Genomic DNA, 57671 nt, shown 5'->3' on the forward strand with positions numbered 1-57671 from the left:
ACCGCCGTATACCGAACGGTACGTACGGTGGTGTGGGAGGTCGAAACGGGAACTAATCCCGTTTCTCCTACCCGATTAAATTTTACTCATGCTTAGCTCTTGTTTTTTCATGCGAATCTGTTTGAGATATCTTCTCCAGCGAATTTGCCGAACTTTATGCTTTTTGTAATCCATATATTTAAGGACGACAAATAGGAGTAAAAACATAATCATGGCTTTCATCCGTATAGCAATACCAAGATTGGCTGTGATTTGGGATAATGCAGCAGATGAAGCCAAAAAAGCAATTAGGGAAGTTTTTGTAAGTAAATCACTTTTCCAAATGAAGGTAAAAAAGCCACCTCTAAAAATTTGAAAAGTAAGAATTACATAAAGCAAATTTTCAAAGGAAACAAATAGTCCTAAAGCCCCATTCGCATCGAAAAACAGGGGTCTGTAGATAAAAGTGGTCATCTTTTGAATCAAATTGTAATTGGAGATATCCACAGAAGAGCCTGCTTTGCTAAGCTCAAAGATATATTTCCCTGCAAAAGCATCCACACTCTCAAAGTTGTCTTCTTCTATGCCTACGTAGGCAAAAACTTTATCATAGATTAAAGCAAAAACAACAGTTAAAGCTAAAAATGCAACTGCTTTTTGAGCTGGTTTGATGCCTTTACTGCCCATCATTAAAGCTAAACCTGCCGCAGCCACAAAAATGAAGGCAATATGGGGTCGAACAAAGTAAACTAAAGCTAATCCAAGAACAGCAAAAATCCAGCGGGAGGAAATTCTACTCAGCGAGAAAAAGAAAGCTCCAATTCCTAAAAAGATGATTGCGCCTTTTCCGAAAGAACCCGACCAAAAGTGCATATTGGGCAAAAACAATATCAGCGGAAAAAGCAATTGCCCAAAGACACTATGTTTGAAACGAATATTTTCTACAAATAGCAAGTAGAAAAATGCCATACCACCGTAACCAAGTAAGGCAAAAAACATCATGACACCTTCGTAGCCAACACCGAAAACTTTAATAAATGGCCAACCTACAAATTCGATAAAGGCCGTTCCTTGTTCGAAATAGTCAAACCAATTTTCCCCTCTAAAATTGTTAACAACCTTGTAATGATAATATTTGCTATCGCTGCTATTGAAATTGGCATAAATGTAATACACAATAGCCATTGCCATGTGGAAGGCAAAAAGCAAGTCCAGCGTTTTGATACTTGCATAAGGATATCGCGCCTTAATTTGCCGGTTTACAGCAAAGCCAAGTAAAAAAAGCAGGGGGATAAATATAAAATCCACGGGACTCATAAGGATAGCAAGTTAAAGGAAAATCAAAATAATTCCATATCTCCTGTAGTCCAACTCCAATTGCCCTTGATCTTCAATTCTTTGTGGAGCGAGTTAACTTCTCTCAAAGTAACTTTTGGACCAAGATTGGGAATTTTAATAAAACCTGAGCCTTTCAATAGAAATTGCTTTTTCTGATTTAAGCCTATCATAGCAGAAACAAATGCAGGAGAAAAGAATTTAATCATCTTGTTAAGTTCAGCTTTGATATACGAAGTATTTGTACCGATCAGTTCTGTTATACGTAATTCAGGCAACTTAGAAGTTAATTTGATGCGGCCTATCAATAATCCACCTCCATTTGCTGTAGTGAAGCATCCAAAATAGTTGAATTCAGGTATTTTTACATAACGCCATTGCAAGTATTGGCTGTTTTTGGGTGTGTAAATTCCAGTATTTAGCTGATTTGCGAGCCATTGATCTAATTCATTCCAGTCAATATTCTGTAAATTCCATTCAGGTTTTATGGTCTGATTCAACTGATTTGAGTTTAAAAATCCTATTAGTGAACCAATACGAATACTCAGGTCTGGTTTGGCAAGTTCTTCCCAGCCCATTTTCAAATAGCCTGGTAAGCTTTGTTTATTTGGTGTATTGAATATAAAGTCCTTTTGATTTAGCTTTTGGTTTTCAATCATTTGCAAAGTCAGTTTTTTAAATAAACCTTTCCCTTGCCAGTTGGGGTGAGTAGCTGTATCTACAGCTCGCAAAGCGTGGAAAGTTTGGTCGCCCATTTTCCATTGCCAGTTCATAAATGCTCGTAATGCCACAAGCTGACCTCCATGCCAAGCGAGCAGTACAGGTGAAGCACCAAAAGGGTTTTCGATATGTTTCCAATTCCAAAAAGCCTCATTTCTAGGAATAAGTCCTTCGCCTAAACTTTGCTTCTGTAAGGAAACTATAGCCTCAATATCCTCCCGCCTTGCTTCCCTTATTATTAGCTCAGTCATTGTTGCTTAATGTATATGAATTATAAGAATCTTTTTTTCATTGCTTATAAAATATTTTTTCCAGTTTTCTACGTATATGTCGTTACTGAATAATATGTGTTCATAAGCGCTGTTCAAGTGCATAATATTCAATTTTACCTTATATTAAGGCCAATAAAGGAAAATAATTTAGGGATATTGTAAATTTCTGTAGCGTATTTACGTTCGCATTGAGGGATTAGATGAACTAAAAGGTTCAAATCAACAATATTTAATGATTTTTTCAGACCTTTAACACAGCTTATTTTCAGAATTAAGCAATTGCTTGCCCTAACGAATTTTTATGAAGCAATCGGATGAATTTATGAATGCACCAATGTCGTCGGAAGATGACGGTGGGATCGACTTTAAAGAAATAATTGGAATAATTGCATCGTGGTGGTGGCTGCTAATTATAAGTATAGGTATTGGGCTAGGTATTGCATTTGTGAAAAACAGATATGCGATTGATGAGTACCTTGTAAAAGCCACGGTACTTATAGAAAGCGAAATTAATACAGGTGTAATTCCGGGTGGTGATATGTTTGGCGGTAGTAGCCGCCGAATGGACAATCAAATAGGAATTTTGAAGTCATACACAATGGCCGAACAAACCCTGCGCACTCTTGATTTTGATATCAACTATGTGCTAGTTGGGAATGTAAAAGACAAGGAATTATACCCAACAAGGCCTTTCGTAATTGACTATGCTGATGGCCTAAGTTCATTTTACGATGCCCCAATATCTGTAACTCCGCAGCCTAACGAAAAATTTGTAGTCAAGGTATCAGGAGAAAGCACCTCTTATGATGTGGAGTCAGGTGAATTATTTGAATTCCCAAGAGGAAGAATAACTCTTGTTTGGACTGATATTACTCCAGATTACATAGGCAAAGAGGTGGTGGTTACGGCTAGAGATATTGAAAAAATGGCTCGTGACTATGCCAATCGATTACAAATAAAAAGTACTTATGGCTCAATGGTAGAGTTAAGTATGAATACCACAGTATTTGCTAAGGATAGTCGCTACATCAATAGATTAATTGAAGTATATGTGCAGCGGGAGGTAAATGAAAAAAATCAAGTTGCAGAGAATACTATACAATTTATAGATCAGCAGTTGGCACTTATTGGTGATTCATTAGCCTTTGTGGAAAGTGCTATGCGCGATTTCAGAACAAAGAGTAATTTCTCAAACTTAAGTGGAGAAACAGAAAGAATTTTTTCACGAATAGAAGAGAAGGAAGCTCAAAGGCAAGTGGTTCAAAGGCAAATCACTTATTATGATTACCTCGACAGATATCTTACAGAATCAGACAATTTTGAATCCATTTTGGCGCCAGCCACTGCTGGTATTGAAGATGCTATTATGAGTAGTTTGGTACAAGAGATATACGAACTGAGTAATCGGATTCGTAACTTAAGTACCAGCTCGAATACCGACAACCCTACCATCGTAAATCTGCGACGACAGCTCTCTGATAAGCGAAGTGTACTGCAGGAAAGTGTTCGAAATGTAAAAGCACCACTGGAAACAAGATTAAGGGAGTTGAACTCCGAAATAGGAATTGCTAATCGGGAATTGAATATTATACCTGCCCAGGAGCGAGAATATGTGAATATTCAACGCAAGTATAGCTTGAATGAAGGCAACTTCAACTTCTTGATGCAGAAAAAATCTGAAGCGCAAATATCAAAAGCAGCTACAATTCCAGCGCACAAAGTTATTGATCCATCCAAAGGATATTTTGCTAGAATTGGTCCGAAAAAGGAAGCAACCTATTTGATGGGTATTGGTATTGGCCTTGCGCTTCCGTTGTTGTTTATTTTGCTCAAAGAGTTTTTGGATGAGCGAATTAAATCCTCCCGCAAACTTCAAAAAAGCACAGATATACCAATAATTGGCATGATTGGCCACAATGAATTAAGCTATGGTTTAGTGGTGCACAAAAGCCCTAAATCGCCTGTAGCTGAATCCTTCAGAGCTATTCGTACAAATTTGCAGTTTTTTGCCCTTGAAAAGGAAAAGAAGGTATTTATTGTAACATCTAGTGTTAGTGGTGAAGGAAAGAGTTTCTGCTCCATGAACATGGCTTCAGTGCTGGCAGTTGGGAATAAAAAGACCTTGCTGATGGGGCTTGATTTACGCAAACCAAGGAACTATACTGATTTCGGTCTTGGCAAAGTAAAGGGACTAACTGACTATATGGTTGGAGAAGCTTCCAAAGATGATATTGTACATGCTACTTCGCTTGATAATTTAGATATTCTGCCTTCCGGGCCAGCGCCACCAAATCCGGCAGAATTGCTGATGAGTGATAAATTCAGAGCCTTATTGGAAGAGTTAAAGGATAAATACCATTATATTGTAATGGATACTCCGCCAGTGAATTTGGTAGCTGATGCTCTGGAATTGATAAAACACGCGGATTTGACATTGTACGTGGTGCGACAAAAATATACCACGAAGCCAATGCTCGACTTTATTAATGGGCAGTTTGAAAAACAATTGACTGGGCCTATCCAGATAGTTTATAATGACTATGTGCCAAATAGAGGTTATGGTTATGGCTACGGCTATGGTTACGGCTATGGCTACGGCGAATACTATGAAGTAAATGAAGCTGATCTTGTGAAAAAGAGAACTTGGCTTTGGAGAAGAAAACACGCATGATAAAAAAGGTATTAGTGACCGGTGCAGCCGGATTTATAGGATTTCATACTTCCAGAAAATTATTAGATAGGGGTGACGAGGTAGTCGGTCTTGATAGTATCAACGACTACTACGACCCTATGCTGAAAAAGGATAGACTTATCCAATTAGGTATAGACCCAAAAGAGATTGAATATAATGTAAGAGTTTATAGTAGTAAATATCCCAAATTCAGCTTTATCCGGCTTCAATTGGAAGATAAGCACAATTTGGAAAAGCTATTTCAAGACGCAGGCATAGACCACATAATCAACCTTGCTGCGCAAGCAGGAGTAAGACACAGCCTTACACATCCTGAAGTTTACATGCAGAGTAATATTTTGGGATTTTGTCATATTTTGGAAATGGCAAGGCATTTTAATGTGAAGCATTTGGTCTATGCAAGTAGCTCTAGTGTGTATGGCCAAGCAAGGAACATCCCATTTTCTACTATGGAGCATGTGGATTTTCCTGTGAGTTTGTATGCCGCCAGCAAAAAGGCAAATGAGCTTATGGCGCACACGTATTCGCATATTTTTAGAGTGCCAACTACTGGTTTGAGATTTTTTACGGTTTATGGCCCTTGGGGTCGTCCTGATATGGCTTTGTTTATTTTCACCAAGAAAATATTAGCAGGCGAACCAATCGATGTGTACAACTATGGCGATATGCGTAGGGATTTCACTTACGTGGACGATATCGTAGAGGGAATTACCAGGGTACTAGACAAAGCACCTACTAAAAATCCACATGCAGAAAAGCTAAACTATGCTGCTGATATTGTGAATACACCTTACATGGTGTATAATATTGGCAATAGTTCGCCAGTTCGCCTAATGGACTTTATCGAAGAAATTGAAGAGCAGTTGGGCAAAAAAGCGATTAAAAACTTGATGCCTATACAACCTGGTGATATAGCTTTGTCTTATGCAGATGCGTCTGAATTGGAAAAGGATCTTGGCTATCGACCAAAAACGACCATTCGCGATGGAGTTACTAATTTCTTAGCATGGTATAGAGAATATTTTAAAGAAGCTTAACAACCCATAAAATTAAAACCAATGAATCGCTGTCCTTGGTGCCTTGGTTTCGAAGAATATATAAAATATCATGACGAAGAATGGGGAGTTCCAGTTCATGATGATAAAACCCATTTTGAATTTTTGATTCTCGAAGGTGCGCAAGCAGGCCTCAGCTGGTCCACGGTATTGAAAAAGCGGGAGGGATACAGACAGTCATTTGCGAATTTTGACCCAATTGAAGTCGCTAATTTTACATTGGAAAGGGTAGAGGAGTTAATGCAATTTCCTGGCATAGTTAGGAACAGACTTAAAATTCAATCCGCTATAATCAATGCTAAATTATTTCTCGAAGTTCAAAAGGAATTTGGCAGCTTTGATGCGTATATCTGGGGCTTTGTAAATGGCGAGCCAATTGTCAATAAGTGGAAAAATATAGCCGAAGTGCCTGCAACCAGCAAGGAATCAGATGCACTGAGCAAAGATCTCAAAAAGCGTGGGTTCAAATTCGTTGGATCTACGATTATCTATGCGCACATGCAAGCTTGCGGACTGGTAAATGACCACTTAGTAGATTGTTTCCGCTACACGGTAAAATCTTAGATTGGGGTAACCTTAAGACTTCTTTCCTAGCAGAATTTTCATCCCATCGAAAAAGTTGTGCTCGAAGGTTTTGCGGTAAATAAAAAGTAAACCAAAAATCCCAAAAATAGAAAAGGGTAATAAGCTACTTGGAAGAAGTAGCCCCATAAATACAAAAAATAGGATGGCAAATACAGAGGCAATTTTCACAACTTTACCTTTACTAAGAAGCCCGATAGAAATGGCAATGAGAAAAATTGCCAGGATAAAAATGCTCCAAATTAGGTTCGAAACAAGATTGTCAACCAAGGAAACGATTAAATTTGGTTCTGCACTTAATTTATGGATTTTGGATAGGAATGTAACTTGAACAATGCCTTCGTATAATAAAAATAAGCTCAATAGGAAAAGGCTAAATGCGTAAATAGCTCTTGCTCCTCCCGCCATTTTCCAAGATGCTAATAGCAAGGCAAGGCCAAAAAAATCGATTGTAACAAAAATTAGGGAGGTGTTATCCATTCTTGATGAGTTTGTAAATCTAGGACAATTTACAAATGGAATTTAATTAGACAGCCATATAATGGCTTGATTTAAATTATTCTTTTAAGTCTCATTTTTTTGTTAATAACCTGATCTCCCCTTCGCAATCTCAATCTAATTCTTCTCCCTTCTCTATCTCGGAACATATTAGATATTTTTGTTAAATTGTAATTATCAACATCAATTCCGTTAATTTTAATAATGTAATCTCCCTCTTTCACACCATTATGAGCTGCCGGAGATGTTTCAACTACATTCACAATTCTAAATTTATCGAGCTTTGTTCCTTCGGCAATTACCTCTATCCCAAGCATATTGTACTCGAACTTCTTTTTGTATAATTGACCTTTCCTCGCATATATCTTCTTGTTAGGGTAATCAAAAATCACATTTACTCGGTTAAGGATGTTTCCTCCAATTGTACCTTTCCTACCTGGGATTCTCAAAGCTTCCGTGTAGCTGCCCGGATTGGGGTATGATGTGAGTACATCTGAAAACTCTAATGAACCGAATTTCACTTCCTTGGTTCGAGAGATAAAACCAGAAATATCTCCGCCAATAGCTCTACCCAAAAGTGCCTCAATATTTTTTTCAGGGATATAGATTTCTTCATCAGCTGACACATCCATCGAAATCGCCATGCTAGCACCAGTATCAATAAGGAACTTGCCACTGATTTTTGAATTATCTTTTTGAGTAATTTGAGCCTCTATATAAGGTTTAAATTCTTCGATTGTTATATCTATTGACTCATAGGCTCTTGGAGGCTTGAAAGATGCTGGTTCATAAAAGGTGAGCAGTTCTTGATCATAGTCAATTTCAACTATATATTTTTGGAATAACTCGTACCCAATTATTCCGTGAATCTCCAAGCCCATAAAGCTTTTTAATTGTAGGAAATCCTCACCTAAGGCAAGTAAAGTTTGTCCTCTCCCTGTAATTCCAGGTAAACTCAATGTCACATTATTTGCAACAAATGCTTCTACTAGTACATTTCCATCTGCACCAACTACAGGAATCGACCGACTATAATTTACATTGAGAAGGTCTGAATAGAAGCGGTCTGTTAGGATGGCGGTTTTTAAGCCAGTATCAAGAATAAATTTTAGTGGGAGTGTATTGTTAAGGACTATTGGTACAACAATCAAATTATTATGATTTTCGAATTTTATGCTTACTTGATCTTCATTTCCATTGATTTTGAATCCAATCTCTAAGTTTTGCGCATACATGGGTTTAGTCAAAACTGCAACAAGCAAAAATGAGATAAAAAGTCTTTTATTAATAAAACGCATAATCATTAATTGGATTCTCATTAGTATGGCAGTATAATATTTGTCATTAATATTCACTCACAAAATCATTCTCAAAGTGGATAATAATTTAATCAATTCCTATATTAACAATTGAAAGCTGATAGGTTCTCTGAAACCTGATAAAAATCATGTTTCCGGGCAATCCCTATCAGCTAGGTACCATTATAGGACAATTACCTTAGCGTCCGTTAAAAACCTCAAGCTATCGCACTATGCAAATAGAAAAGTTTCAGTATGACAATAAGATTGTAAAGTACTTTGTTATTGCCACCGTAATATTTGGTTTAGTAGGAATGTTGGTGGGCTTACTCATAGCCATACAGCTCTTTTATCCTATTTTCAATTTTGATTTACCCTACACCACATTTGGTAGGTTACGTCCATTACATACTAATGCAGTAATTTTTGCCTTTGTAGGTAATGCTATGTTTGCAGGTACGTATTATTCTGCACAAAGATTGCTCAAAACCAGAATGTTCAGTGACAAGCTAAGCTGGATTAATTTTTGGGGCTGGCAATTGATTATCCTTGCAGCGGCAATTACCCTCCCGCTAGGCCTAACTACCTCTAAAGAATATGCGGAGTTAGAATGGCCTATCGATATTGCCATAGCTTTGGTTTGGGTTGTATTTGGGATAAACCTGATAGGAACAATTCTTAAGCGCAGAGAGAGACATATGTATGTGGCTATTTGGTTCTATATAGCCACTTTTGTAACAGTTGCTGTCTTGCATATTGTCAATTCTCTTGAGTTGCCTGTTTCTGGTTTCAAGAGTTACTCAATATATGCAGGCGTTCAGGATGCTCTTGTACAATGGTGGTATGGACACAATGCGGTTGCGTTTTTCCTAACTACGCCATTTTTGGGCTTGATGTATTATTTTTTACCAAAAGCCGCAAATAGACCAGTTTACTCATACAAGCTTTCGATCATTCACTTTTGGTCACTCATTTTTATTTATATCTGGGCAGGGCCTCACCACTTATTATATTCATCGCTTCCTGATTGGGCGCAAACCCTAGGTGTTGTTTTTTCAATCATGCTAATTGCACCATCATGGGGGGGTATGCTCAATGGCCTACTTACTTTGCGTGGAGCGTGGGATAGAGTGCGGGAGGAACCTGTACTTAAATTTATGGTGGTGGCAGTTACTGCTTATGGTATGTCTACTTTTGAGGGGCCAATGTTGTCTCTTAAAAATGTGAATGCCATCGCTCACTTTTCAGATTGGATCATCGCTCACGTTCACATTGGCGGTCTTGGCTGGAATGGATTCCTGACATTTGGCATGCTATACTGGATGATTCCAAGGATGTGGGGAACCAAACTACATTCAACTAAATTAGCAAATTTCCACTTTTGGATCGGTACACTAGGTATTATTTTCTATGCATTACCATTGTATGTGGCAGGCTTAACTCAAAGCTTAATGTGGAAGCAATTTACAGATGAAGGCTTGCTCCAATATCCAAATTTCTTAGAAACGGTAATTCAAATTGTACCGATGTATATGCTAAGAGCTTTGGGAGGATTCCTTTACCTGATTGGTACTATCACCATGACTTACAATTTAGTGCAGACTGCCAAGTCCGGTAAATTCATGGCTAATGAAGATGCTGAAGCACCTGCACTCGAGAAAAAGAAAATTGTTGGTGGCCACTGGCATAGTGTATTGGAAAGAAAGCCTGTGATATTCACCAGCCTAGCATTAGTTGCTATTCTTATCGGTGGTATTATCGAAATGGTGCCAACCTTCCTTATAAAATCAAATGTGCCAACTATAGAAAGTGTGACGCCTTACACATCGCTAGAATTGCACGGTAGAGATATTTATATCCGCGAAGGTTGTGTATCATGTCACTCTCAAATGGTAAGGCCATTTAGATCAGAAACAGAAAGATATGGAGAGTACTCTAAAGCTGGAGAATTCGTATATGATCACCCATTCTTATGGGGCTCTAAGCGTACAGGTCCAGATCTCCACAGAGTAGGTCAAAAATATCCTGATTCATGGCACTATTACCATATGATGGATCCTACTACGATGTCGCCAGGCTCATTAATGCCTTCTTATCCTTGGTTGTTGGAAGACACTTACTCTGTGGATGAAATCAGACCTAAAATTACAGTAATGAGAAAACTAGGTGTGCCATACCCAGAGGGTCATGAAGATCAAGTGGAGGAAGAAATAAATGCGCAGTCTGCTGCGATTGTTCAGCGCCTGTCTGATGCAGGAGTAGAAGCCAAACAAGATAGAGAGATTATTGCCTTGATAGCATACCTGCAAAGATTGGGTGCAGATATCAAGTTAAATGCTGAAAACTAAAAGGAGGAATTATGTACAAGCAAGTCCTAGAACGAATCGATGAAATTGCGCTTTGGCCAATCATATCATTGATTATTTTCTTCAGCTTTTTTATGGGTCTCGTTTGGTGGGTTATTCGATTAGATAAAGGACATATATCTAAAATGGAAAACTTGCCAAACGAAGACGATACTATTCCATCATCTGTAAAATCACCGCTATGAATTTGATAAATAAGTTATTTTCAAATAGCCTTATTGCAAAATACTGCACGGCATTTATTGCCCTATTGCTATTTCAAATGCCAGTAAATGCTCAATCTAATTTGGGTCAGGATGAACTAGTCCTCTTCTCAATTATTGGTATTCTGGCGGCTATTGTCTTGATATTGTTATTAGTAGCCTTCTACATAGTAAAGGTGATGAACCTGATAATAAAAGATAACGAGGCGAAGGAAAGAGCTGCAGCTGGCCTTGCTCCCGTTATAGAAGGAGAAAAGGAAAGTTGGTGGGCAAGAACGATTGAGAAACTACACTTTGATAAGTCTATTGAAGAGGAAGAGGAAATACTTCTGGATCATGATTATGATGGAATTAGGGAGTTAGACAATCACCTCCCGCCTTGGTGGACAAATCTATTCTATTTGACGATCGCCTTCTCAGTGGTGTACGTATTAATTTATCACGTATTTAATGTAATGCCTTTGCAAGAGGAGGAGTATAATTTGGCAATGGCTGATGCAGCAAAGCAAATGGAATCCAGATTAGCATCTGTCGAAGAGGATTTTGTGGATGAAACTACTGTGGAGTTTGTTAATACGTCAGATGCGTTGACTGAAGGATCTACAATTTTCACTAGAAATTGTGTGGTTTGTCATGGAGCGAATGGAGAAGGTGGTATAGGGCCTAATTTGACTGATCAGTATTGGATACATGGAGGCAGTATAAGCGATATTTTCACAGTTATAAAATATGGTGTGCAAGAAAAAGGGATGATACCTTGGCAAACAAGCTTAACTCCAAGCCAAATGCAAAATGTAGCTAGCTATATCTACACACTTGAAGGTACAAACCCTGCAAATGCCAAAGATCCGGAAGGCCAAATTTATACTCGTGAAGAAGCAACTGAAGAAGAAGTAACGGAAGAAGGGGAAACTACTGAGGAAGTAGTAGAAGAGAATTCAGAGGAAGTAATAGAAGAAGTGTTGGATAATGAATAAAAAACCGATGAGGTTTAAACAGTATGGCTAAGCCAGCAGATAATTTATATGGGTTTGATGAAGAATATCGTGATACCATTGCCACGGTAGATGCAAGTGGAAATCGGATTTGGGTATATCCAAAGAAGCCTTCTGGGCGTTTTCACAATTGGCGAGCAGTAGTTGCTGTTGTTTTGCTCACATTGCTGTTTGGAGCACCTTGGATAAAAATCGACGGGCAGCCTTTAATGCTCTTCAATATATTCGAGCGTAAGTTTGTGATTTTTGGGCAAGTTTTCTGGCCGCAGGATTTCTTCCTTTTTGCCATTTTTCTCATCACTCTTTTCGTATTCATTATTCTGTTTACCGTACTCTATGGTCGGATTTGGTGCGGTTGGGCTTGCCCACAAACCATTTTTATGGAAATGGTTTTTCGTAAAATCGAATACTGGATAGAAGGCGATGCGAATATGCAGCGGAAACTAGCAGCTGCTCCTTGGAATAGAGAGAAAATTCTAAAAAAGGGATTCAAGCAGCTTATTTTCTTGACAATTTCAATAGTAATTGCCCATACCGTAATGGCCTATCTGATAGGTGTAGAGCAAGTGAAATTACTCGTAACGCAATCTCCAACTGAAAATCTTGCAGGGTTCATTGGCTTGGTCGCATTCACAGGAGTTTTCTACTGGGTATTTAGCTATTTCAGAGAGCAAGCTTGTGTGGCAGTTTGCCCATACGGCCGCTTGCAAGGCGTATTACTTACTCGCGATTCCTTCGTTATCATTTATGATTGGATTCGTGGTGAGCCTAGAGGAAAACTCAAGAAAAATGATGAGGCAAATGCTGCACTTGGCGATTGTATTGATTGCAAACTATGTGTGCATGCTTGCCCAACAGGAATTGATATAAGAAATGGTACCCAATTGGAATGCGTGAATTGTACTGCTTGTATTGATGCTTGCGATACTGTAATGACTAAAATTGGGAAGCCAACAGGTCTAATCAGATTCGACTCACACAGTGCAATATCAGAAGGTAAAAAATTCAAATTCAATGCAAGAGTTGCCGGTTATTCTGTGATCTTAACTGTGCTTGTTGTTTTTCTGGGAAGCCTATTATTTGGCCGTACTGAGGTAGAAACTACGGTGCTACGAGTGCCAGGTCAGCTTTTTCAAGAACGGGTAGAAGGCGAAATAAGTAACTTATACAATGCCCAATTTATCAACAAAACTAATTCAGATATGGAATTAGATATTCGAGTAGTTGATTTTGAAGGCGCAGAAATTGAGATGGTTGGCCGTGAAAATATCTTGGTCAAGGCGGGAGGTTTTCAGGAAATAGTGTTCTTCCTTAATCTTCCAAAATCAATGATTGAAAGCTCTAAAACTTCACTTAAAATTGAGGTGCTTAGAGAAAATGAAGTTATTGACGTTATAAAAACAAACTTTTTGGGACCTGTAAATTGATAAAATTATGAGCTGGGGATGGAGAATTGCTTTGCTATATATTGGTTTTGTAGTATTTATTATCACATTGGTGGTGATCACATTTCAGTATGATGTCAACCTTGTGGCAAAAGATTATTACGCTCAAGAGTTGAAATTTCAAACACAAATCGATAGTAATAACAACCTTCAAGCGCTTGACGAAAAGGCGGCTTTAATTTATAAAAAGGCTGATGCCATTTTGGAGCTTCAACTTCCTCCCGCCTCTTTAGCAATGGATACAAAGGGAGTAGTTCAATTTTTCAGACCTTCTGATGGAAAGTTTGATTTCCAATTGACTTTTGATCAAACGGATGGAGATGTGTTGAAATACAATACCAAAGAAATTTTAGCAGGCTATTGGAGAGTGAAGGTTAGTTGGAATAGCGAAGGGAAAGATTATTATTTCGAAGAAAAAATAGTGTTATAATGATGTATTATCTCAGTGGGTTTTTAGTAGGCATTATGGGCAGTTTGCACTGCCTAGGAATGTGTGCGCCATTGAGTATGGTAATGGGCAATAGGAAATTCCTCAAAGGAAAACTAGTGTACAATAGCGGGAGGGTAATTACTTATGCCATCCTTGGTTTGTTTGTTGGTTTATTAGGACAACTGATAGCTTACGGTGGTTTGCAGCAAGTTTTATCTATTCTGGCCGGTGTATTTATCCTTGCCTTTGCTGCCATGCCCTATTTGGCCAAAAGGCTTGAGAGAGGGAACACCTTGCCTACAAAATTAATTTTCTGGCTGAAAAAGAAAATGGGTTTGTTTATCAAAAAACCTGGATATTCATCCTCTTTTACTGTAGGTATGCTCAATGGGATTTTGCCTTGTGGCTTAGTTTATTTGGCTTTGGCAGGTGCAGCATTGGCTGGCTCAATGGAAGGTGGGATGATCTATATGATTTTCTTCGGGCTCGGCACATTTCCTATGATGTTACTAGCGGCCTCGATTGGTAAGTTTTTTCAACAGAAATTCTCTCTCAATTTGGTGAAAATATATCCTTATTTTATGGCAGCATTAGGTATTATTTTTATCATCCGAGGGCTTGATTTAGGGATTCCAATGGTAAGTCCTTCCCTGCTTATGGGTGCGGACGCTAGCATTACAGATTGCTAGTTTATTTGTTGAATATTTTCTTGTAAATGGGTTTACGGTACAAAAACTGACCGTAAAGTACTGGGTAAAAAAGGAAGTCAGTAAGCAAAGTGCCTGTGCTAAATTCGATATCGTCAATTATTGCGGCTCCACCACCCACCCGCTTTTCTATAATATGATGGTGCCTCCAGCGCGATAAGAAAAAGGGCAGTTTTACTCCTACATCAACAAATGAGAATCCATTTTCATCCTCAATACTTTCTACAATATGCGAAACCCAATTTTGCCTAAAGAGTAGAAAATTCAATTCTAAAACGACCTTGTCTCCTGTAATACATCCATCAAATTGCTTCACAACAACAGGCGGAAATGGAGGATTTAATTTCACAAATAGCTCTTCGGTAAAGCCTGAGACTACATTCTTCCATTCTGAATTTACTTGTGTTGTAATCTTGATTTTCATCTGTTGTTTTTACTATTTGCCAAAAATGAGCTTCTTCTTAATAGATTTACTGATACTTTTGTTCAGTCCAAATCAATGAGTCAATAAACAACGTGCATTTTCACTATAAATCTACAAAATGAAGTTTGGTCACCTTGAGGATATTTCAAATGTGAATTTCGATTTACCAGCAGAGCATCATGCAAATCGATTTGTAAATAAAGGTGAGGGATTTAATTTCTATTATGGCGCACCACTTTGGGGTGACAAAAGTTTTGTAGGCAAGTTGTACCCGCCCAAAACTAAAGCTTCGGACTATCTATATTATTATTCGCGTCAATTCACCTCCATCGAGCTCAATAGTAGCTATTATCGAATTCCTAGTGTGGAGCAAGTGACAAAATGGGCAGCACTTACACCGGTAGATTTTAAGTTTTGTCCCAAGCTTCCACAAATCTTTTCGCAGCGAAATGACCTTGGAATTGATCATGCAATGCAAGGAGTGTTTTTTGAAATGCTCTATGCTTTTGAGCAGAGATTGGGTCCGGTGTTTTTACAGCTTCCGCCAAGCTTTTCGGTAGAGAAGAGAGGAGCGCTCATTCGCTATTTGAGTCAATGGCCAAAGGATGCGAAATTAGCTGTGGAATTTCGACATACCTCATGGTTTGAGGAAGAAAATTTTGAAGCAATTAGCAAGGAGCTGAACGATATGGGCATTTGCTTAGTGATAACTGATACAGCTGGGGTACGGGAGGTTTTGCATAGTAGAGTTATCAATGATATGGCATTTGTGCGTTTTACAGGCAATTCCCTTCATCCAACAGACTTTAGTAGAATTGACCAATGGGTGGCAAGATTACAACTATGGATTGAGAAGGGGCTCAAGGACATCTATTTTTTTGCACACCAGCCCGAAGAAATACTTTGTGCAAATATTGCCATCGATTTGATTACAAACCTCAATAAAAATTTATCCATCAATTTGCCTATGCCTAGCTTTAGAGAAATTGAAGGAGAGCAGGGAAATCTTTTCTAAAAATGGGACATCACCACGATCATAGCGACCACGATCATCACCACCATCATGCAGGAAAAAACCTATCAATAGCTTTTTTCTTAAATCTATCATTCACTATTATCGAAATTATAGGTGGTTTATTGACTAATAGCATGGCCATTCTAGCAGACGCTGTCCACGATTTAGGCGATAGTTTCTCTTTGGGTTTAGCATGGTATTTAGAAAAATACTCAAATAAAAAACGGACCAAGGACTTTACTTATGGATATAGAAGATTCTCAATTTTAGCTGCGTTCATCAATAGTAGCATTCTGATAATTGGCTCATTATCCATTTTGTTTTTTGCCATACCACGGCTATGGGATCCGCCGATGCCTGATGCGGAAGGAATGATTTGGCTAGCTGTATTGGGAATTGTTGTAAATGGAGCAGCGGTACTTAGACTTAAAAAGGGAGAAAGTTTGAACGAACGAGTAGTAATGCTACACTTGCTAGAAGATGTACTTGGTTGGGTAGCAGTGCTGATAGTAGGTATTGTTTTGCTTTACTTCGATTTGCCAGTTTTAGACCCATTACTTTCCATTGGATTGTCCTGTTATATTTTGTGGAATGTCTTCAAAAATTTTGGAAAGACAGTTACCATATTCTTGCAAAAGAAACCTGCGAGCTTTGATGAACAAAGCTTCAAAGAAAAGTTAATAGGGTCAAATTTGATCACGAGTATCCACGATATCCATGCTTGGACCATGGACGGGCAATATGGCGTATTAACCTTGCATATAAAAGTTTCTCAATCTGCAGAAAAAAAGCAAATTGTGAAAATGAAAGCCGCTATTCGAAAAATTGCTTCAAGTTTTGGTATTAATCACACAACAATTGAGGTTGAGTATGCAGATGAAGATTGTGGTCAGCCAGACTGCATATAATTTGTTTTGATTTTTTTTATTATTACTCATACATTGCCCGAAATTCGAATCAAGTGAAATCGATTATTAGCTTAGTTTTCTGCGTGGTGATGTTAATGGCAAGCGTGCTTCCCAAAGGCAATACGTTTGAGCTAGTAAAGGTGCCAAGCATGATCAAGCATTTACAAGGTCATGTTACTAATGATGGCCTTGCTAGCAATTTCGTGGAAAGTTTAGTTCTTCACTACAGTTTAAATTCCGACCACTATGAGCCTACTCATGAAGAAGAACTACCGTTTATTGGAGGTTACTTTAGTGGATCTCCGTATATTTTCAATAAATTCGAAGTAGAATTAACAACCACTCCGCTTACAATTGATTCTTATTTAGTAAAATACAATTCATTGTATAGCTTTCTCCAATCCAACTTTTTGCTACAGCCACCAAGGGTATAATCTCACACCATAGAGATTAAAATTTTTCATTACCCTGATTCATACATTATGATTTCTTCTATACTCGGATTTAGTATCCGAAACAGACTCATTATATTATTATTAGTGAGCGGTATAATTGCATGGGGCATTTACGGATTAATTCATATTCCGATAGATGCAGTGCCTGATATTACCAATAATCAAGTACAAGTAGTTACTGTATCTCCTTCCTTGGCACCGCAGGAAGTTGAGAAATTTATTACGCAACCACTTGAGTTTTCGATGGCCAATTTACCCGACGTCGTCGAAATTCGATCTGTCTCTCGTTATGGGCTTTCGGTGGTTACAATTGTCTTCGAGGAGAAAATGAAGACCTTGGCGGCTAGGCAGCTAGTTGCTGAGCAGATAAATATAGCCAAAGGAAATATCCCGACGGATTTTGGTGAGCCCGAACTTATGCCAATTACCACAGGATTGGGCGAACTGTACCAATATTCACTTGAGGTGGAGCCAGCTTTTGAGAGTCAATATTCAGCAATGGATCTTCGAGAGATTCAAGATTGGATCGTAAAAAGAAGGCTGAGTGGGATACCCGGAATTATCGAAATCGGCAGTTTTGGGGGCTATCTGAAGGAATTTGAAGTGGGTGTAGATCCATTTAAACTCCAAAATTTCGATTTGAGTATTACCGATGTGTTTACAGCTCTTGAAAAAGGGAATCAGAACACTGGGAGCTCCTATATTCAAAAGGGACCAAACGCATATTATATCCGTGCAGAAGGATTACTGGAAAGCCTAGAAAGCTTGAAAGAAGTAGTTATTACGCTTCGAAATGGAGTTCCTGTTAAGGTTGGTGATGTGGCCACTGTCACTTATGGCCATGCTCCTCGCTTTGGAGCAATGACTAAAAATGGAAAAGGCGAAGCTGTTGGTGGAATCGCTTTTATGCTCAAGGGCGCTAACTCCATGGAAACAGTCGGCTTGGTACAAGAAAGAGTAAAAGAGATTAATCTCTCTTTACCTGAAGGTGTAACTATTGTGCCTTATTTGGATAGAAGTTCACTCGTAAATAGAGCTATTTCCACGGTAAAAGCCAACCTTATTGAAGGTGGCTTGATTGTAATATTTATCCTCATTCTGTTTCTTGGAAATTTCAGAGCGGGCCTCATAGTTTCCAGTGTAATTCCACTTTCTATGCTTTTTGCATTGGGCATGATGGAAGCCACTGGTGTTTCAGCCAATCTTATGTCTCTTGGAGCAATAGACTTTGGGATTATTATAGATGGCGCAGTGATCGTGGTCGAAAGTGTCTTATACAACTTGCACGTATATCATAAAGGAAAAACTCTGACTGGAGCAGAAATGAATGAAGTGGTAAAGTCCTCAACCTCCCGCATTTTCCGTTCAGCAGCATTTGGTGTCATGATTATTTTGATTGTGTTTTTGCCGATTTTGTCCCTTGTAGGTATTGAAGGCAAGATGTTCCGCCCAATGGCGCAAACGGTAATTTATGCATTGATTGGAGCTTTGCTATTAAGCTTGACTTATGTCCCAATGATTTCTGCATGGGTGCTCAAAAAGAAAATAAGTGAAAAGGAAAATTTTGCGGATAAGATTGTAATAGGTCTTCAAAAATTCTATAAACCAATTCTTGAACGTGCCTTAGCTCTTCCAAGAGTTATTGTTGGCTTGGCGTTTACGTTATTTCTTATTTCGATTTTCACATTCACAAGAATGGGCGGTGAGTTTATTCCAACATTAGAGGAAGGTGATTTGGCAATGCAGATAACCTTGCCACCAGGAAGTTCACTCGATCAAAGTGTGAAGATTTCTACCATGGCAGAGGAAATTTTATTGCGCGATTTTCCGGAAGTGACTCAAGTGATTTCCAAGATTGGTACAGCGGAGGTGCCTACAGACCCAATGCCTGTAGAAGAAGGTGATGTGATGATTATTTTGAAGCCTAAAGAGGAATGGACAAGTACTGATAATCGTGAAGATTTAGCTAATATGATGAAGGAAAGTCTTGCGGAAATACCCGGTATAGAGTTCGATTTCACCCAGCCCATACAATTGAGATTTAATGAATTGATGACAGGCGTGAAGACGGATATAGCCGTGAAGATTTTCGGTGAGGAAATGGACATTTTGCATGAAAAAGCAGATGCTGCTGCTGCTATTATTGCCACTGTAAATGGAGCAGCGGATATCAAAGTTGAGCAAGTCGAAGGAATGCAACAATATAGAATCCGCTATAACAGGGAAAATTTGGCTAGATATGGACTCAATGTCGTAGATGTAAATAAAATCATCGAAGCTTCATTTGCTGGAGCTAAAGCTGGGATAATATTTCAAGGGGAAAGAAGATTTGATCTTGTCGTTCGCTTGGATAGTACCCATAGAATGGATTTAAATTTTGAGGATTTGTTAATTAATACACCGGATGGCAGAGTAATTCCTATCTCTGAAATTGCCGATTTAATACAAGATGAAGGCCCGTTACAGGTTTCGCGGGAGGATACAAAGAGGCGTGTTACTATCGGAATTAATGTGCGAAATAGAGATGTGGAAAGCCTAGTGGAGGAGATACAAGATAAGTTGGAAGCAGATTTGAATTTGGCTCCAGGCTATTATGTCACTTATGGGGGGCAGTTTGAAAATTTAAAAGAAGCAAAAGACAGATTAACAATTGCAGTCCCATTAGCACTTGTTTTAATTATCGTGCTATTGTACTTCGCTTTTGGTTCAGTCCGCTTTGCTCTACTTATTTTCTCAGCGGTTCCTTTATCTGCCATTGGAGGAGTGGCTGCATTGTATTTACGTGACTTGCCTTTTAGTATTTCAGCGGGAGTTGGTTTTATTGCTCTTTTCGGTGTAGCAGTATTGAATGGCATAGTGCTGATCAATTATATGAACGACTTGAAAGAAGAAGGCAACATGAGTCTAAAAGATATTATCGTGAATGGGTCGCTTATTCGATTGAGACCAGTTTTGATGACAGCTTCAACTGATATTTTGGGATTTTTGCCAATGGCTTTATCCAATTCAGGCGGAGCAGAAGTTCAACGCCCATTGGCTACAGTTGTAATTGGTGGACTCATCAGTTCTACGATTCTTACTCTTATTGTGCTTCCAATTTTGTATCAATGGATGAATAGCAAATACAGACCTTCGGTAGCTTTGCTTATCCTCCCGCTTTTTTTAATTCCAAGTTTTTATAGCCAAGCGCAAACCTTAGATGTAAAGACATTAAGTATAGAGGAGGCTACCGAATTAGCTCTCAAAAATCATCCACTCATTCAGCAGCAGATAATGAAAATAGAATCTGCTGAATTGAAAATTGGTACAGCTTGGGATTTGCCAGCAACGGAATTGGGCTATCAATATGGACAGATAAATTCTAACCAAAGAGATCCATTCTTCGAGATCAGGCAAAATTTGGGATCCATTCCAGGGTATATTCAATCGGCAAAAGTTTCACAAGCAGAGTTGGATCGCTTACTAGCTTCTAATAAGTTGGAAAAAACTATGCTGAAAGTGTGGGTGCAAAAGGCCTACATCCAATGGCTGTACTGGCATGATCTGAAGACATTGCTTTTGAAACAGCAACAAATGATGGCGGATTATGAAAGATTAGCCAAGCTAAGAGTATCTACAGGTGAAGCTGCTTATTTGGAAGAATTGACAGCACAAACTCAACTTGAAAACGCAAAATTACGCTTGGAAGAAGCCAATCGACAGCTAGAGAAAGCAAGTTCTCAGCTTGCCGTACTACTTTTTGAAGATGGCCCTTTTAAGCCTCCATATAGTTTGGATGAATTGGATTTAGGTAATTCTGAAACGCAAGTAATAGATGCCAATTCACATCCTTCATTAGAGGTAAGCAAATTGGAAATCGAACTGAGTAAGCAAACATCTAAGCTGGCTAAGGCGGATTTATTTCCATCAATTTATGTCGGTTATTTTAACCAAAGGATTACTGATAGAACAATACAGGAATCTGGTTTGAGTGGGTTTAACGTAGGGATTGGAATTCCACTTTGGGCAAAGCCTACAATTAATCGGATAAAAATGGCTCGTGTGGATGAGCAAATAAGAGAGGCTGATTTCAGTATTCAAACTAAAGAAAAGGGTGAAGAGCTTAAACAATTATCAATTGAAATAAGTCGATTGAGAGACAGGCTTTCATACTATAATCAAACTGGATTGCCACAAGCGATACAACTTCAAGAGATTGCTGAAAGGCAGTTTAGAGGAGGCGAGGCCAGCTATTTAGAATATTTGCAAGCAATGAAAACATATTGGCAAATTAGCGAAGATCATTTGAGAGCCCTTATGGATTATCATTCAAGTTCTTCCGAATTGACCTATTTCACCAACAATTGAAATTCAAAAAACTAAAACAATGAAAACGCTAAATTATATATTGTTCATAAGCATTTTTTTGATGAATGCTTGTGAACCAAATCAAGTTGAAGAGAATGTGCAAGAGAATACTGCTGTTCCACATAACTCAGTTTTGACGCTGTCGGAAGAGCAAATTAATAGAGCTGGAATAAAAGTAGGCGAAGCTGAAATGAGAAGTATCTCTGGCGAAATCGCTTTTATGGGTTACATTGAAGTTCCACCAGAAAACCTTCATTCCATCCATACCCCAATACGCGGTTTTGTAAGTTCAGTACCAGTGATCGAAGGCGACAAGGTTAGAAAAGGACAAGTCATAGCTACATTGTCTCACCCTGATATTGTGATACTACAGCAGGATTTTATAAAGGAGTGGAGCAAATTAGCTTTACTGGAAAGCGAACTAGACAGGCAAAGGGACTTGCTAAGCGGACAAGCAACAGCTGCCAAGAAGCTTGAAGCTGCTCAAAGCAATTTTGAAATCCAGAAAGCACTGGTTAGTGGAATGGAATCGCAACTCAAACTTCTAAACTTATCCCCAAATACCGTAAAGAAAGGAGAAATTAAGGAGTCAATTAGCATTGTTTCTCCAGCAGATGGCACGGTAAGCCTTCTAAATATTAATGCTGGAAAGCTGGTAGATAACAATGAATTGATTCTAGAGGTTATCGACCGTGATCATTTACATATTGAGTTGCAAGTATTCGAAAAAGATATTGCTAAGGTCTCGCTTGGTCAAAATTTCGACTTTTCACTTCCTGGTAATTCTGAAGCATTCTATGGTGAGGTTTATTTAATCGGGCAAAGAGTGGATCCAACCCGCAAGACTGTAATGGTACATGGTCATCCTGAAATTGAGAATGAAAAGTTTATAGCAGGAATGCAAATACGCGGAAGTATCAAACTAAATCAGCGGGAGGTATTGACATTGCCAAGTTCTACAATAGTAATTGATGGTGAGGATGCTTATGCTTATCTGGTTCGTAATGGGGAGTTTCATAGAACTAAAATAGAGGTAGTTGAACTGAGTAAAGGTCAATACTATGAATTGCTTAACCCGATTGCAGAGAAAGTCGTTGTGGATGGTGTGTGGTTTTTAGAGTCATTTTATCAGCAGGAGTGAAACAATTAATTGTATTAATTTAATTTCCTTTCAGCAAAAGGAAATAATATACAAATAATGGATATTCTTTCTTTTTTATGAACTCTTATGCTTAATTTGCTAAGGATGGGGCTTATTAAAAAAATATTTTTCACTGTAGTTGCAGCATGTATAATTGCATTTTTTGCAGTTATCACTATCGGCATTGACTACCCGAATGTATTTGCAAAAGCCTTACAATCAACAAAACCATTGTACAAATTTGAACATCCTATAATAACTAAATCAGATTCGCTATACGCCCTTGGTCAATTTGATAATGCTATTTTGGTGCTTTCTGATGGGTTAAAGAAGGCTGAGCTTGAAAGTGAATATGAACTGCAAGTTAATTTATTAAGCAAATTAAGTTTTGTAAACAGGAGAATTGGTAACTGGCCTCAAGCAGAAGAACTATTATCACAAGGAGTGGAGGTTGCCACATCCAATCTAGACAAATTTCATCCTGCACTATCTACAATCTACTTTTATTTGGGCGGTCTCTACGATCGAACAAGTAGACCGATTTTAGCTCTTGAAAATTTCAACAAGGCACTTGAGTTGCGGAAACAATTTTATCAAGATGAAAATGCAGATATTGCTAATGTTTTGGTTGGAATTGGAGATGTTTATCGCTTCAATTATTCAAATTATGATAGTGCAACCATTTATTACCAAAAAGCTTTAGAGATTCAAGAACGAGTATTGGAAGGTGGAAATGTGCAGCTTGGAGCCAACTACTATAGTATTGCAAGTGTACAAAGACTTAAGGGGGAATTTGATAATGCGTTAATTTATGCTCAGCAAGCTCTTAAGACTTATGAGGCCTCTGAAGAAGTTACCCCAAATCTCTTAGCTAATACTTATATGCTTTTAGGTAATATTCATTTTGGACGTGAAGCATATTTGGAGTCTACCCAAGATTATGAGAAAGCAGTACAGATTTCATTAGAAAATGTAATTGCACAAAACAATTTAGGAGATTATTATAATAGCCTAGGCGCAGCTTATAGAATGCTTGACAGTACAAATATTGCCAAGGAGTATTATTTTAAAGCAGCGGAAAGATTATCAGAGCAGTTTGGATCAAATTCACTCAGACTTTCTTATGTATATGATAATTTGGGACTTATTTATAAAGATCAACAAGCTTGGGACTCTTCTTTTTACTATTATAATAAGTCACTTGATATTAGGAACTTAAATCCGGGTCAGAATAAATCTGAAATAGCTCAGTCTTACAGGTTTGTAGGGGATGTATATAAATCTAAAACTGAATTTTCTGAAGCATTACTGAATTATCAACAATCCATAAACATTTTACTGGGAGAAAATTTAAATGCACTATTTAAGGTAAGTGAAGAAAAATTATTTGAAGACCAAGATTTACTAAAGGGACTGACTGCAAAGGCAACGGTCTTGAAAAATTTAGCAAGTTTTAGCGAAATTCAAGATGAAAAAATCACTTTTTTGAAACTAGCATTAAATGAGTTTGATAATGCTGATATTATAATTAATAAAAATAGGCAATCATCAGATAGAGAGGGGACAAAACTCTTCCTTTCGGAATACTTTAGGGACTCTTATGAGAATGCAATAGATTGTTCATTTTTATTATATGAGTTAGAAGGCAATATAATTTTTCTAGAAAAAGCCAATGAGTTTATGGCAAAAAGCAAAGGTCTTTTGCTACTAGAAAATTTAAGTGGTGCGGAGGCTATTAATGCTTTAGGTTTGCCAGATAGTATTCTCTCAAGAGAGAATTTCTTAAAGGCAGAGATTGCGACAATTACGAAGAATATCAATTCTATTAAGAGATCTGGAGTGCAATCGGATACTATTCTTATTAGGTTAAATCAAGATTTACTAAATAAGACTAGGGAGCAGGATATTTTTAAGCAAGAGTTAGCACAAGTTTTTCCTAATTATTTTGAATTTAAGTATCGATATGATTATCCCGCTTTGAGTGATTTACAGAATTGGGCAAAGGAGTCAAAATCAACTGTTGTTGAGTATTTTTATGGTTCGAATTATGTTTTTGGATTAGGAGTTAATAAAGATTCATTAAAATTATTTAAAATACTGAAAGATTCAACATTAGAAAGTAATCTCTCTAAGTACAACAACTCATTGAAGTTTGGTTTTAATTTTAGTACCCAACAAATAGACTATCAAGATTTTAAATCAAGCGGCTATTTTTTGTATCAAAAGTTACTAAATCCAATCATTAGGAATTCAGACTCAATTCAAAATTTAATAATTATTCCCGATGGTTATTTATCAACCATTCCTTTTGATGCTTTTCTCTTTGAGGAGTTGAATTCTGAAAAAGTTGATTACAAAAGCCTTCCATATATCCATAATGAATACTTAATTAGCTATCATTTTAACTCTAGCATGGGGATTAATTCATCTAAAGAGATTAATAGAAGAACAGCTAAAAATTTGGTTGCTTTTAGTTTTTCAAGTGAAGATGTAAAGGATCTTTCAGCAGAACAAATTCTAACCACCAATCAAATTGGAGGTTCTTCAAAGGAAATTAATGCTATTTCATCCTTGGTTGAGAATGTGGACTTATTCTCTGGGCTAAATGCAACTGAAGCTAATTTCGTTGAAAATGCTCCTAACTACGATATCATTCACCTTGCAATTCATGGTGAAGCTGATTTGGATAATGCAATGGATTCCAAACTAATGTTTCCTGCGGGCGGAGAAGGACAAGACGGTTCTTTATATCCTTTTGAACTGTATAATTTGAGTCTAAAAGCAAAATTGGTTGTTCTCTCTGCATGTGAAAGTGGAATTGGAAAAATGTTTAGTGGAGAAGGAATTTTTAGCATGGCTAGAGCTTTTGCATTCGCTGGTAGTCCAAGCATAGTTATGAGCCTTTGGAAAGTGAATGACAATGCCACAGCATCTTTAATGGAAAGTTTTTATACGGCTCTATCAAATTCGGAAAATGTCGATAATGCATTAAGAATAGCCAAGAGTAATTATTTAAAAGATGCAGATGAATTGAACGCCCATCCATCAAACTGGGCAGCTTTGGTGCCTATTGGGAATATGAATGGGTTCGATTGGGAAAATACAGCAGGTCTTACAAGCCAGAGTTACATTATTATTGCTATCGGACTTTTATTTTTAACGATTATTTTCTTCCTAACAAGAAAACGAATTAATTTCAAAACAAATTAGCAAGAAGTTACTACTTATTAGAGGTTCAATATTTTGGAAAAAAATCTACATTCCATTTCGTCAAACCAATCCTCAATATAGAGTTTGAGTTCTTTCATTAAATTAGAAAGTCCAAAAGCTAAAGACACAGACTTCAATTTCTTTTATTGAGTTGACTATAAAACATAAAAAAAGGTGTCAAGAAATTGACACCTTTTTTATTTATTAATAAAGAGGAACTAAAGGGTACCTATAATTATAGCAGTGCCAGCTCTTCTTCCTTTGCCTGGAATTCTTTTCACTAAAACACTACTTCCAATTTTCAAACCATTCAATTTACGACCATTAACAAAGTAAAGAGGTTCTCCATCAGAATCTGCTACGACAACACCGTATTGTACGAACCTTCCATTACTTAATGATTCAAGATTTTCCAAATTCATGGAAAGCTCTTCTTCTGCACCATCAGGATAAACCTCATCTTGTCTAACATCATAGACCACAGCTTTTTCTGGAGGATAACCATTGTTTCCTGGATCTAGATTAGCTAAATCCAAAGAAGCAAAAAGATCAGCGGCTTTCTCAGAATATGAGTTCTCTGAAGTCATAAGGTACATCAAATACCCAACTGCTTCCATTCCATTTTCATCTTTCAAATGGGCTAAGCTTAAATACCATGCTGCTTGGTTGTCAAAGTCATCATAATTTTCGAATAGGTTAGTCAATTTTGCAATTGCACTTTTTGTATCACCTAAGCTCAATTCTGCATTACCACCATAAAGAAGCAATGACGCATCCTCTTCAGTACTCAATAAAGAGTTGAAATAATTTGCAGCTTCTGTAAAGTTGTAATTGTCATAAGCAGCGAACGCCAAATCTCTCTGGTTGAATTCACCTGTATTATTACTACGAGACATGCTATTTACATTGTTCATATATGGAGTAAAATTACTCTCAAACAATGCTGACGGCTCAGATTGACCATTATTGATCACAAAAAAGGATCCCATCACTACTAATACTGCAACAACCGCTGCGGCCATTGAGAATCTAGCAGAGTAGAATACACCCTTTTTGTTAATTTTTGGAGTACTGTTAGTCATATTAGCTTCTATTTGCTGCAATTGCTCGAGTGCTTCTTTGCGTCCTACATGTTCTATACCTTCTATGAGAGAACTAACCTTCAAAAAAGCGGAACGCAATTCTTCATTTTCACGAAGATTTTGTTCGAATGCTAGCTTTTCTGTCAGCGTCATTTTTCCCTCAAGGTACTTTTCAATCATTTCAATTTGTTTCATGATTAAGTATTTAAAGTTTCAGTAATTTTCAATAAACAATTTCTTGAGCCTTTTCAGGCATTTATATTTTTGATTCTTTGTAGTATCTGTGTTTTTGTAACCAAGCAACTCTGCTATTTCTAGCATCGATTTCTTTTCATAATAATAAGATATTAATAATGCTCTGCAAGGATCACCTAATTCTTCCAAACACTTTTCTACTAATTCTAGCCGTATTTCATTCTCCTTATTTAATTCATCAGAATAAAACATGTTCCCTGATGTCTCAAAGTGGCTTGAGTCTGAAAATCGATTATTTCTTTTAATTTTCTCAAGTACCTGATTCTTACCAATTGCAAAAAGATAAGTTTTGATCGTACTCGTTAAGAAAGTCAATTTGTCTTGAGTTATTTTCTCGTAGAAAATTAAAATGGAATGTTGGTAAACGTCCTTTGCCTCATCCATAGTGCAGCCATACTTATGGACTGCCCAATTTAAAAATTCTGTTCTGTAGCGTTTGTAAATCGCAACCAATTCAGATTTGTCACCGACTTTTATTCTCTGAATAAGTTCGTTATCACTCATTTAGAACTGTTCTTTAATAGTTATATGGATTGATTGTAACCCAAAAGAAACAAATATTTTTTTTAATTCTTAAGGGTTACTTGAAGAATGTATTTCTATAAAAGATACTTGCTTTAAGTAAATCTGCCTCAAATTACTAATTTTTTGTTATTAAAGCATTTTTTTAAGTCGTTCAGTGTAATTATAAAATTAAATTTTTGATTAGGAAATTTATGGATACTTACCATTATCCGCCCGCAAAATCGGACTTGCCAGCTATTGGTTTGGGGGTAGATATATGTTTCCATATCAATGATTCCGATCAAAAGATCTTTAAATGTAAATCAATTTCTTCTGAAAATACTTCTTTCCAAATACCAGAACTTCTTACCAATTGGAAAGAACTATCTTTCACTCAAAATTCCGATAAGTACTTAGAACAGATATTTTATCAGCTAAATGTTTCAGCTCTTGAAGAGCATCCATCCCCTGTAAAGTTTTTTCATAGGATTGGAGATCAAATCTGGAGTTTGCATAAATATTCAATTTATAATAATGCCATCCACTTTAGGTTTACGATTGTGAAGAATCCTTTTGTTCAAAAAGAGCTTAAGGTTTTGAATAAGGATATAAACCCATATTTGAATGGATTAAAAGGCTTAAGCATCTTAGTTGTTGATGATAACCAAATTAGTGTGCTTATCACTAAGAAGTTTCTAGAGACGTTTGGCGTTGTTGTTTCTTGCGCAAACAATGGAGCCAATGCAGTTGATTTGTGCAGAACCAATGTGTATGATTTAGTCTTGATGGATATCCACATGCCTCTTATAGATGGTTTTCAAACGGCTCGACTTATTCGTAAAACTGACCTCAACTATTCAACACCTGTCATCGCCTTCACAACTTCCTCTTATTATGAAGTGAAAAATGAATTGTTCGAAGCAGGCATGAACGAATACATTCAAAAGCCATTTAAAGCGGAGGAATTGCAAAGCAAAATCCTCATGCTAATTAGTGCTACACGCAAAGCAGTCTAAATTTTCTCCAACAAAATTTAATTATTCTTTTTCCAAGCAAACAAAGGTTGGGAAATGCCTGACTTTGGGCTAATTTTGAGAGTCTAAACTAATACAACCATGCAGCGGGATTCAATTATCTTCGACTTAATAGAAAAAGAAAAGCAACGCCAAATTTCTGGCATTGAGCTTATCGCATCCGAAAATTTTGCTTCTTCTCAAGTGATGGAAGCGGGAGGTAGTGTTCTTACCAACAAATATGCGGAAGGACTTCCAGGAAAACGATACTACGGTGGGTGCGAAGTAGTAGATGAAATTGAAACAGCTGCAATTGAAAGAGCCAAAGAGCTTTTTGGTGCAGCGTGGGCCAATGTGCAACCACATTCAGGTGCTCAAGCCAATGCAGCAGTAATGTTGGCGATATTGAATCCTGGTGACAAAATTCTTGGTTTTGATTTATCACACGGTGGCCACTTAACACATGGCTCTCCAGTTAATTTCTCAGGTAAGCTTTATCAACCATCGTTTTATGGCGTAGAACCAGAAACTGGGCTTATCGATTGGGACAAAGTAGAGCAAACTGCTAAAAAGGAAAAACCAAAATTGATTATCTGCGGAGCATCTGCCTATAGTAGAGATTGGGATTACGAAAGGTTAAGAGCCGTTGCTGATGAAGTTGGAGCATTATTGCTAGCGGATATATCTCACCCGTCTGGCCTTATTGCAAGAGGCTTGTTAAATGACCCATTGGAATATTGCCACATTGTAACTACTACAACACACAAGACATTACGCGGGCCACGCGGTGGCTTGATTATGATGGGTGAAGATTTTGAAAATCCGCTTGGAATCAAAACACCAAAAGGAGATTTACGCATGCTATCTTCCTTACTTGATTCGGGTGTATTTCCAGGCACACAAGGTGGACCGCTCGAGCATATCATTGCAGCTAAAGCCATTGCCTTTCAAGAAGCCTTGTCTGATGAGTATCTCAATTACATAATACAAGTGAAGAAAAACGCTAGTGTAATGGCCGATGAGTTTATCAATAGAGGATATAAGATTATATCTGATGGTACTGACAACCACTTAATGCTTATCGACCTTCGCTCCAAAAACCTTTCTGGAAAGATTGCTGAAAACACTTTGATTAAAGCTGATATTACAATCAACAAGAATATGGTGCCTTTCGATGACAAATCTCCATTCGTGACTTCGGGAATGAGAATTGGTACTGCAGCTGTAACCACTAGAGGAATGAAAGAAGCTGATATGATCAAAATTGTTGATTTGATTGACAGAGCACTCCAAGGTCATGAAGATGAGAATGGACTTAAAGCATTGAAATCGGAAGTAAATAAGTGGATGGAGAACTTCCCATTGTATGCATAATATCTGATGGCAGCGAGAGAAGAGGATATGTCGTTTTTAGATCACCTAGAAGAGCTTAGGTGGCATTTGGTTAGGTCACTGGGAGCAATACTTGTATTTGCTATTGCGGCATTCATGGCCAAGTCCTTTGTTTGGCATTCTGTAATTTTAGCACCCTCCCGCATAGATTTTTGGACCTACGAAATGCTTTGTGTGATGGCTGAAAAGCTAAATACACCTGTACTTTGTATTGAACAATTGCCTTTTACCATTCAAAGTAGACAAATGACAGGGCAATTTACCATGCATATTACATCCTCTATGGTAATTGGGATAATCCTAGCCTTTCCATATGCTTTTTGGGAATTATGGAAATTTATTAGCCCTGGCCTTTATGATAAAGAAAAGAATGCGGCAAGGGGAGCAACGTTCTTCGTTTCAATACTATTCATCGCTGGGATTTCATTTGGGTACTACATAATTACGCCTCTTTCTGTCAATTTCCTTTCCAACTACCAAGTAGATCCTTCTGTACTAAACGAGTTTGATATTACCTCATATGTCTCCACTCTATCCATGATTGTATTGGCAAGTGGGATGATGTTTCAGCTTCCAGTAGTTGTTTATTTCTTTACACAAGCGGGGTTTGTTACGCCTCAGCTAATGAGGTCTTTCAGAAGACATTCTATTGTCGTGATTTTTGTACTTGCTGCCATAATCACACCGCCAGATGTTTTCAGTCAAATTTTGATATCCATTCCGCTTTTGGTTCTTTATGAGATCAGTATTTATATTTCTGCTGGAGTATTGAAAAGAAAGAAGAGGGAGGAAATGAAAGGACAAGTTTAAACTTAACTAAATAAGCAAAACCATGAAAAAAATAGCCATTGGAGGAGACCATGCTGGTTTCGAATATAAGCAAAAGTTAATAAGCCAACTTTCTGGTATGGGCTATAATATCACGGATTTTGGGCCCAGTTCAGATGCCTCTGTAGATTATCCGGATTACATTCATCCAATGGCAAGTTCCGTTGAAGCTGGTGAAAATGTACTAGGTATTGCCATTTGTGGCAGTGGGAATGGGGTAGCCATGACTGCTAATAAGCACAAAGCAATAAGAGCGGCACTTTGCTGGAATAAAGACTTGGCAGCATTGGCTCGTCAACATAATGATGCCAATATCATCTGTATTCCCTCCCGCTTTGTTTCATTCGAAACTGCCTTGGAAATGGTAACAACATTCCTGACTGTAGAATTCGAAGGAGGTAGACATCAAAAACGGGTGGATAAAATTCCCTGTTAAGGATTTTTCCTCTCCCAAATTCCAGTTTCTTTTTTCTGATACTCCAATTTCAAACTTGGTATTCGGTCAAAGATTGGCTCCATCAAATTGCTTGGGTCTATAATTACATCTGGACGCTCAAGTTCAAAAGCTCTTTGAATTTCTTCAATTGCTTCATAATTGTTTGATTGACTTAAAAGCTTTTCAGTAATTCTATGACTCATAAATACACTACCTGATTTATTCTGAGCATATTCTGATAAGCCTTCGCCTAAGTACAGAATGGTTTTGTTAGGATTTACATCATAGTTTTTGGGTTGAATCTGCAATTGCTCCCAACCGAATGTGCTAGGAAGCCCTTTTTGATTAAAGACACCAAAGTAATTAATAATAACTCCCTGAATTATCAACAAGAAGATAATCAAATTTGCCAACCATTTTTTTCTGGCTGTGTTTAAATATCCGGCGAAAAAATAAGTAACTGCAGGGATTAGCAAAAACCAATGACCATCTTCTAAAGGGTCTAAAAGGAAAATCATCATCAGCAAACTCATGAATATCCAAGTAATCATGGTTTTGCGGAAACGCTGCTGATTGAGGTTCATTCCTCGCTGGCCAATAAACCGTAAAGTAGCATAAGTGATAATAATGGCAGGTGGTAAAAGGTAGCTGTAAAGCAAAAAGTTGTTCAAATTTTCCTTCAGGTCAATGTTAAAAACATCCGTAGTGAAATATGCTCCTGCAAGCGCTAATGAGTCGAACCAAAAAAAGATTAATGCACACATTATTAGTGGAAACATACTTCCGAATATCATCATGATCACCTTTTTGGCACTGCTTTCAGAGTAAACTATTAATGCCCAAATAGCTACTAAAATAAAAACAAAACTTGCCAAATCTGTAAGCACAGCTAAGCCCAAATAAAAGCCAAGCGAAAAGTAAGAGTCTTCACCACTTTTAGATTGAAGTATTTTGAATAGCTTCTGAAGTGCTAACAATAAAAATAATAGAGCTATGACAATTGGGCTAAGCGTAGCAAACCCAAAAAAGACATTCGCGAATAAAATATAGGCTAATGCTGGATAATTTGAATTTTCTCTAAATACTCTATTGCTTGCAAAAATTCCGTTCAGCAGAATAGCTTGTAACAAAATCAAAGCAATAGAAAGGATATAATAGGCCAATATACTCCTGCCGAAAAAAAAGTCCAGTAAATAATATATCAATGCAGAAAGAGGAGCCGTATTAGTTTTAAGTTCAGAGTATATGAAAAATCCATCTCCTAGCTTTTCGCCAACAAGTAAGTGATGTAAATCGGGTAAGGTGATTGGATTAAAGCCTAGAAGCCATGATAACCTCAATAGGATGAGCATGATAGCTATCGCAAAAAGCCGATATGGATCATATAATCGAAAAAATTTTAGCATCAGGTAGATTTTGAAATAACCATAAGGAGGACGAATAACGTCAGTCCCAGAAAAATAAACAATATTTGCAACATGACAGGGATAAGTAAACGACAACAACAATTCTCGAGACAATTACAAAAAGATCTTTCGAGCATTTTCCAAAAAGAGCTTAGTGGGGCATTCAAAGGTGCATTTATTACCATTACAGGAGTAGAAATCAGCCCTGATTTGTCGGTAGCCAAGATATATTTAAGTTTTATGTTGGTGGACGATCCAAAAGCGCTTCTTGAAGAAGTGAGGTCTAAAACTAGCCAAATTCGAGGTGTTTTAGGCAGAATGATTGGCAAACAAGTGAGAATAGTACCTTCGCTTGTTTTCTTCCACGATAATAGTGCAGAAGAAGGAGCTAGGATAGACAGACTTATATCTGGTCTGGATATTCCTCCCGCTCCAGAAGATGATGATCAAACCAATTAAGATACATTTTGAATTTAGCCTTCTTTTTTGCAAAAAAGTACTTCAGGAGTAAAAAGAAGAAAAACTTCATTCATTTTATTTCTAGAGTATCTATGATAGGTGTGGCTGTTGGCACCATGGCACTTATTGTTGTGCTTTCGGTTTTTAATGGCTTAGAAGGTTTTCTGCTCGATTTATATAGAGGCTTCGATCCAGACCTGAAGGTTGTTCCCATCGAAGGCAAAACATTCGAACCAAGCGATAGCCTGTTGTATGAGCTTAGAAATATGGAAGGCATACTCGCACTTACGGAAGTAGTGGAGGAAAATGTACTTGTAGAATATCGAAAAACGCGATTGGTATTACGTGTAAAAGGAATTGAACCTGCCTTTCTCGAAGGAAGTCCTTTGGCCGAAAATATAGTTCAAGGCAATGCAAAACTCAGGGCTGATGATGGCAAACCACTAGCAATTGTTGGCCGAGGAGTGCAGTATTTTTTGTCGCTATCTATGGACGATCCTTTCAATCCGATTCAGCTATTTTTTCCGAAAAATTTAAGGCCAGGTATATTGAGCCCTGGAGATGCATATACAAGAGTTTCCCTATTTCCGGCGGGAGTTTTTGCTATTGAAAAGGAATTTGATGATAATTACATCATCCTCCCGCTTGACCAAGCTTCCCGACTCACTAACTATGGCAATAGAAGAACTAGCCTCGAAATTAGACTAAAAAACCCTGATGATTATGCTCAATGGCAATCTGCAATTGAGCCTATCCTAAGTTCAAATCTCAAAGTGCTGAACTCTAAACAACAGCATGATGGACTATTGAAGGCATTGAAACTTGAGAAGCTTTTCGTGTTTTTCACTTTTTCATTTATCTTACTTTTAGCGTCATTCAATATCTTCTTCTCATTATCCTTATTGGCCATCGAAAAGAAAAAGGACATAGCAATGCTTTTTGCAATGGGTGCAAATACTAATTTGGTGCGAAAAATATTTCTCTACGAAGGAGCTTTGATTGCCTTGAGTGGTGCCTTAATTGGGCTGATTGTAGGAGTGATAATTACGTTGACTCAACAACATTTCGGTATTGTGAGAATGGGTGCCGAAGCTTCTATTATCGATGCTTATCCAGTGAAATTGCGAGCAAGTGATTTGCTGTATGTCTCCGCTAGCATAATTGCCATCACTCTTTTAATATCATTTAGGCCTTCGTATTTAGCTACTAAGGTGGATACAGGAAAGGAATTATAGAAAATCCTATTTTCATTTATTTTTTAATTCCTATTTTGCGAATTGCAAGCAAAATATTAGATGAAAGTTTCTACAAATCGACCGTTTCAAATAGTTTATTCAGTATTCGAGCACGAGTATTTAGGGTACCTTTTTGAGTCATTTGTTGTACAACTTGATGATAATGGTGGGTTTACATTCCAGTTTCAAAATATTTCTTCTAAAAATGCCTCCGAGTTCCAGAATGGGCTAGACGAAAAAGACTATCAGCTTATTCAGTGGATGGATACGATACAGCAGGACGCAATTGTTCAAAAGTACGCCACCAAGAAAATGAAGCCGGATGAATTTTTTAGTAAAATCTATGATAAGGAAAAGGGCAATAAGCAAATTCAAGAGTTAATTAGCATTCAAATAGAAGGTATACGTCGCAAAATCATTCCGGAACTGCGATGGAAGCTTTTGTTTGAAATGGGAAATGACGGAAATCCCACTTGGAGTCCAATAGAAATAATGCCGCAAAAAGCGACTGTGATGTTTCATTTTTTCAAAAATGAAGATAACACGCATTATTTTCCAACTATTCGCTATGATGGTCAAAAACTGGAATACAATTACAAAAATGCTTATCTAGTTTGTGATTTTCCTGCCTGCATGGTGTTGGAAGGCAAGCTTTATTCTTTTGAAGGTGATGTAGATGGCAAAAAGCTCAAGCCATTTTTTAAGAAAAAATTTATTGTGATTCCAGCAAATTTGGAAGATACCTATTTTCGAAAATTTGTTGCTCCACTTATTCAGCAGTTTAATGTTAATGCTAAGGGTTTCGATATTCAAGAGTTTAACCTCCCGCCTAATACCATATTAGAATTCACCGAAATGAAAGCGGGAGGAACAGCAGACCTTTTTGGTGGCAAGTCCTCTGAAAGCGAAGATCAATACATCCGATTTGATTTGAAATTTGAATATGGAGATAAGCAATTTTTCGCTTCACCATTTTACGAAACAAGCGTAGTAGTAGATAAAACTGACCAAGGATACACATTCAAAAAGTATCATCGGAATAAAGAATTTGAAAAAGAGATTCGATTGATTCTCGCCGAATTAAAACTGCCTTTGCATAAAGGAACCATTAAAATGGCACGAAGCGATGCTTTCGAATGGTTGAGTATGCATGCTTTTGAACTTGAGCAAAAAGGCATTATGGTGCTGCAAAATGAAAGCAATGACAAGCGTTATTTCTCAGGCTATTCCAGCATCGATATCGAAATAAAGGAAAACATCGATTGGTTTGATATTAATGGTGTGGTCACTTTTGGTGACTTCACAATTCCATTTTCTGAGTTGCGTAAACTCATGCTCAAAAACCAGCGGGAGTTCAAATTGCCCAACGGTCTGATTGCAATAATTCCTGATGCTTGGTTTAGAAACTACAGTGATCTGCTTTACTTTTCGGAGGAAAACTCCAAAGGCTCAGCTAAGCTTAATAAGATTCATCTTTCCTTATTGGATGAATTGCAAAATGGAAACTTAGCTAAAATTTCCATAGATCATAAACTCAATAGACTCAGGGATTTCGAGCAAATCGAAGATTACCCAATGCCAGTTGGTTTTAAAGGAGAGCTTCGTCCATACCAAAAGGCAGGCTATAATTGGCTTAGATTTTTGAGCTTCTATCGATTTGGAGGCTGTTTGGCTGATGATATGGGTTTGGGCAAAACAGTACAAACCCTAGCCATGCTTCAAGCCGAAAAGGAAAAGAAAGTACCAAACCCAAGCTTACTTGTGGTGCCGACCTCATTAATATATAATTGGGAATTAGAGTCTTCTAAATTTACTCCGGAGCTTAAGATTCTGGTCTATGCCGGCACTAACAGATCCAAGCGGGAGGATCAATTTGCTCAATATGATTTGGTGATTACTTCCTACGGTATTGTACGGCAGGATATAGATATGCTCGATCGAGTGCATTTTCATTATGTGATTTTAGATGAATCACAGGCAATCAAAAATCCATCAGCTAATATTGCTAAGGCAGTGAAGCGTTTCAATGCGCGCCATCGTCTTGTGCTCACAGGTACACCTATTGAGAATAGTACCTTGGATTTGTGGTCGCAAGTTTCATTTGTCAACCCAGGTTTGTTGGGAACACAGAGCTTTTTCAAAAAGGAGTATCAACTTCCAATTGAAAATAAAAAGGATGAGGTAAAGCTTAAGAAGCTACATTCACTTATTAAGCCATTTGTACTACGTCGAAAAAAATCACAAGTAGCGACGGAGCTTCCTGAGAAAATTGAGAATATCAAATATTGTCAAATGACTCCCGAGCAAGAGGAAGCATACGAGGAAGTGAAAAATGGCTATCGAGAGCAGATAATTGAGAATATTGAGAAAAAAGGAATGAATAATTCTCACATGCTCATCATCCAAGGCTTGACCAAGCTAAGGCAATTGGCCAACCACCCGAAAATGGTTGATTCTGAGTATGAAGGCGATAGTGGGAAAATGGAAGACATCATTATGTCCATGCAAAAGGTGATTGATGAAGGGCATAAAATTTTGGTTTTTAGCCAGTTTGTAAAACATCTAACCTTGATAAGAGAGCATCTTGAAAAGGAAAAAATAAAGTATGCATACTTAGATGGAGCAACCAAAGATCGACAAGCAGCTGTCAATGATTTTACTGTAAATGACGACATGCCAGTGTTCCTCATTTCGCTAAAAGCGGGAGGCTTAGGACTAAACCTCACAATGGCTGATTATGTATTCATTTTGGATCCTTGGTGGAATCCAGCAGCAGAAGCGCAAGCAGTAGATAGAGCTCATAGAATTGGCCAAACCAACACAGTTTTCTCCTATAAGTTTATTACCAGAGGCACTGTAGAAGAAAAGATATTGAAGCTGCAAGAAAGGAAAATGGCGCTTGCTCAAGATTTGATTACTACTGAAGAAAGCTTTGTAAAGAAGCTTACTACAGAAGATGTAATGGCTTTGTTAGATTAAATTCAATAGAATTAAACCAATCTTTTTCTGCTAATGAATATCATAAGGCCTGCGGTGAAAAACATCAATAAACCATAAATTGCAGGTGATATAGCCATTTCGGCATTATTTAAAAGCAGCGGACTACTCGCAATTGCAATTCCCAAAGTGCCATTTTGCAATCCGGATTCCAATGCAATCGTAAAGCTTTGTCTTTCGTTGGTTGAAAAAATCCTAGCGGAGAAATACCCGATAATCATAGTACTCAAATTCAAGCAAAGTGCTGCCGGTCCGGCTTCGGAAAAATACTCAACAATATTTTCCTTTTCGGCGAGTACTGCTCCCAATACTACCATTACAAATAAAGCAGCGGACGAAATATTTACTGCTTTTAAAGATTTTTGTGTAAAGCGAGGAAATCGACTTTTAATCCACATTCCGATTATAGTTGGGATCAAGGTTATTATCAATATTTTGACCATAGAGTCAATTACCGGTAAACTTTTGGGATTGTCCACTCCCATAAAAAAGTCAAGTGAGAAATTCACCAAAAGTGGAATGGAGATAACAGTTACCAAGCTGCTAATGGCAGTAAGTGTGATCGAAAGTGCCACATCAGCTTTACATAAATGCGTAATCAAATTGGAAGTAGCACCGCCTGGGCAAACTGCCAATATCATAATACCAACGGCAAGTTCTGGCGAGAGTGGAAAAAGATTGGCAATGCCAAAAGCAATAATAGGTAAGATAATAATCTGGTTTGTGAGACCGATTGCAACAGCTTTTGGGTAAATAAGAATTCGCTTAAAATCCTGAATGGTGAGGGTCATGCCCATTCCGAGCATAATTATACCCAAAGCAAGCGGGAGGAATACAGCTGTCAAAAAATTACTTTCCATAGCTATTATTTCTTTGAAAGTAGGGATTTTAAAAGGAAATGCAAAGATGAGATCAATGGATAGAAAATCTGTTGCTCAAATTTCGTCTCAAATTTTAAGGATCAAAGAATGATCTGTCTTATTAAATCAAAATCACAAATTGAAATTCCTTTTTTGTTAGGGATTATTTGCCATTTGCCAATTAATCTTACCGCTTAACTATTTATTTAGATCGAAGTAGCAATGTTTTGAAACCCAAGGGATTTATGGCAGTATAAGGATAAACAGATAGTTCATATTTGTAATAGGTTTTAAGGTTGAGTAGTTAAATTTGGACGGAAGAGCTGGTTACTCTTCCGTTTTTTTATGCTCGATAGTTATCTAGAAGCCCATTTATTCTGGAATTGTATCAGGTACCACATTTACCCTCCCGCTTTCCACCAAAAATATTGAGCGTTCTTTGGGCAATTGATCGATGATTGCTAAGGTTCTTTCCGGCCGTGCATCTGTAATAAAAATCTGTCCAAAGGTATCCTCTGAAGCCAGTTTTATTACTCTTGCAATACGCATATCATCAAGTTTATCAAAAATATCATCAAGTAATAGAATTGGTTTGACACCAGTTTTTTCTCGCAGCACATCAAACTGAGCTAATTTCAGGGCAATCACGAATGACTTTTGCTGTCCTTGCGATCCAAATTTCCTAATGGGATGTCCGTCAATCAAGAATTCATAATCATCTCGATGCGAGCCCATCATGGTTCTTTTCAAAAGCAAATCCTTTCTGAGATTATCTTTAAAAAGCTGTGAGTGCTTTTCGTCATGCCAATCCGATTGAAATACAATCTCCATTTTCTCTTTTTTGTCGCTTAGTTGGTTGTAATGCTCCTCGAATAGTGGAATAAATTGATGAACCATCTCCTTGCGAGTTTCATAAAGCAATGCACCCCAATTAAGGATGCGGCTGTCCCAAGGTTCGAGCTGATCTTTGTCCACCCGATTTTGTTCAGCAAAGCTTTTCAACAGACTATTTCTTTGCTTGAGAGCATGTTGATATTTGATAAGGATATCAAGGTAAGGCTGATCATATTGAGCTAACATGCCATCGAAAAACTTCCTGCGGGTTTCGCTTCCATCACGAATTATCTCCGTATCGTTGGGCGCAATCATCACTACAGGAAATTTTCCTATGTGTTCACTTAATTTTGAGTAAGGTTTTTTATTGAGTTTTACAGTCTTTTTTTGGCCGTTTTGTACATGGCAAATCACTTGGAAATTTTTGCTGTCTTTAGCAAAATCTCCTCGCAGTACCATTTGCGTTTCTCCATGCTTAACACATTGGTTATCAATAGGATTTAATGCACTTTTTGTAAGGGATAAATAGTAAATAGCATCTAGTAAACTTGTTTTTCCAGAACCGTTCGGACCCAAAAAACAGTTGATAAATGGAGAGAAGTTTAAGGTCTCTTCAGAATAATTTTTAAAAGAATAAAGATGTAGATTTTCGAGATACATTAACTATTTGAATGGGTTTTATTAATTTTGCGTTCATTTCAACGAATACCCAATGAAGAATTGTTAGCAAATTGCGAATCAGTTCCAAAACTAAGCATATATGGCAAGCCAAAAGAGGACAACAACTAAAAAAGAAGCTGCGAAGACGAAATTTTCTAAGGAAACATACATGTATTGGTTTGAAAGCATGTCCTTGATCAGAAAGTTTGAAGAAAAATGTGTGCAGTTGTATGGCCAACAAAAGATTCGCGGATTCTTGCACCTTTACATTGGTCAAGAGGCTTGCGCTTCAGGAGCAGTTTCCGCCCTTACACCAGATGATAAATGGATTACCGCTTATAGAGATCACGGGCACCCGTTGGCATTGGGTACGGAGCCTGGGCCCGTAATGGCAGAACTATATGGAAAAGAAACTGGGACTACAAAAGGCAAAGGTGGTTCTATGCACATTTTCGATAAGGAAAGAAATTTCATTGGCGGGCATGGTATTGTAGGTGCACAAGTGCCAATGGGTGCTGGGATTGCATTTGCAGAAAAATATATGAAGACTGGCAATGTATGTATGTGCTATATGGGTGATGGTGCCGTTCGTCAAGGTGCTTTCCACGAAGCATTAAATATGGCAATGACCTGGAAGCTACCAGTTATATTTTGTATTGAAAACAATGGTTATGCAATGGGTACTTCAGTGAAGAGAACCAGCAACGTAACTGATTTATATAAGCTTGGCAGTGCGTATGATATGCCTTCATTCCCAGTAGATGGCATGACGGTGGAGGAAGTACACAATGCAGTAGCTGAAGCAGCAGAAAGAGCAAGAGCTGGAGAAGGCCCTACTCTATTGGAATTCAGAACGTATCGTTACAGAGGACATTCAATGTCGGATCCTTCAAAATATCGTACTAAGGAAGAACTCGAAAACTATAAAGGTCAAGATCCGATCGAAAAAGTGAGAGCAACAATTCTCAAAGAAAAATTTGCTACGCAAGAAGAGCTTGAAGAGATTGAAAGTGCTATCAAGGAAAAAGTATTAGAGGCAGTAAAATTCGCCGAAGAGTCAGATTATCCAGATCCAAGCGAGGCCTTTACAGATAATTATTTGCAAGAAGATTATCCGTTCATAACAGAATAGCTCACAGAATTTTACATTCTAGGAAAATTGTAATAATATTGCGTCCCAAAAAATTGATGAATGGCAACTACGAAAAGAAAACCAAGAGGTAAAAACGAGCAAGGAAATGATTTTCTTGAAAACCCAGAGGTGATTTCAAACCAGCTTGGTAAAACAGAAGAGTTTCTGAGTAAGAATAAGAAAATGGTATTTGGTATAGGTGGATTAATTGCAATAATTATTGCTGCAATCTTCATCTATCGTTTCACAATGGAAACTAAGAATGCCGAAGCTCAACAAGAGATGTTTCAAGCAATATTTTATTTTGAAAATGGAAATTTAGAAAATGCTTTGAATGGTGATGGTAATGCACTAGGCTTTCTAGATATACTTGATGACTATTCTGGTACGGATGCAGCTAATTTGGCGTCATTCTATGCAGGGTCAATTTATCTTCAGCAAAGAGAATTCCAATCAGCATTGGATATGCTACAAGATTTTTCATCTGATGATTTCTTGGTTTCAGGTCGCAAGCATGTACTTATTGGTGATGCTTACATGGAGTTAGGGAACTTTGCCGATGCAGCAGCTGCTTATCAAAAAGGTGCTTCTACGCATCCAAATAAGCAATTTTCACCTCAGTACTTAATGAAAGCTGCTTTGGCTTTTGAAAATGCAGGTGATACTACTAAAGCGATTTCTACTTACGACGAAGTTATCAATAAATATCCTGAGTCTCTTGAAATAACTAATGCACGAAAGTTTAAGGCAAGGCTAGAAGCCCTTGCTGCTAACTAATTTTCTGCAAAAAAGGAAAATATAGAAGGGTAAGGCAGCTAATGCTTTACCCTTTTTTTATAACGAAATTCAAATCAATTTTTCAGCAATATGTCATCAGCAAATAAAAATTTGAGCCAACACAGTTCGAAAAACATTGCCAATGTTCAAGATAAAAAGTTTGCTATTATCGTCTCGGAATGGAATGAGGAGGTAACAGAGTCCCTCTATGAAGGTGCTTTTTCTACGCTTTTGAAGAATGGTGCAAAAAAGGAAAACTTAATTAGAAAAAATGTTCCTGGCAGTTTTGAATTGAGCTTAGCCGCCCAATACATGGCTCAGCGAGAGGATATCGATGCTGTAATTTGTCTAGGCTGTGTAATCCAAGGTGAAACTCGTCATTTCGATTTTATCTGTATGGCAGTGGCTCAGGGAATCACTGATGTGAGTTTGAAGTACAATAAGCCTGTCGTATTCGGGGTACTTACTCCAAATAATCAAAAGCAAGCTCTCGATCGCGCGGGAGGAAAGCATGGCAATAAAGGCGATGAAGCTGCAATTACAGCAATCAAAATGCTTGGATTTTAAATATTCAAGCCAAATCACGAAACACATAAACCCAAAATTCAGGATAAGGCCATTTTAAGAGATTAATGAATCATTAATAATGCCGAAGTCAATTTATTTCATTGTAACAATATTCTGAAACACACATGAAGATCATGAAATTTGGCGGCACCTCTGTAGGCTTGCCGCACCGAATGCATCAAGTTGCTAGATTGGTAACAAAAGATGATTCAGCAAAAATTGTCGTTTTATCAGCATTATCAGGAACAACAAATGCCCTTGTAAATATTGGTGATGCAATGGCTCGTCGCGATAAGGAGGATGCTCGTTTACAAATTGAAGCACTTAAGCAACACTATTTGGAGTTTTATCCTGAATTGCTCAAAACAGAGCAGGCTCGTACCGAGGCATTGGAAGTCATTGAGGAACACTTTGAGTTTCTGAGCATACTTCTCAAAATTTCGTTCAATGAAGCCATCAATAGGGATATACTTGCCCAGGGAGAGTTGTTAAGTACAAAGCTGTTTACCATCTATCTGAAAGAAGTTGAAATTCCAGCTGTTCTTTTACCCGCCTTGGATTTTATGTCTATCGACGAAAATCATGAACCTGAATTGGCTAAAATTTCTGAAAAGCTTAAGGCAATAATTGCAAATTATCCTGATGACAAGCTCTTTGTAACTCAAGGCTATATTTGCAAAAACAGTAAAAATGAAGTTGATAATCTAAAGCGTGGAGGCAGCGATTATACAGCTTCATTAATTGGAGCAGCCATAGATGCAGAGGTTGTAGAAATATGGACGGATATAGATGGGATGCACAATAACGATCCGCGTATTGTGAAGCAAACCAAACCAATTGCGCAACTGTCTTTCGACGAGGCGGCGGAGCTTGCATACTTTGGCGCAAAAATTTTGCATCCAGCGTCTATTTGGCCAGCACAGAAAGCGAACATTCCTGTAAAACTTCTCAACACAATGCAGCCCGAAGCGGCAGGAACCACTATTACTGCTGAAGAAACTGGGGCAGGAGTAAAAGCCATTGCTGCCAAAGATGGTATTACAGCAGTGAAAATTAAGTCCAGTCGAATGTTGCTTGCTTATGGTTTCATGCGCCAAATATTTGAGATTTTCGAAAAGTACAAGACTTCTGTAGATATGGTAACTACCTCAGAAGTGGCGGTTTCGCTCACGATAGATGATACATCACACCTCCCGCAAATTGTACAAGAATTAGAGGAGTTAGGCTTGGTGGAAGTTGATGGTAACCAGACAATTATTTGTATTGCAGGTAATATGGTAGCTGAAAACAAGGGTGTGTTAAATTCTATTTTGGAAGCCCTTAGAGATATTCCACTTAGAATGGTGAGTTATGGTGGTAGCAGACATAATGTAAGCTTATTGGTGGACACAAGCGTGAAAATAGAAGCTTTGAAAGCGTTGAATCTGGGTGTATTTAATTTGGAATAATTCAGAAGCTTTTTCGATTTGGAAGACAATAGCCAATATTTAGTACTATTTTGCAATACATAAAAACAGAAAGTCATTGGAAATAATAAAGCATCGCATCGAGGGTCTAGTGGAATTAAAGCCTATGATTTTTCATGATGAGAGAGGATATTTTTTTGAATCTTTTCATGTAGAAAAACTTCGAAATGCGAACGTGCCGATAGATTTTGTGCAGGATAATCAATCCTTTTCGAAGAAGGGCGTGATTCGAGGCCTTCACTTCCAACGTGAACCCTTTGGACAAGGCAAACTTGTAAGGGTATTGAGCGGGAGGGTACTGGATGTAGCCTTAGATATCAGACCCAATTCTCCAACTTTTGGTCAGCACATGAGTTGCTTGTTAGATTCTAAAATGAATAACAGTTTGTATATTCCAGATGGTTTTGCTCATGGTTTTGCAGCTTTGGAAGATAGTGTGTTTTTCTACAAATGCACCAATTTCTACCATAAGGAATCAGAAATGGGCATTCGTTGGAATGATGATAGTTTGAATATAGATTGGATGGTCGAAGAGCCAATCATTTCTGAAAAGGATCAATTGCTGCCTGATTTTGAAGAAGTTGTGAAAACCTTATTCTCTTAGAAATGCTAATATTTATTACAGGTGCCAACGGATTGGTGGGAAGTGAAATTTGTAAAAGCCTTCTGGCAAAAGGGCATAGCATAAGAGCCACTCGTCGCAGTAATAGTAATATGAGTTTACTAGGAGGCACTGCCAGCAAAATTGAATGGGTAGAAGCAGATATTTTAGATTTGCCGACTATTGGTCAAAATCTAGACGGAGTTGAAGCATTTATTCATGCTGCAGCAATGGTTTCATTCGATAAACGAGACCATAGCAGAATGATGAAGATAAATGTGGATGGAACCGCCGGCTTGGTCAACCTATGTATAGAGCAGAATGTGCCGCATTTCTTACTCATTAGCTCTGTCGCTGCTATTGGCAGGGTGAAGAATATTGATGTGATAGATGAAAAGACCAAATGGCAGACTTCGGAACTCAACTCTCAATATGCCATCTCAAAGTATCATGCTGAAATGGAAGTATGGCGTGGAGGTGAGGAAGGGTTGAAATTTACGATTGTAAATCCATCAGTAGTATTAGGAATGGGCGATTTGCAGCAATCAAGCGCTAAGCTTTTCAAGTACGTATGGGATCAAAAGCCATTCTACACCGATGCTATTATCAATTACATCGATGTGAAGGATGTGGCTGATATTACCTCCCGCTTTATTGAGCTGGGGCCGCAGAATGATCGCTTTATCTTAAATGCTGGAGATATTTATTACAAAGAATTTTTTCAGATTATGGCTAAGCATTTAGGCAAGCGTGCTCCTTTTATCAAAGCAAGCAAACCAATCGTTTGGGCAGCTGTAATTGCCGAAACATTGAAAGGCTGGATAACAGGTAGTAGGCCATTAGTAACAGCCGAAACCGCGAAGCTTTCTCAAAAGAATTTTAAATACAGAAACAATAAAATAAAAGAGAAACTTGGCATTGAATTTTCTCCCTTGGAACAAACCATTGAAAGAATATGTACTGAACTGAAGGAAAAATTGTCAAAAGAAAAATAAATCCCTTCTTTTGAAAATAAATCTTCCAAAGACATTTTCTTTTGGCATTTTTCGTATATTTCTTAAAAGCTCTTTAAACCTAACCTTATGCCTGAAGAATTCAGAAGAAGAGAGGAGGATAAAGACCTCATCAAAAGGTTTGAGGAACATCTCAGCCAGCGTAGTCATTACTTTTTTGACGAAGACACTTTTGAGCAGATAATTCAACATTATCTGGATATAGAGAAAAACGCAAAAGCTCTAAAGGCTTGTGAAATAGCCTTGACGCAATATCCACTCAGTATGGAGTTGCTCCTATTAAAGGCGCAAGTACTTTCTAATATGAACGAATGGGATACTGCCATCGAAGTGTTAGAAACTGCTAATACTGTGTACCCCAATGATACTGAAATACTTGCACTTACAGGTACAATTTTCAACATGATGGGTCGCTATGATGAAGCAGTGGAAGTGCTTAGCAAATCATTGGAAAGTACTGATGAGCCTGAAGAAATCTATTACCAAATAGGAATGGCTCACCAGAGCAACGCTAAATACAGAGAAGCTATAGAAGCCTATAAGAAAGCACTTGAACAGAATTTGCATCATGATGGCGCCTTGTACGAAATGGCTTTTTGCTTGGACGTCCTAGATGAGCTTGAACAAAGTGTAGAGTATTACCAGAAATTTATTGATGAAGATCCGTACTCATCTTACGCTTGGTACAACTTGGGTATTGTTTATAACAAGCTCGAGAAATTTGATTTGGCGATTGATGCTTATGACTATGCTATCCTAATAGACGAGGAATTTGCTAGTGCTTGGTTCAATTTGGCAAATGCCTACATGAATCAAGAAAATTTCATAAAGGCATTGGAGGCATACAAAAAGACGCTTGATTTAGAAGGGCCTTCATCCGAAGTATTTTGTTGCATTGGGGCAGCTTATGAAAAAATGGCTCAATTTGAACTAGGCCTTAAGTACTATCAAAAAGCGGTAAAGATAGATGAGCTGTATGATGATGCTTGGTTTGGGATGGGCTCTTGCCTATTAAAGCAAGAAAAGTACTTTGAAGCAATTCATTTTCTTACGAAAGCTTTAAAGATAAATTCGGATAATTTTGAGTTTTGGCTTGCCAAGGCAGCTGCAGAATACAAAACTGGCAATGTAGTTTCGGCCATGGAAGCTTATGAAGAAGCTATCGCAATAGATCCTACATCAGTAGAGTGTTGGTTAGATTTATCATTCATTTCTTTTGAGCAGGGCAATTTCGATAAAGCTGTTACTTTGATGGAAGAGGCCTTAGAAGAGGTGCCTGATGAGCCTGCTTTCCATTATCGGATGACAGCCTACTTAATCGGCAATGGGAAGTACCAAGAAGCCTTCCATTTTCTAGAAAATGCATTAATTTTGGATTTCGATATGCATACAGTGCTTTTCGATTTCTTTCCTAATCTAGAAATTCAGAAAGTACTCTTCAAAATAATCGATCAATACAAAAGAGATAATCATTAAAACCGAATAAGATCACATTCTTTAACATCGGTTTTATCATTTGTAATTTGAAAGCAACCTTTAGAAATTATCATTTCGATGGTTGTTTTTTTAATGTAAAATAGAAATCAAAATCACATGAATTACCTGTTAAACGAACTTCCTGAGCGTACGCAAAAACCGAGGGAAGATGGCTACACCATGGCCATGGATAAAGGGCTTAGCCTTAGAGAAGCTGAGGATTTTCTTAGCGTAGCTGAATCCTATGTAGATATTGTAAAATTGGGTTGGGGCACTTCATTCGTGACACCAAACTTGGATAAGAAAATTACTTTGTATCAGAAGCATGGCATTCCAGTATATTTTGGGGGCACTTTGTTTGAAGCATTTGTAGTGAGAAATCAGTTTGATGACTATGTGGAGTTACTAAAACAATACAATGTGACTCATGCTGAGGTTTCTGATGGCTCAGTGGTAATGCCGCATGATTTGAAATTGAAATATATATCCAAATTGGCAGAAACATGCACGGTACTTTCAGAAGTAGGGTCTAAGGATGTTGACAAAATTATACCTCCCTATAAGTGGATTGAATTGATGCGTAAGGAATTGGATGCTGGAGCTTGGAAAGTAATTGGCGAAGCGCGGGAGGGAGGCAATGTCGGCTTATTCCGCTCATCTGGTGAAGTTCGCGAAGGTTTAGTTGAAGAAATTCTAACTCAAATACCTTCTGAAAAAATTATTTGGGAAGCACCTCAAAAGGGTCAGCAAGTTTGGTTCATTGAATTGTTAGGCGCAAATGTGAATTTGGGAAATATTTCTCCAAATGAAGTATTACCGCTTGAGACTATTCGTTTAGGGTTGAGAGGAGACACATTCTCTACTTTTATCAAAAGGGATAAAGTTTCAGAATAATTGGTACCAGAATACCTATCTGATTTGGTGTTTTTGCTTTAGAACCTGCTTATGAATAAACTACTTCCTTATATTCTTTTGTACCTGAAAGGATTGTCCATGGGCGGGGCAGATGTAATACCGGGAGTTTCTGGTGGCACAATTGCCTTTATTACGGGAATATACGAGAGACTATTGAATGCCATAAAATCTGTTGATCTTGAGGCATTGAAGCTATTAATCCGATTTGACCTAAGTGGATTTTGGAAAAAGATTGATGGGACGTTTTTGATAGTTTTATTGCTCGGTATTGCAACCAGCGTGCTGTCACTTGCTAAGCTCATTACCTTTTTGCTTCTCACTTATCCGATCCAAGTCTGGTCATTCTTTTTCGGCTTAATTATTATATCAGCCATATTAGTAGCTAAAAGCATACATCATTGGAAACCAATTGACTACCTTGCCTTAGTACTTGGTATTGTAATAGCTTATCTAATTACTGCGGCGTCACCAGCTACTACTTCAGATAGCTTGTTTTTCATTTTTGTAAGTGGAGCAATTGCCATTACAGCGATGATATTGCCAGGTATTTCAGGCTCATTTATACTATTGCTACTTGGTAAATATCAATACATGATGCAAGCTCTTTCGGATATTAACATTCCGGTGATCCTAGTGTTTATTTCTGGATGTGTTTTAGGTCTTCTCTCGATGGCTCGTGGTATTAGCTGGTTACTAAAAAGATTTTATAATCCAACAATTGCGTTGTTGGCAGGTTTTATGGTAGGTTCACTCAATAAGGTCTGGCCTTGGAAAAAAGTAGTAGAATCGATAATTGATAGACATGGAGAAGCAAAACCCATAAAGGAGCAAAACTTATTGCCAAATGAATATTTAGAAGCCACAGGTCAAGACCCATTCTTTTTACAAGCACTATTTTTCATTTTCATTGGAATTGCGATTGTAATTTCGATTGAAAGAGTAGCTAATCTATTAAAAGTTAGAGATGTCAAGTAACACCATTTTATTTGCCTTATTAGGCTATCCTTTGAGTCATTCTTTTTCTCAAGGTCATTTTCGAGATAAATTTGAGAAGGAAGGATTGACCGACCATGATTATATTTTGCTAGATCTCCCGCAAATAGATGATTTGCCTAAGCAGCTTGATAAGCTACCGAATTTAAGAGGTTTCAATGTTACCATTCCTTATAAAGAAAAAGTGATTGCTTTTCTTTCTGAATTGGATCCATCAGCTGAGCGAATAGGCGCAGTAAATGTGGTGAAAATGGAAAATGGAATTTGGAAAGGGTATAATTCAGATTATTATGGCTTCCAAAAATCATTAGAGGAATTTCTGCCCAAAAAACTTGTCAAGAAGGCTATTGTATTAGGAAGTGGTGGAGCATCTAAAGCAGCAATTGTAGCTCTTGAAGATTTGGGATTTGAAGTTTTAAAAGTCTCTCGTAATCCACAAGCCAAAACTCATACAATTTCTTATGACAAATTAAAGTCGATGGAAAATTGGGCAGATGAATATCCGCTTATTGTGAATGCAACACCTTTGGGCACATACCCAAATTTGAATAGTTGCCCGGATCTCTACTACACCAAATTGAGTAACAAAAATTTGCTTTATGATATGGTTTATAACCCAAGCGAAACTTTGTTTATGAAGCGTGGGTTGGAGTTGGGAGCTAAGGTGAAAAATGGCTTAGATATGTTGCACTATCAAGCTGAGAAAGCTTGGGAAATATGGCAGGCTTAGTTTCATTATGGAATTTAAACTCACATCTGAATTTTCGCCCACTGGTGACCAGCCAACTGCCATAAAGCAGCTGACTGAAGGACTCAATAATGGAGAGCCCTGGCAAACATTATTAGGTGTGACAGGCTCTGGTAAAACATTCACCATAGCGAATACCATTGCTCAAGTAAAAAAGCCTACATTAATTCTGAGCCACAATAAGACTTTGGCAGCGCAGCTTTATGGTGAGTTCAAAAATTTCTTTCCTGAAAATGCCGTAGAGTATTTTATATCCTATTACGATTACTATCAGCCTGAAGCTTACATCCCAAATTCCAATGTATATATAGAGAAGGATTTATCTATTAATGAAGAAATAGAGAAACTACGGTTAGCAGCTACTTCTGCTTTGCTTTCCGGTCGTCGAGATGTAATTGTCGTTGCTTCAGTTTCCTGTATTTACGGAATTGGTAATCCAGAGGAATTTGGTAAAAATATTATTCGCTTGCAGCAAGGGGATATGATCTCTCGCTCGAAGCTACTATTTGCACTTGTGGATATTCTCTACAGTCGTACTGAGGCTGAGTTCAAAAGAGGCAATTTTAGAGTTAAAGGAGATACACTAGATATTTATCCAGCCTATGCTGATTTCGCTTTTCGGATATATTTTTTTGGAGATGAAATTGAGGCAATTCAGCGCATAGACCCTGAAACTGGTAAGAAACAATCTGATGAAAGCATAATTTCAATTTACCCTGCAAACCTGTTTGTGACAAGTAAGGACGTAGTACAAACTGCGATTAAAGAAATACAAGATGATCTTGTATTGCGTCTACATCAATTTGAAGATGAGCGTAGATTCCTAGAAGCCAAAAGATTGAAAGAGCGAACAGAATTTGATTTGGAGATGATTCGAGAGTTGGGTTATTGTTCGGGTGTGGAAAACTATAGTCGATATTTCGATCGACGAGAAGCTGGAGCGAGGCCATTCTGTTTGATAGATTATTTTCCAGAAGATTTTTTGATGGTAATAGATGAGAGCCACGTGACCATTCCGCAAGTGCGTGCTATGTGGGGAGGTGATAGAAGTCGAAAAGTTAACTTGGTAGATTATGGATTCCGTTTGCCATCTGCAATGGATAATAGGCCATTGACCTTTACTGAATTTGAGGGCTTGATTGGGCAGACAATCTTTGTAAGTGCAACACCTGCAGATTACGAATTGAGAAAATCGGAAGGAATTGTAATTGAGCAATTAATTAGACCAACTGGGTTGCTGGATCCAGAGATTGATGTAAGACCAAGTTTGAATCAAATTGATGATTTGCTTGAAGAAATCAATCTTCGCGTAGAGCGGGAGGAAAGGGTGCTGATAACCACGCTCACCAAACGAATGGCTGAAGAACTAACTAAGTTTCTTGAGAGAGCTGGAGTTAGAACTCGTTACATCCACTCAGAAGTTGATACGCTGGATCGTATTGAAATATTGCGTGACTTGCGATTAGGGATTTTTGATGTATTAGTAGGAGTCAATTTATTACGTGAAGGACTCGATTTGCCAGAGGTTTCTTTGGTAGCCATTATGGATGCAGATAAGGAGGGGTTTTTAAGAAGCCACCGTTCTCTAGTGCAGACTATTGGACGAGCAGCCAGAAACCAAAATGGAAAGGTGATAATGTATGCAGATAAGATAACTGAAAGCATGCGTGTTGCCATTGATGAAACCAATAGACGTAGAGATACGCAAATGGCTTATAATAAAGAGCATGGCATTACGCCACTTACGATTACTAGATCCAAAGAGGCAATAATGGGTCAAACCAAAGTAGCTGATTCTAAGAAAGGTTCGAACAAGAAATACTATGTAGAGCCTGAAGAAGCCAATGTGGCAGCTGATCCCGTAGTTGCCTATCTGGATAAGGATAAACTCGGCAAGCTGATAGATCAAACAAAGAGGAAAATGGAGAAAGCCGCTAAGGATCTTGATTTTATGGAAGCTGCAAAATTGCGAGATGAAATGGTAGAATTAGAGACTCTATATAAGAGTAAATAAACTTATTAGACCTCTCACTTTTTTTCCAGTTATTGTATGATTTGTGAGTCTACAGTAAATAATCACCCGCTTACCTTAAAAATACCCTTGTATTTATTTATAGTTTATTAATATTGCATAAGTAACAAAAAAGCGGTATTGATCAACAATAGTTTTTTGCCGCAATTTGTCTTGATTTTTTGATGAGCTAGTACCAATAAATAGCATTACTTTGGAGTTTGAGTTGCTTCGATTTATTTTATACTTTGTTGGATCAATCACTACATTCACAAGTGTTATATTGATTTTTAAAGGTTCGGTATGGCCATTAAATAACCGTTTAATGGGTTTTATTTTTCTGATTTCAAATACATATATAATTGTTACATTCCTGATAGTCACAGGTAATATTATTCAAATTCCACATCTTTTTCGTGCTTTTGCTCCCACTTATTATTTGATTGGCCCTCTCTTGCTTTTTTATTTCAGAGGGGCCGTTTTTAATAAGGTTATTGTTTGGAATAAAGATTGGCCTCATTTTTTACCAGCTCTCATTCAGTTTATCGATCTGATTCCTTTTTATTTGAAGCCAAGCTTTGAAAAGAGAGAAATACTTGAGAGAATTTTAGTAGATGCTAGGCTCACAGATTTCGAGGGTTCAGGATTTTTGGGAGCAGAGGTTCATAGCATCTTACGGTTAGTGCTATTATTTGCTTATTTAGTCTACTTATTTGTTTGCCTGTTTAAAAGTAGTAGAAGAATTCATCACTTTCAAAATGGTAAATCATTTTTCCAATTGCTATTTTTGATACTAGTAGTCTTTTCATTGGGAACGATTAACTCCTCTATTCATTTAATCAATTCTTTTTCTTCAGATTTATCAACCAGTTTTTCAAGCAGCAGCTTCCCATATTTTGTGTTAATAGTAAGCTCCTTTGTTGTTTACTTATTCCTTCATGGTTTTATCTTTTTTATGCCTGAGACTACTTTTAGCTTGCCTGATCCAAGTAAATTAAAGAAGTATGATATGCTAAAAAAAGACACAGCTGAAGTAACTGAACCCATTGAAACCAAGAAGGAGTTAGAATTATCTGCCAGTATTTTAAGTAAACTTGAGATTGGGATGAGAGTGGAGAAATGGTTCCAAATCAATGGACTTACGGTAGAGGAATGTGCGAAGAAATTGGAATGTGAAAGATACATTTTGTCAAAGATTATCAATGGACATTATAAAATGCGCTTCAACGATTATGTCAATTTTCATAGGGTTGAATTCGTAAAGAATGAGATTAAGAAGGGCTCCACAAAGAAAATAACACTAGAAGGACTTTCAGAAGAGGCAGGTTTTAATTCTCGCACAACGTTCTACAATGCATTCATAAAACACGAGGGATTAAGTCCACAAGAGTACCTCAAACGCTCTTGATTCCTTTGTTCAATATTTGAAAATAATGTTTCATTTCTGAATTAAGTATATTCTTTTTTTTCAAAAACTTAAGTGTAAACTACTCACTTTCAGTCGAATAAAATTTTATTGGTTTCATTTTAGAAACCTGAACACCACAATTAACTAATAACAAGTTGCTGCTACTATATTTATTGTCGTATAGGACTATTTTTTTGTTGTTAACGATAGTAAATATTAATTGTTAAACCATGCAGACTACTTCTACTCAACTAGCCACCAAGAGTTGTAAATTTATTTTTTGTAAAGGGAAGGCAAAAGGAATTTTTTTTAATAAGATTCAATATTCGAAAATAATTGTTTCACTCGTAATATTTCTTTGTCTTCAAGTTCCTTCATTGGCTCAAGAGAATATTAGAATTTTTGTGAGTGCTCCAGGCCAGATGGTAACAGACTTAGGTTTGGCGGTTGGCCTAACTGAGGCAGTTTATACTGAGACCTATGGTGGCTTTGCTCCTTTACCTAATTCAACTTGGGCAATTGGTCCAACTGGTTACTTTAATGCAGATATTGGAAGGTTTGTTCAAAGTGGTACTGCACCAACAATAAGCACCGATTCCCAATATGGCGCTGGACATGGAGATTTTCTTTCAGTTCCAGTAGGAGGTCAAGTGAGTCTTAAATTGAACGAGCCAACACAATATTTTGGTTTTGCATGGGCAGCAGGTGATGGTGAAAACACGATTTTTGTCTATAGACAAGGTGTGCTTTTATTTACTTTTACTACTGATGATGTAGTGAATTTTATACCAAATGCTCCAAATCCAATAGTCTCCTTTTCGAATGGGAATTATTTAACAGAGGATTATTATGGAAAACCGACAGGTCCAACTGAGCCTACTGGAGGTCAAAATGCAGCAGAACCTTATGCCTATTTGCATATAGTTGCTACAGAAGGCTTGGCTTATGATAGTTTAGTTATCTCTCAATTTTCTGGAGGTAGTTTCGAAACAGACAATCATTCAGCTTATTTTGGCGTAATTCCAAATGATACTGATTTGCCTGGTACATGGGTAACAGTTGCTACTAGAACGCCACCTCAGGCTTTTAATGATTTGGTGTATGGTAACTTCAGACAGCCAATAGTAATTAATGCGCTAGGTAACGATACTCCTGGTGAAAGTCCAATAGATGCTGGGACTGTACAAATATTGGGAACTGCTGCTGCAGGAGACCCATTAGTTGTACCAAACGAGGGTACATGGAGTATAAATGGAACTACAGGGGCAATTACATTTACTCCTGATCCCACTTTAGTTGGAAGTCCTACACCAATAGGTTATCGTGTAAGTGGTTCAGGAGTTCCACCTTTAACATCTAATGCTGCTACAGTTACTGTAATATATCAAGAAACCTTTCCTGATTTTGGCACGGTCAATACGAATACAACATTAAATGGAAATGTTAATACAAATGACCTTGTAGTTGCTGGTACAGAGTATGATGGAGAAGTTTTAACAAGTGGCCCAGTTGGGGGAGATGGAGCGCTAACACTTAATCTAGATGGAACATACTCATTTAGTGCGAGCGTGCCTGGAGTTTACATATACACTTATGATGTATGTGCTCCTGGAGCAACTCCTCCGTGTCCAACAGAAACATTACAGATTACTGTAATAGATCCAAATAGCTCGACTAATCCACCAATAGCAAATCCAGATGTAGCCAATACTTTAGAAAATATTGCAGTTATAATCGATGTATTAGAGAATGATGAGCCAGGCAATGCGGGTGGAGCTTTAGACCCTTCTTCTGTATCTGTAACAGGTGGTCCAGCAAATGGATCTACTTCAGTTAATGCTACTACTGGCGAAATCACATATACACCTGATGCTGCCTTTACTGGTGTAGATACCTTTACTTATGAGGTTGATGATACAGATAATAATGGCCCAACCACTACCACAGTCGAGGTAAGGGTATTTCCAACTGGAACAATAAATACAGTAATAGGAACAGACGATTACAACACTACTTATTCTCGTGAAAACGCAACGGGAAATGTGTTGACTAATGACTCTCAGTTAGATAATACCGACCCTTTAGAAGCAACTCCTCAAACAACAACAAATACAGGAGGACGATTAGTATTATTAGCCGATGGTAGTTATACATTTACTCCTACTCTCAACTTTGTAGGGACTGCAAGCTTTGATTATCAAGTTGTTGGTACTGATGGCGCATCTGCAATCGCAACAATATTTATTACTGTAAATCAAGGTTTAGATACGGAACCTGATGTGGAAACTACATTGATTGGTTCAACTGTATCTGGCAATGTGAGTACAAATGATGTAGTGCCTAGCGGTACAACATATTCCTATTCATCTGCTGGAGGTGGAAACCCAGCTGCTGATGTGCCAACTATAAACCCTGATGGTAGTTACACATTTAATCCAACGGCGGCTGGAGTGTATGTATTTAATATTCAAGTTTGTGCACCTACTAATCCAAATCCACCATGTAAGGATGAAACATTAACAATTACAGTTAGTGACCCTTCGTCAACAACAAATCCACCAATTGCAAATAATGATTTAGCAAATACGCTTGCTGATGCAAATCCGGCGAATCCAGGTGTTCCTGTTACGATCAATGTAATTGCAAATGACCAAGCTGGTAATGCGGGAGGTGTATTAGATGCTGCGTCTACCGCTGTTGTTTCAGGCCCATCAAATGGTAGCCTAGTAAACAATGGAGATGGCACTATTACGTATACTCCAGATGCAGGTTTTTCAGGCGTTGACACCTTTACTTACTCAGTAGACGATACAGATAATAATGGCCCATCTACAGCAACTGTTACCATTAATGTATATCCTGCTGGAACAGGTAATATTGTAACAGCTGCGGATGATTATAAAACTACTTATCCAAGTACATCAACTACTGGTAACGTATTAACCAATGACTCCCAATTGGATAGTACAAATCCATTGGCAGCAACGACTCAGAGTGTTACTAACGGTACTGGAACATTGACTTTATTAGCTGATGGTAGTTATACCTTTACGCCTGCATTCGGCTTTTTAGGGACCAGTAATTTCCCATATGAAGTTACTGGTACAGATGGAGCTACTGCAAATGCAACCTTACACATTACTGTAAATGCTGGAATTACAGCAACACCAGATGTCGCTGTTGGTTTTGTAGATCAAACAATTAATGGCGATGTGAGTACCAATGATGTAGTACCAGTAGGCTCCACTTATTCGGGTGAAACAGCAGATGGAGGTAATCCGGGAGGAGCAACAGTTAGCTTTACTTTAAATCCAGATGGCACGTTTGATTTTGAGACGGATACACCGGGTGTGTATGTCTATACTTTTGATGTTTGTTCTCCAACAGATCCTACTCCTCCGTGTGTGACAGGTTCGTTAACAATCACTGTTACAGACCCTGCTATCACTACCAACCCACCAGTTGCCAATAATGATTTAGCAAATACGCTTGCTGACGCAAATCCGGCGAATCCAGGTGTTCCCGTTGCGATTGATGTATTAGAGAATGATGAACCTGGGAATCCAGGTGGAGCTTTAGACCCATCTTCAGTATCTGTAACAAGTGGTCCAGCAAATGGCTCTACCTCCGTAAATGCTACAACTGGAGAAATCACTTATACTCCAGATGCAGGTTTTTCAGGCGTTGACACCTTTACTTACTCAGTAGACGATACAGATAATAATGGACCATCTACAGCAACTGTTACTATTAATGTATATCCTGCTGGAACGGGAAATATTGTAACAGCGGCAGATGATTACGCAATAACATACCCAAGTGCGAACGCAACAGGAAATGTATTGACAAATGACTCCCAATTAGATGGTACAGACCCGTTGGAAGCAACACCTCAGAGTGTTACTAATGGTACTGGAACGTTGACTTTATTAGCTGATGGAAGCTATACCTTTACACCAGCCTTAGGTTTTGTAGGTACAAGTATTTTCCCATATGAAGTTACTGGTACAGATGGAGCTACGGCAAATGCAACTTTGCATATCACTGTAAATGCTGGAATTACAGCAACACCAGATGTCGCTGTTGGTTTTGTAGATCAAACAATTAATGGCGATGTGAGTACCAATGATGTTGTTCCATCAGGCTCAACTTATTCAGGTGAAACCGCGGACCCAGGTAATCCAGTGGGAGCAACGGTTAGCTTTACTTTAAATTCAGATGGCACGTTTGATTTTGAGACGGATATACCAGGCGTATATGTATATACTTATGATATTTGCTCTCCAACAAATCCGACTCCTCCATGTGTGACAGGTTCGTTAACGATCACTGTTACAGATCCTTCTTCCACCACGAATCCGCCAGTTGCTAACAATGATTTTGCAGTGACTTATGCTGATGCAAATCCAGCCAATCCAGGAGTTGCAGTACCGATAGATGTTGTAGCAAATGATCAAGTAGGTAACACTGGAGGCAGTATAGATGCCACGACTGTTTCAATAGGAACGGCACCTGCAAATGGTAGC

General features: G+C 37.8%; 45 protein-coding genes (1 of these 45 running past the window's edge). 35 read left to right on the forward strand and 10 right to left on the reverse strand.

The genetic code is table 11. From position 1 onward, the window contains the following. Window positions 1–75: 75 nt before the first annotated feature. Together ACOXY8_RS09740 and ACOXY8_RS09745 are read right to left on the reverse strand one after the other, a co-directional pair. Complete coding sequence (locus ACOXY8_RS09740; RefSeq protein ID WP_458331393.1) at window positions 76–1296, reverse strand: hypothetical protein; 1221 nt, start codon at window positions 1294–1296, stop codon at window positions 76–78. Window positions 1297–1319: 23 nt separating this feature from the next. Then, on the reverse strand, window positions 1320–2285 hold the full coding sequence (locus ACOXY8_RS09745) for a GNAT family N-acetyltransferase (protein ID WP_458331394.1): 966 nt from the start codon (window positions 2283–2285) through the stop codon (window positions 1320–1322). 322 nt (window positions 2286–2607) lie between these two features. Between ACOXY8_RS09745 and ACOXY8_RS09750 the strand changes: the two genes are divergently transcribed. The 3 genes from ACOXY8_RS09750 to ACOXY8_RS09760 are packed head-to-tail and all read left to right on the forward strand — an operon-like array spanning window position 2608 to window position 6617. Next, window positions 2608–4977 (forward strand): polysaccharide biosynthesis tyrosine autokinase, encoded by a 2370-nt coding sequence (locus tag ACOXY8_RS09750; RefSeq protein WP_458331395.1) that lies wholly within the window; start codon window positions 2608–2610, stop codon window positions 4975–4977. Next, window positions 4974–6035 carry an NAD-dependent epimerase gene (locus ACOXY8_RS09755; protein ID WP_458331396.1) on the forward strand — a complete coding sequence of 354 codons (1062 nt, stop codon included), beginning with the start codon at window positions 4974–4976 and terminating at the stop codon, window positions 6033–6035. Before ACOXY8_RS09750 ends, ACOXY8_RS09755 begins: the two co-directional genes overlap by 4 nt. A gap of 21 nt (window positions 6036–6056) precedes the next feature. Then, a complete protein-coding gene (locus ACOXY8_RS09760; RefSeq protein WP_458331397.1) occupies window positions 6057–6617 on the forward strand; it encodes a DNA-3-methyladenine glycosylase I in 561 nt (186 codons plus the stop codon). Between the two features lie 12 nt (window positions 6618–6629). Here ACOXY8_RS09760 and ACOXY8_RS09765 read toward each other — a convergent pair whose 3' ends face one another. Next, a complete protein-coding gene (locus ACOXY8_RS09765; RefSeq protein ID WP_458331398.1) occupies window positions 6630–7115 on the reverse strand; it encodes a hypothetical protein in 486 nt (161 codons plus the stop codon). Between the two features lie 71 nt (window positions 7116–7186). Then, entirely contained in the window at window positions 7187–8452 is a 1266-nt protein-coding gene (locus tag ACOXY8_RS09770; protein ID WP_458331399.1) for an aspartyl protease family protein, read from the reverse strand. A 212-nt stretch (window positions 8453–8664) separates the two neighbouring features. Between ACOXY8_RS09770 and ccoN the strand changes: the two genes are divergently transcribed. From ccoN to ACOXY8_RS09800, 6 genes are read left to right on the forward strand one after another with little or no spacing between them, the layout of a single operon-like run. Further along, window positions 8665–10779: a cytochrome-c oxidase, cbb3-type subunit I gene (gene ccoN, locus ACOXY8_RS09775; protein WP_458331400.1), complete on the forward strand. Its 2115-nt coding sequence runs from the start codon at window positions 8665–8667 to the stop codon at window positions 10777–10779. An 11-nt stretch (window positions 10780–10790) separates the two neighbouring features. Continuing rightward, complete coding sequence (locus tag ACOXY8_RS09780) at window positions 10791–10982, forward strand: cytochrome C oxidase Cbb3 (protein WP_458331401.1); 192 nt, start codon at window positions 10791–10793, stop codon at window positions 10980–10982. Further along, window positions 10979–11977 (forward strand): cbb3-type cytochrome c oxidase N-terminal domain-containing protein, encoded by a 999-nt coding sequence (locus ACOXY8_RS09785; protein WP_458331402.1) that lies wholly within the window; start codon window positions 10979–10981, stop codon window positions 11975–11977. The genes ACOXY8_RS09780 and ACOXY8_RS09785 overlap by 4 nt, the downstream gene beginning before the upstream one ends. A gap of 23 nt (window positions 11978–12000) precedes the next feature. Next, window positions 12001–13422 carry a cytochrome c oxidase accessory protein CcoG gene (gene ccoG, locus ACOXY8_RS09790; protein ID WP_458331403.1) on the forward strand — a complete coding sequence of 474 codons (1422 nt, stop codon included), beginning with the start codon at window positions 12001–12003 and terminating at the stop codon, window positions 13420–13422. A gap of 7 nt (window positions 13423–13429) precedes the next feature. Continuing rightward, entirely contained in the window at window positions 13430–13870 is a 441-nt protein-coding gene (locus ACOXY8_RS09795) for a FixH family protein (protein WP_458331404.1), read from the forward strand. After that, window positions 13870–14559: a sulfite exporter TauE/SafE family protein gene (locus ACOXY8_RS09800; protein ID WP_458331405.1), complete on the forward strand. Its 690-nt coding sequence runs from the start codon at window positions 13870–13872 to the stop codon at window positions 14557–14559. Before ACOXY8_RS09795 ends, ACOXY8_RS09800 begins: the two co-directional genes overlap by 1 nt. A gap of 1 nt (window position 14560) precedes the next feature. On the opposite strand, the gene ACOXY8_RS09805 is transcribed toward ACOXY8_RS09800, so the two are convergent. Next, window positions 14561–15001, reverse strand: a complete 441-nt coding sequence (locus tag ACOXY8_RS09805) for an SRPBCC family protein (RefSeq protein WP_458331406.1) — start codon at window positions 14999–15001, stop codon at window positions 14561–14563. A gap of 118 nt (window positions 15002–15119) precedes the next feature. On the opposite strand from ACOXY8_RS09805, the gene ACOXY8_RS09810 reads away from it, so the two are divergent. From ACOXY8_RS09810 to ACOXY8_RS09835, 6 genes are all read left to right on the forward strand, one after another. Further along, on the forward strand, window positions 15120–16016 hold the full coding sequence (locus ACOXY8_RS09810) for a DUF72 domain-containing protein (RefSeq protein ID WP_458331407.1): 897 nt from the start codon (window positions 15120–15122) through the stop codon (window positions 16014–16016). Between the two features lie 2 nt (window positions 16017–16018). Then, a complete protein-coding gene (locus ACOXY8_RS09815; protein ID WP_458331408.1) occupies window positions 16019–16924 on the forward strand; it encodes a cation diffusion facilitator family transporter in 906 nt (301 codons plus the stop codon). 53 nt (window positions 16925–16977) lie between these two features. Continuing rightward, window positions 16978–17358 (forward strand): hypothetical protein, encoded by a 381-nt coding sequence (locus ACOXY8_RS09820; RefSeq protein ID WP_458331409.1) that lies wholly within the window; start codon window positions 16978–16980, stop codon window positions 17356–17358. 48 nt (window positions 17359–17406) lie between these two features. After that, window positions 17407–21726 (forward strand): CusA/CzcA family heavy metal efflux RND transporter, encoded by a 4320-nt coding sequence (locus ACOXY8_RS09825; RefSeq protein ID WP_458331410.1) that lies wholly within the window; start codon window positions 17407–17409, stop codon window positions 21724–21726. A 19-nt stretch (window positions 21727–21745) separates the two neighbouring features. Then, window positions 21746–22867: an efflux RND transporter periplasmic adaptor subunit gene (locus tag ACOXY8_RS09830; RefSeq protein ID WP_458331411.1), complete on the forward strand. Its 1122-nt coding sequence runs from the start codon at window positions 21746–21748 to the stop codon at window positions 22865–22867. 105 nt (window positions 22868–22972) lie between these two features. Continuing rightward, complete coding sequence (locus ACOXY8_RS09835; protein WP_458331412.1) at window positions 22973–26077, forward strand: CHAT domain-containing protein; 3105 nt, start codon at window positions 22973–22975, stop codon at window positions 26075–26077. A 218-nt stretch (window positions 26078–26295) separates the two neighbouring features. Here the strand turns inward: ACOXY8_RS09835 and ACOXY8_RS09840 are convergent, their stop codons facing one another. Together ACOXY8_RS09840 and ACOXY8_RS09845 are read right to left on the reverse strand one after the other, a co-directional pair. Next, complete coding sequence (locus ACOXY8_RS09840) at window positions 26296–27354, reverse strand: hypothetical protein (RefSeq protein ID WP_458331413.1); 1059 nt, start codon at window positions 27352–27354, stop codon at window positions 26296–26298. 18 nt (window positions 27355–27372) lie between these two features. Then, the gene (locus tag ACOXY8_RS09845) at window positions 27373–27918 is read right to left on the reverse strand and encodes an RNA polymerase sigma factor (RefSeq protein WP_458331414.1); all 546 of its coding nucleotides are present in this window, start codon (window positions 27916–27918) and stop codon (window positions 27373–27375) included. A gap of 197 nt (window positions 27919–28115) precedes the next feature. On the opposite strand from ACOXY8_RS09845, the gene ACOXY8_RS09850 reads away from it, so the two are divergent. From ACOXY8_RS09850 to rpiB, 4 genes are all read left to right on the forward strand, one after another. Next, window positions 28116–28934, forward strand: coding sequence for a response regulator (locus ACOXY8_RS09850; protein ID WP_458331415.1), 819 nt, complete (start codon window positions 28116–28118; stop codon window positions 28932–28934). A gap of 99 nt (window positions 28935–29033) precedes the next feature. Next, the gene (locus tag ACOXY8_RS09855) at window positions 29034–30305 is read left to right on the forward strand and encodes a serine hydroxymethyltransferase (protein WP_458331416.1); all 1272 of its coding nucleotides are present in this window, start codon (window positions 29034–29036) and stop codon (window positions 30303–30305) included. A gap of 6 nt (window positions 30306–30311) precedes the next feature. Continuing rightward, window positions 30312–31133, forward strand: coding sequence for a twin-arginine translocase subunit TatC (tatC, locus tag ACOXY8_RS09860; RefSeq protein WP_458331417.1), 822 nt, complete (start codon window positions 30312–30314; stop codon window positions 31131–31133). Window positions 31134–31155: 22 nt separating this feature from the next. Further along, the gene (rpiB, locus tag ACOXY8_RS09865) at window positions 31156–31587 is read left to right on the forward strand and encodes a ribose 5-phosphate isomerase B (RefSeq protein ID WP_458331418.1); all 432 of its coding nucleotides are present in this window, start codon (window positions 31156–31158) and stop codon (window positions 31585–31587) included. Here rpiB and ACOXY8_RS09870 read toward each other — a convergent pair. Further along, window positions 31584–32993, reverse strand: coding sequence for a DUF6427 family protein (locus tag ACOXY8_RS09870; RefSeq protein WP_458331419.1), 1410 nt, complete (start codon window positions 32991–32993; stop codon window positions 31584–31586). The two genes, rpiB and ACOXY8_RS09870, sit on opposite strands and share 4 nt — an antisense overlap. A 72-nt stretch (window positions 32994–33065) precedes the next feature. Between ACOXY8_RS09870 and rbfA the strand changes: the two genes are divergently transcribed. The 3 genes from rbfA to ACOXY8_RS09885 are packed head-to-tail and all read left to right on the forward strand — an operon-like array spanning window position 33066 to window position 37666. Next, complete coding sequence (gene rbfA, locus ACOXY8_RS09875; RefSeq protein ID WP_458331420.1) at window positions 33066–33452, forward strand: 30S ribosome-binding factor RbfA; 387 nt, start codon at window positions 33066–33068, stop codon at window positions 33450–33452. Between the two features lie 8 nt (window positions 33453–33460). Then, complete coding sequence (locus ACOXY8_RS09880) at window positions 33461–34687, forward strand: FtsX-like permease family protein (protein ID WP_458331421.1); 1227 nt, start codon at window positions 33461–33463, stop codon at window positions 34685–34687. Window positions 34688–34747: 60 nt separating this feature from the next. Continuing rightward, complete coding sequence (locus ACOXY8_RS09885; protein WP_458331422.1) at window positions 34748–37666, forward strand: DEAD/DEAH box helicase; 2919 nt, start codon at window positions 34748–34750, stop codon at window positions 37664–37666. An 11-nt stretch (window positions 37667–37677) separates the two neighbouring features. On the opposite strand, the gene ACOXY8_RS09890 is transcribed toward ACOXY8_RS09885, so the two are convergent. Together ACOXY8_RS09890 and recF are read right to left on the reverse strand one after the other, a co-directional pair. Beyond that, window positions 37678–38544 carry a bile acid:sodium symporter family protein gene (locus ACOXY8_RS09890; RefSeq protein WP_458331423.1) on the reverse strand — a complete coding sequence of 289 codons (867 nt, stop codon included), beginning with the start codon at window positions 38542–38544 and terminating at the stop codon, window positions 37678–37680. A 372-nt stretch (window positions 38545–38916) separates the two neighbouring features. Further along, entirely contained in the window at window positions 38917–40038 is a 1122-nt protein-coding gene (recF, locus tag ACOXY8_RS09895; protein WP_458331424.1) for a DNA replication/repair protein RecF, read from the reverse strand. A 100-nt stretch (window positions 40039–40138) separates the two neighbouring features. Between recF and pdhA the strand changes: the two genes are divergently transcribed. The 13 genes from pdhA to ACOXY8_RS09960 all read left to right on the forward strand — a co-directional run. Further along, entirely contained in the window at window positions 40139–41170 is a 1032-nt protein-coding gene (pdhA, locus tag ACOXY8_RS09900; protein ID WP_458331425.1) for a pyruvate dehydrogenase (acetyl-transferring) E1 component subunit alpha, read from the forward strand. 60 nt (window positions 41171–41230) lie between these two features. Next, window positions 41231–41947 (forward strand): tetratricopeptide repeat protein, encoded by a 717-nt coding sequence (locus ACOXY8_RS09905; RefSeq protein WP_458331426.1) that lies wholly within the window; start codon window positions 41231–41233, stop codon window positions 41945–41947. Window positions 41948–42037: 90 nt separating this feature from the next. Beyond that, window positions 42038–42514, forward strand: a complete 477-nt coding sequence (gene ribH, locus ACOXY8_RS09910) for a 6,7-dimethyl-8-ribityllumazine synthase (protein WP_458331427.1) — start codon at window positions 42038–42040, stop codon at window positions 42512–42514. Window positions 42515–42639: 125 nt separating this feature from the next. Next, window positions 42640–43962 (forward strand): aspartate kinase, encoded by a 1323-nt coding sequence (locus tag ACOXY8_RS09915; RefSeq protein WP_458331428.1) that lies wholly within the window; start codon window positions 42640–42642, stop codon window positions 43960–43962. Window positions 43963–44038: 76 nt separating this feature from the next. Next, window positions 44039–44584 carry a dTDP-4-dehydrorhamnose 3,5-epimerase gene (gene rfbC / locus ACOXY8_RS09920; RefSeq protein ID WP_458331429.1) on the forward strand — a complete coding sequence of 182 codons (546 nt, stop codon included), beginning with the start codon at window positions 44039–44041 and terminating at the stop codon, window positions 44582–44584. A gap of 2 nt (window positions 44585–44586) precedes the next feature. Continuing rightward, window positions 44587–45576 (forward strand): NAD-dependent epimerase/dehydratase family protein, encoded by a 990-nt coding sequence (locus ACOXY8_RS09925; RefSeq protein ID WP_458331430.1) that lies wholly within the window; start codon window positions 44587–44589, stop codon window positions 45574–45576. Window positions 45577–45663: 87 nt separating this feature from the next. Then, window positions 45664–47070 (forward strand): tetratricopeptide repeat protein, encoded by a 1407-nt coding sequence (locus ACOXY8_RS09930; protein ID WP_458331431.1) that lies wholly within the window; start codon window positions 45664–45666, stop codon window positions 47068–47070. A 117-nt stretch (window positions 47071–47187) separates the two neighbouring features. Continuing rightward, entirely contained in the window at window positions 47188–47964 is a 777-nt protein-coding gene (locus ACOXY8_RS09935; protein WP_458331432.1) for a phosphosulfolactate synthase, read from the forward strand. Window positions 47965–48015: 51 nt separating this feature from the next. Beyond that, window positions 48016–48960, forward strand: a complete 945-nt coding sequence (locus tag ACOXY8_RS09940) for a DUF368 domain-containing protein (protein WP_458331433.1) — start codon at window positions 48016–48018, stop codon at window positions 48958–48960. Next, window positions 48950–49708: a shikimate dehydrogenase family protein gene (locus tag ACOXY8_RS09945; protein ID WP_458331434.1), complete on the forward strand. Its 759-nt coding sequence runs from the start codon at window positions 48950–48952 to the stop codon at window positions 49706–49708. Before ACOXY8_RS09940 ends, ACOXY8_RS09945 begins: the two co-directional genes overlap by 11 nt. Window positions 49709–49715: 7 nt before the next feature. After that, entirely contained in the window at window positions 49716–51740 is a 2025-nt protein-coding gene (gene uvrB / locus ACOXY8_RS09950; RefSeq protein ID WP_458331435.1) for an excinuclease ABC subunit UvrB, read from the forward strand. Window positions 51741–52062: 322 nt separating this feature from the next. Then, window positions 52063–53145 carry a helix-turn-helix domain-containing protein gene (locus tag ACOXY8_RS09955; RefSeq protein ID WP_458331436.1) on the forward strand — a complete coding sequence of 361 codons (1083 nt, stop codon included), beginning with the start codon at window positions 52063–52065 and terminating at the stop codon, window positions 53143–53145. 377 nt (window positions 53146–53522) lie between these two features. Continuing rightward, window positions 53523–57671 carry the 5' portion of an Ig-like domain-containing protein gene (locus ACOXY8_RS09960; protein WP_458331437.1) on the forward strand. 2436 nt of this gene lie beyond the right edge of the window, so only the first 4149 of its 6585 coding nucleotides appear in the window; the start codon lies at window positions 53523–53525; its stop codon lies beyond the right edge, outside the window.

This window comes from Peijinzhouia sedimentorum, assembly GCF_049340005.1.
In the GTDB taxonomy this organism is placed as follows: domain Bacteria; phylum Bacteroidota; class Bacteroidia; order Cytophagales; family Cyclobacteriaceae; genus CAXBDP01.

Bases quoted from the DNA above. Each gene is read 5' to 3' on its own strand.
- ACOXY8_RS09870 (WP_458331419.1), bottom strand. From the start codon at position 32,993: ATGCTAAAATTTTTTCGATTATATGATCCATATCGGCTTTTTGCGATA.
- ACOXY8_RS09815 (WP_458331408.1), top strand. From the start codon at position 16,019: ATGGGACATCACCACGATCATAGCGACCACGATCATCACCACCATCAT.
- ACOXY8_RS09955 (WP_458331436.1), top strand. From the start codon at position 52,063: ATGGGTTTTATTTTTCTGATTTCAAATACATATATAATTGTTACATTC.
- ACOXY8_RS09845 (WP_458331414.1), bottom strand. From the start codon at position 27,918: ATGAGTGATAACGAACTTATTCAGAGAATAAAAGTCGGTGACAAATCT.
- ACOXY8_RS09770 (WP_458331399.1), bottom strand. From the start codon at position 8,452: ATGAGAATCCAATTAATGATTATGCGTTTTATTAATAAAAGACTTTTT.
- ACOXY8_RS09835 (WP_458331412.1), top strand. From the start codon at position 22,973: ATGGGGCTTATTAAAAAAATATTTTTCACTGTAGTTGCAGCATGTATA.
- ACOXY8_RS09755 (WP_458331396.1), top strand. From the start codon at position 4,974: ATGATAAAAAAGGTATTAGTGACCGGTGCAGCCGGATTTATAGGATTT.
- ccoG (WP_458331403.1), top strand. From the start codon at position 12,001: ATGGCTAAGCCAGCAGATAATTTATATGGGTTTGATGAAGAATATCGT.
- ACOXY8_RS09805 (WP_458331406.1), bottom strand. From the start codon at position 15,001: ATGAAAATCAAGATTACAACACAAGTAAATTCAGAATGGAAGAATGTA.
- ribH (WP_458331427.1), top strand. From the start codon at position 42,038: ATGTCATCAGCAAATAAAAATTTGAGCCAACACAGTTCGAAAAACATT.
- ACOXY8_RS09945 (WP_458331434.1), top strand. From the start codon at position 48,950: ATGTCAAGTAACACCATTTTATTTGCCTTATTAGGCTATCCTTTGAGT.
- ACOXY8_RS09925 (WP_458331430.1), top strand. From the start codon at position 44,587: ATGCTAATATTTATTACAGGTGCCAACGGATTGGTGGGAAGTGAAATT.
- ACOXY8_RS09765 (WP_458331398.1), bottom strand. From the start codon at position 7,115: ATGGATAACACCTCCCTAATTTTTGTTACAATCGATTTTTTTGGCCTT.
- ACOXY8_RS09940 (WP_458331433.1), top strand. From the start codon at position 48,016: ATGAATAAACTACTTCCTTATATTCTTTTGTACCTGAAAGGATTGTCC.
- ACOXY8_RS09840 (WP_458331413.1), bottom strand. From the start codon at position 27,354: ATGAAACAAATTGAAATGATTGAAAAGTACCTTGAGGGAAAAATGACG.
- rbfA (WP_458331420.1), top strand. From the start codon at position 33,066: ATGACAGGGATAAGTAAACGACAACAACAATTCTCGAGACAATTACAA.
- pdhA (WP_458331425.1), top strand. From the start codon at position 40,139: ATGGCAAGCCAAAAGAGGACAACAACTAAAAAAGAAGCTGCGAAGACG.
- ACOXY8_RS09795 (WP_458331404.1), top strand. From the start codon at position 13,430: ATGAGCTGGGGATGGAGAATTGCTTTGCTATATATTGGTTTTGTAGTA.
- ACOXY8_RS09830 (WP_458331411.1), top strand. From the start codon at position 21,746: ATGAAAACGCTAAATTATATATTGTTCATAAGCATTTTTTTGATGAAT.
- tatC (WP_458331417.1), top strand. From the start codon at position 30,312: ATGGCAGCGAGAGAAGAGGATATGTCGTTTTTAGATCACCTAGAAGAG.
- ACOXY8_RS09855 (WP_458331416.1), top strand. From the start codon at position 29,034: ATGCAGCGGGATTCAATTATCTTCGACTTAATAGAAAAAGAAAAGCAA.
- ACOXY8_RS09890 (WP_458331423.1), bottom strand. From the start codon at position 38,544: ATGGAAAGTAATTTTTTGACAGCTGTATTCCTCCCGCTTGCTTTGGGT.
- ACOXY8_RS09745 (WP_458331394.1), bottom strand. From the start codon at position 2,285: ATGACTGAGCTAATAATAAGGGAAGCAAGGCGGGAGGATATTGAGGCT.
- ACOXY8_RS09885 (WP_458331422.1), top strand. From the start codon at position 34,748: ATGAAAGTTTCTACAAATCGACCGTTTCAAATAGTTTATTCAGTATTC.
- ACOXY8_RS09825 (WP_458331410.1), top strand. From the start codon at position 17,407: ATGATTTCTTCTATACTCGGATTTAGTATCCGAAACAGACTCATTATA.
- ACOXY8_RS09930 (WP_458331431.1), top strand. From the start codon at position 45,664: ATGCCTGAAGAATTCAGAAGAAGAGAGGAGGATAAAGACCTCATCAAA.
- ACOXY8_RS09740 (WP_458331393.1), bottom strand. From the start codon at position 1,296: ATGAGTCCCGTGGATTTTATATTTATCCCCCTGCTTTTTTTACTTGGC.
- uvrB (WP_458331435.1), top strand. From the start codon at position 49,716: ATGGAATTTAAACTCACATCTGAATTTTCGCCCACTGGTGACCAGCCA.
- ACOXY8_RS09810 (WP_458331407.1), top strand. From the start codon at position 15,120: ATGAAGTTTGGTCACCTTGAGGATATTTCAAATGTGAATTTCGATTTA.
- ACOXY8_RS09915 (WP_458331428.1), top strand. From the start codon at position 42,640: ATGAAGATCATGAAATTTGGCGGCACCTCTGTAGGCTTGCCGCACCGA.
- ACOXY8_RS09760 (WP_458331397.1), top strand. From the start codon at position 6,057: ATGAATCGCTGTCCTTGGTGCCTTGGTTTCGAAGAATATATAAAATAT.
- ACOXY8_RS09780 (WP_458331401.1), top strand. From the start codon at position 10,791: ATGTACAAGCAAGTCCTAGAACGAATCGATGAAATTGCGCTTTGGCCA.
- ACOXY8_RS09785 (WP_458331402.1), top strand. From the start codon at position 10,979: ATGAATTTGATAAATAAGTTATTTTCAAATAGCCTTATTGCAAAATAC.
- ACOXY8_RS09935 (WP_458331432.1), top strand. From the start codon at position 47,188: ATGAATTACCTGTTAAACGAACTTCCTGAGCGTACGCAAAAACCGAGG.
- recF (WP_458331424.1), bottom strand. From the start codon at position 40,038: ATGTATCTCGAAAATCTACATCTTTATTCTTTTAAAAATTATTCTGAA.
- rpiB (WP_458331418.1), top strand. From the start codon at position 31,156: ATGAAAAAAATAGCCATTGGAGGAGACCATGCTGGTTTCGAATATAAG.
- ccoN (WP_458331400.1), top strand. From the start codon at position 8,665: ATGCAAATAGAAAAGTTTCAGTATGACAATAAGATTGTAAAGTACTTT.
- ACOXY8_RS09800 (WP_458331405.1), top strand. From the start codon at position 13,870: ATGATGTATTATCTCAGTGGGTTTTTAGTAGGCATTATGGGCAGTTTG.
- ACOXY8_RS09750 (WP_458331395.1), top strand. From the start codon at position 2,608: ATGAAGCAATCGGATGAATTTATGAATGCACCAATGTCGTCGGAAGAT.
- ACOXY8_RS09905 (WP_458331426.1), top strand. From the start codon at position 41,231: ATGGCAACTACGAAAAGAAAACCAAGAGGTAAAAACGAGCAAGGAAAT.